This is a genomic window from Streptomyces sp. NPDC107546 (assembly GCF_055639175.1).
The window spans coordinates 339,865-396,983 of sequence record NZ_JBVKBA010000002.1 but is presented as its reverse complement, the minus strand read 5'-3'; the positions used below and the strand labels follow the sequence as shown (position 1 = coordinate 396,983).

49 protein-coding genes and 1 pseudogene (1 of these 50 running past the window's edge) are annotated in these 57,119 nt (G+C 70.4%); 18 read left to right on the top strand and 32 right to left on the bottom strand.

What is annotated here, in order from left to right; genetic code table 11:
• Positions 1-8: 8 nt before the first annotated feature.
• Both ACZ7L1_RS04350 and ACZ7L1_RS04345 read right to left on the bottom strand, forming a co-directional pair.
• Positions 9-545, bottom strand: coding sequence for a TetR/AcrR family transcriptional regulator (locus tag ACZ7L1_RS04350; protein ID WP_471434058.1), 537 nt, complete (start codon positions 543-545; stop codon positions 9-11).
• Positions 545-865 carry a DMT family transporter gene (locus tag ACZ7L1_RS04345; protein WP_263229295.1) on the bottom strand — a complete coding sequence of 107 codons (321 nt, stop codon included), beginning with the start codon at positions 863-865 and terminating at the stop codon, positions 545-547. Before ACZ7L1_RS04345 ends, ACZ7L1_RS04350 begins: the two co-directional genes overlap by 1 nt.
• Before the next feature lie 285 nt (positions 866-1,150).
• Here ACZ7L1_RS04345 and ACZ7L1_RS04340 point away from each other — a divergent pair, with 285 nt between their 5' ends.
• Complete coding sequence (locus ACZ7L1_RS04340; RefSeq protein ID WP_471434056.1) at positions 1,151-2,005, top strand: AbfB domain-containing protein; 855 nt, start codon at positions 1,151-1,153, stop codon at positions 2,003-2,005.
• 73 nt (positions 2,006-2,078) lie between these two features.
• Here ACZ7L1_RS04340 and ACZ7L1_RS04335 read toward each other — a convergent pair whose 3' ends face one another.
• From ACZ7L1_RS04335 to ACZ7L1_RS04300, 8 genes are all read right to left on the bottom strand, one after another.
• Entirely contained in the window at positions 2,079-2,414 is a 336-nt protein-coding gene (locus tag ACZ7L1_RS04335) for a metal-sulfur cluster assembly factor (RefSeq protein ID WP_389001918.1), read from the bottom strand.
• On the bottom strand, positions 2,411-2,878 hold the full coding sequence (gene sufU, locus ACZ7L1_RS04330; protein WP_471434054.1) for a Fe-S cluster assembly sulfur transfer protein SufU: 468 nt from the start codon (positions 2,876-2,878) through the stop codon (positions 2,411-2,413). The genes ACZ7L1_RS04335 and sufU overlap by 4 nt, the downstream gene beginning before the upstream one ends.
• A 17-nt stretch (positions 2,879-2,895) precedes the next feature.
• Entirely contained in the window at positions 2,896-4,152 is a 1,257-nt protein-coding gene (locus tag ACZ7L1_RS04325) for a cysteine desulfurase (RefSeq protein WP_471434053.1), read from the bottom strand.
• On the bottom strand, positions 4,149-4,913 hold the full coding sequence (gene sufC / locus ACZ7L1_RS04320; protein WP_471434052.1) for a Fe-S cluster assembly ATPase SufC: 765 nt from the start codon (positions 4,911-4,913) through the stop codon (positions 4,149-4,151). The genes ACZ7L1_RS04325 and sufC overlap by 4 nt, the downstream gene beginning before the upstream one ends.
• A gap of 7 nt (positions 4,914-4,920) precedes the next feature.
• A complete protein-coding gene (locus ACZ7L1_RS04315; RefSeq protein WP_103844430.1) occupies positions 4,921-5,241 on the bottom strand; it encodes a non-heme iron oxygenase ferredoxin subunit in 321 nt (106 codons plus the stop codon).
• On the bottom strand, positions 5,238-6,422 hold the full coding sequence (gene sufD / locus ACZ7L1_RS04310) for a Fe-S cluster assembly protein SufD (protein WP_471434050.1): 1,185 nt from the start codon (positions 6,420-6,422) through the stop codon (positions 5,238-5,240). The genes ACZ7L1_RS04315 and sufD overlap by 4 nt, the downstream gene beginning before the upstream one ends.
• Before the next feature lie 64 nt (positions 6,423-6,486).
• The gene (gene sufB / locus ACZ7L1_RS04305) at positions 6,487-7,908 is read right to left on the bottom strand and encodes a Fe-S cluster assembly protein SufB (RefSeq protein ID WP_471434049.1); all 1,422 of its coding nucleotides are present in this window, start codon (positions 7,906-7,908) and stop codon (positions 6,487-6,489) included.
• Positions 7,905-8,681, bottom strand: coding sequence for a helix-turn-helix transcriptional regulator (locus ACZ7L1_RS04300; RefSeq protein ID WP_471434047.1), 777 nt, complete (start codon positions 8,679-8,681; stop codon positions 7,905-7,907). Before ACZ7L1_RS04300 ends, sufB begins: the two co-directional genes overlap by 4 nt.
• Positions 8,682-8,842: 161 nt before the next feature.
• Between ACZ7L1_RS04300 and ACZ7L1_RS04295 the strand changes: the two genes are divergently transcribed.
• The 4 genes from ACZ7L1_RS04295 (at position 8,843) to ACZ7L1_RS04280 (ending at position 12,563) form a co-directional block, all read left to right on the top strand.
• Complete coding sequence (locus ACZ7L1_RS04295; protein ID WP_471434045.1) at positions 8,843-9,634, top strand: AAC(3) family N-acetyltransferase; 792 nt, start codon at positions 8,843-8,845, stop codon at positions 9,632-9,634.
• An 84-nt stretch (positions 9,635-9,718) separates the two neighbouring features.
• On the top strand, positions 9,719-10,642 hold the full coding sequence (locus tag ACZ7L1_RS04290; protein ID WP_471434043.1) for an ABC transporter ATP-binding protein: 924 nt from the start codon (positions 9,719-9,721) through the stop codon (positions 10,640-10,642).
• Positions 10,643-10,784: 142 nt separating this feature from the next.
• Entirely contained in the window at positions 10,785-11,501 is a 717-nt protein-coding gene (locus ACZ7L1_RS04285; RefSeq protein ID WP_471434230.1) for an ABC transporter permease, read from the top strand.
• A 54-nt stretch (positions 11,502-11,555) separates the two neighbouring features.
• Complete coding sequence (locus ACZ7L1_RS04280) at positions 11,556-12,563, top strand: COX15/CtaA family protein (protein WP_471434041.1); 1,008 nt, start codon at positions 11,556-11,558, stop codon at positions 12,561-12,563.
• 25 nt (positions 12,564-12,588) lie between these two features.
• Here the strand turns inward: ACZ7L1_RS04280 and ACZ7L1_RS04275 are convergent, their stop codons facing one another.
• The 3 genes from ACZ7L1_RS04275 to ACZ7L1_RS04265 all read right to left on the bottom strand — a co-directional run bounded on the left by ACZ7L1_RS04275 (position 12,589) and on the right by ACZ7L1_RS04265 (position 15,130).
• Positions 12,589-13,695 (bottom strand): amidohydrolase family protein, encoded by a 1,107-nt coding sequence (locus ACZ7L1_RS04275; protein ID WP_471434040.1) that lies wholly within the window; start codon positions 13,693-13,695, stop codon positions 12,589-12,591.
• 66 nt (positions 13,696-13,761) lie between these two features.
• Complete coding sequence (locus tag ACZ7L1_RS04270) at positions 13,762-14,097, bottom strand: hypothetical protein (protein WP_471434038.1); 336 nt, start codon at positions 14,095-14,097, stop codon at positions 13,762-13,764.
• Positions 14,098-14,176: 79 nt separating this feature from the next.
• Entirely contained in the window at positions 14,177-15,130 is a 954-nt protein-coding gene (locus tag ACZ7L1_RS04265) for a heme o synthase (RefSeq protein WP_471434229.1), read from the bottom strand.
• Between the two features lie 369 nt (positions 15,131-15,499).
• Between ACZ7L1_RS04265 and tkt the strand changes: the two genes are divergently transcribed.
• From tkt to pgl, 5 genes are read left to right on the top strand one after another with little or no spacing between them, the layout of a single operon-like run.
• The gene (gene tkt, locus ACZ7L1_RS04260; protein ID WP_471434036.1) at positions 15,500-17,587 is read left to right on the top strand and encodes a transketolase; all 2,088 of its coding nucleotides are present in this window, start codon (positions 15,500-15,502) and stop codon (positions 17,585-17,587) included.
• A 34-nt stretch (positions 17,588-17,621) separates the two neighbouring features.
• Positions 17,622-18,740 carry a transaldolase gene (gene tal / locus ACZ7L1_RS04255; RefSeq protein WP_471434034.1) on the top strand — a complete coding sequence of 373 codons (1,119 nt, stop codon included), beginning with the start codon at positions 17,622-17,624 and terminating at the stop codon, positions 18,738-18,740.
• A 4-nt stretch (positions 18,741-18,744) separates the two neighbouring features.
• Positions 18,745-20,277, top strand: coding sequence for a glucose-6-phosphate dehydrogenase (zwf, locus tag ACZ7L1_RS04250; RefSeq protein ID WP_471434032.1), 1,533 nt, complete (start codon positions 18,745-18,747; stop codon positions 20,275-20,277).
• Positions 20,274-21,365: a glucose-6-phosphate dehydrogenase assembly protein OpcA gene (gene opcA / locus ACZ7L1_RS04245; RefSeq protein WP_471434030.1), complete on the top strand. Its 1,092-nt coding sequence runs from the start codon at positions 20,274-20,276 to the stop codon at positions 21,363-21,365. The genes zwf and opcA overlap by 4 nt, the downstream gene beginning before the upstream one ends.
• Positions 21,362-22,144, top strand: a complete 783-nt coding sequence (pgl, locus tag ACZ7L1_RS04240) for a 6-phosphogluconolactonase (RefSeq protein WP_471434028.1) — start codon at positions 21,362-21,364, stop codon at positions 22,142-22,144. The genes opcA and pgl overlap by 4 nt, the downstream gene beginning before the upstream one ends.
• Before the next feature lie 101 nt (positions 22,145-22,245).
• Here pgl and ACZ7L1_RS04235 read toward each other — a convergent pair whose 3' ends face one another.
• The 5 genes from ACZ7L1_RS04235 to ACZ7L1_RS04215 form a co-directional block, all read right to left on the bottom strand.
• Entirely contained in the window at positions 22,246-23,085 is an 840-nt protein-coding gene (locus tag ACZ7L1_RS04235; RefSeq protein ID WP_471434027.1) for a carbohydrate ABC transporter permease, read from the bottom strand.
• On the bottom strand, positions 23,082-24,440 hold the full coding sequence (locus ACZ7L1_RS04230; RefSeq protein WP_471434026.1) for a carbohydrate ABC transporter permease: 1,359 nt from the start codon (positions 24,438-24,440) through the stop codon (positions 23,082-23,084). The genes ACZ7L1_RS04235 and ACZ7L1_RS04230 overlap by 4 nt, the downstream gene beginning before the upstream one ends.
• Positions 24,441-24,446: 6 nt before the next feature.
• Positions 24,447-25,772 (bottom strand): ABC transporter substrate-binding protein, encoded by a 1,326-nt coding sequence (locus ACZ7L1_RS04225; RefSeq protein ID WP_471434024.1) that lies wholly within the window; start codon positions 25,770-25,772, stop codon positions 24,447-24,449.
• Between the two features lie 37 nt (positions 25,773-25,809).
• On the bottom strand, positions 25,810-27,456 hold the full coding sequence (locus tag ACZ7L1_RS04220) for a glycoside hydrolase family 13 protein (RefSeq protein ID WP_471434022.1): 1,647 nt from the start codon (positions 27,454-27,456) through the stop codon (positions 25,810-25,812).
• A gap of 168 nt (positions 27,457-27,624) precedes the next feature.
• Positions 27,625-28,896, bottom strand: a complete 1,272-nt coding sequence (locus ACZ7L1_RS04215; protein WP_471434021.1) for an ABC transporter substrate-binding protein — start codon at positions 28,894-28,896, stop codon at positions 27,625-27,627.
• A gap of 131 nt (positions 28,897-29,027) precedes the next feature.
• On the opposite strand from ACZ7L1_RS04215, the gene ACZ7L1_RS04210 reads away from it, so the two are divergent.
• From ACZ7L1_RS04210 to ACZ7L1_RS04200, 3 genes are all read left to right on the top strand, one after another.
• Positions 29,028-29,543, top strand: coding sequence for a PadR family transcriptional regulator (locus ACZ7L1_RS04210; protein ID WP_471434019.1), 516 nt, complete (start codon positions 29,028-29,030; stop codon positions 29,541-29,543).
• Positions 29,540-30,298, top strand: a complete 759-nt coding sequence (locus ACZ7L1_RS04205) for an ABC transporter ATP-binding protein (RefSeq protein WP_471434018.1) — start codon at positions 29,540-29,542, stop codon at positions 30,296-30,298. The genes ACZ7L1_RS04210 and ACZ7L1_RS04205 overlap by 4 nt, the downstream gene beginning before the upstream one ends.
• Before the next feature lie 61 nt (positions 30,299-30,359).
• On the top strand, positions 30,360-32,642 hold the full coding sequence (locus ACZ7L1_RS04200; RefSeq protein ID WP_471434016.1) for an ABC transporter permease: 2,283 nt from the start codon (positions 30,360-30,362) through the stop codon (positions 32,640-32,642).
• A 75-nt stretch (positions 32,643-32,717) separates the two neighbouring features.
• Here ACZ7L1_RS04200 and pgi read toward each other — a convergent pair whose 3' ends face one another.
• The 12 genes and pseudogenes from pgi to uvrC all read right to left on the bottom strand — a co-directional run bounded on the left by pgi (position 32,718) and on the right by uvrC (position 48,442).
• Positions 32,718-34,370 carry a glucose-6-phosphate isomerase gene (gene pgi / locus ACZ7L1_RS04195; protein ID WP_471434228.1) on the bottom strand — a complete coding sequence of 551 codons (1,653 nt, stop codon included), beginning with the start codon at positions 34,368-34,370 and terminating at the stop codon, positions 32,718-32,720.
• Positions 34,371-34,520: 150 nt separating this feature from the next.
• Positions 34,521-35,714, bottom strand: a pseudogene (locus ACZ7L1_RS04190) (MFS transporter); the annotation flags it as partial.
• 233 nt (positions 35,715-35,947) lie between these two features.
• Positions 35,948-36,283, bottom strand: a complete 336-nt coding sequence (locus ACZ7L1_RS04185) for an RNA polymerase-binding protein RbpA (RefSeq protein ID WP_078066843.1) — start codon at positions 36,281-36,283, stop codon at positions 35,948-35,950.
• A 220-nt stretch (positions 36,284-36,503) separates the two neighbouring features.
• On the bottom strand, positions 36,504-36,740 hold the full coding sequence (gene secG, locus ACZ7L1_RS04180; RefSeq protein WP_200423294.1) for a preprotein translocase subunit SecG: 237 nt from the start codon (positions 36,738-36,740) through the stop codon (positions 36,504-36,506).
• Positions 36,741-36,838: 98 nt separating this feature from the next.
• A complete protein-coding gene (tpiA, locus tag ACZ7L1_RS04175) occupies positions 36,839-37,594 on the bottom strand; it encodes a triose-phosphate isomerase (protein ID WP_471434226.1) in 756 nt (251 codons plus the stop codon).
• A 39-nt stretch (positions 37,595-37,633) separates the two neighbouring features.
• Positions 37,634-38,845, bottom strand: a complete 1,212-nt coding sequence (locus ACZ7L1_RS04170; RefSeq protein ID WP_471434014.1) for a phosphoglycerate kinase — start codon at positions 38,843-38,845, stop codon at positions 37,634-37,636.
• Between the two features lie 177 nt (positions 38,846-39,022).
• The gene (gene gap / locus ACZ7L1_RS04165) at positions 39,023-40,030 is read right to left on the bottom strand and encodes a type I glyceraldehyde-3-phosphate dehydrogenase (RefSeq protein ID WP_471434012.1); all 1,008 of its coding nucleotides are present in this window, start codon (positions 40,028-40,030) and stop codon (positions 39,023-39,025) included.
• Positions 40,031-40,255: 225 nt separating this feature from the next.
• A complete protein-coding gene (locus ACZ7L1_RS04160; RefSeq protein WP_471434011.1) occupies positions 40,256-43,210 on the bottom strand; it encodes a M14 family metallopeptidase in 2,955 nt (984 codons plus the stop codon).
• Between the two features lie 150 nt (positions 43,211-43,360).
• Positions 43,361-44,350: a DNA-binding protein WhiA gene (whiA, locus tag ACZ7L1_RS04155; RefSeq protein ID WP_103844738.1), complete on the bottom strand. Its 990-nt coding sequence runs from the start codon at positions 44,348-44,350 to the stop codon at positions 43,361-43,363.
• Positions 44,341-45,384, bottom strand: a complete 1,044-nt coding sequence (locus tag ACZ7L1_RS04150; protein ID WP_471434009.1) for a gluconeogenesis factor YvcK family protein — start codon at positions 45,382-45,384, stop codon at positions 44,341-44,343. Before ACZ7L1_RS04150 ends, whiA begins: the two co-directional genes overlap by 10 nt.
• Complete coding sequence (rapZ, locus tag ACZ7L1_RS04145; RefSeq protein WP_471434008.1) at positions 45,381-46,412, bottom strand: RNase adapter RapZ; 1,032 nt, start codon at positions 46,410-46,412, stop codon at positions 45,381-45,383. The genes ACZ7L1_RS04150 and rapZ overlap by 4 nt, the downstream gene beginning before the upstream one ends.
• Positions 46,409-48,442 carry an excinuclease ABC subunit UvrC gene (gene uvrC, locus ACZ7L1_RS04140; RefSeq protein ID WP_471434007.1) on the bottom strand — a complete coding sequence of 678 codons (2,034 nt, stop codon included), beginning with the start codon at positions 48,440-48,442 and terminating at the stop codon, positions 46,409-46,411. Before uvrC ends, rapZ begins: the two co-directional genes overlap by 4 nt.
• A gap of 461 nt (positions 48,443-48,903) precedes the next feature.
• On the opposite strand from uvrC, the gene ACZ7L1_RS04135 reads away from it, so the two are divergent.
• Positions 48,904-49,848, top strand: coding sequence for a hypothetical protein (locus ACZ7L1_RS04135; RefSeq protein ID WP_471434006.1), 945 nt, complete (start codon positions 48,904-48,906; stop codon positions 49,846-49,848).
• 19 nt (positions 49,849-49,867) lie between these two features.
• On the opposite strand, the gene ACZ7L1_RS04130 is transcribed toward ACZ7L1_RS04135, so the two are convergent.
• Positions 49,868-50,299, bottom strand: a complete 432-nt coding sequence (locus tag ACZ7L1_RS04130; RefSeq protein ID WP_471434004.1) for a Rieske (2Fe-2S) protein — start codon at positions 50,297-50,299, stop codon at positions 49,868-49,870.
• 286 nt (positions 50,300-50,585) lie between these two features.
• On the opposite strand from ACZ7L1_RS04130, the gene ACZ7L1_RS04125 reads away from it, so the two are divergent.
• Complete coding sequence (locus tag ACZ7L1_RS04125) at positions 50,586-51,761, top strand: LacI family DNA-binding transcriptional regulator (RefSeq protein ID WP_471434002.1); 1,176 nt, start codon at positions 50,586-50,588, stop codon at positions 51,759-51,761.
• On the top strand, positions 51,758-52,669 hold the full coding sequence (locus ACZ7L1_RS04120; RefSeq protein WP_471434000.1) for a carbohydrate kinase family protein: 912 nt from the start codon (positions 51,758-51,760) through the stop codon (positions 52,667-52,669). The genes ACZ7L1_RS04125 and ACZ7L1_RS04120 overlap by 4 nt, the downstream gene beginning before the upstream one ends.
• A gap of 135 nt (positions 52,670-52,804) precedes the next feature.
• Here ACZ7L1_RS04120 and uvrA read toward each other — a convergent pair whose 3' ends face one another.
• Positions 52,805-55,843 carry an excinuclease ABC subunit UvrA gene (uvrA, locus tag ACZ7L1_RS04115; protein WP_471433999.1) on the bottom strand — a complete coding sequence of 1,013 codons (3,039 nt, stop codon included), beginning with the start codon at positions 55,841-55,843 and terminating at the stop codon, positions 52,805-52,807.
• Between the two features lie 222 nt (positions 55,844-56,065).
• Here uvrA and ACZ7L1_RS04110 point away from each other — a divergent pair, with 222 nt between their 5' ends.
• Positions 56,066-56,752: a maleylpyruvate isomerase family mycothiol-dependent enzyme gene (locus ACZ7L1_RS04110; protein ID WP_471433998.1), complete on the top strand. Its 687-nt coding sequence runs from the start codon at positions 56,066-56,068 to the stop codon at positions 56,750-56,752.
• 45 nt (positions 56,753-56,797) lie between these two features.
• On the top strand, positions 56,798-57,119 hold the 5' end (the start) of the coding sequence (locus ACZ7L1_RS04105; RefSeq protein ID WP_471433996.1) for an MBL fold metallo-hydrolase. The gene runs 335 nt beyond the window's last position; 322 of the gene's 657 nt are visible here — the first part of the coding sequence; the start codon lies at positions 56,798-56,800; its stop codon lies off the right edge, out of view.

Genomic DNA, 57,119 nt, shown 5'->3' with positions numbered 1-57,119 from the left:
GGCACGGATCAGGGGATGACCCGTGCCAGGGCCTCCCGCGCGTACTCCTCGTCGTACGGCGCCCCCGTCAGCAGTACCTGCAGACAGATCCCGTCCAGCAGGGCGAGCAGTGCCCGCGCCGTGGCCGGATCCGTACGCCGCACCAGCGACTCGGCGGTCTGCTCCATCCACTCGGCCGCGACGGGCCGTAGCGCCGGGCGGCGCAGGGCCGCGAGATACAGCTCGTACTCCAGCTCCACGCCCGCGCGGTCGCCGCCCAGCCACTGACCCAGCAGCCGGGCGAGGTCCGCCGCGAGGTCGCCCTCGGCGTTCTCCAGCAGGCCGCTCTCGGTGAGCGTCCCGGCGAACCCCTCGTTCGCCTGCCGCAGCGCGGCGACCATCAGCTCGTCGAGGGTCCTGAAGTGGTACGTCGTGGAGCCGAGCGGCACGTCGGCCTCGGCGGCGACCGAGCGGTGGCTCAGTCCGGCGATCCCCTTCTGTCCCACCACCCGGATCGCCGCGTCGATGATGCGCCGGCGCCGCTCGGGGTCATAGCGGCGGGGCATCAGTGTGCACCTCCCAGGTTCAGGACCACCACCCCGCCGACGATCAGCGCGATCCCGGCGATCTTCGCAAGGCCCAGCCCCTCCCCGAACAGCACCAGCCCGATCATGGCGACGGTCGCGGTGCCGGCGCCGGACCAGATCGCGTACGCGGTCCCGATCGACAAGGTCTTAAGGGTCTGCGCGAGCAGCAGGAAGGAGACGACATAGCCGAGGAGGGTCACCAGCGAGGGCCCGAGCCTGCTGAACCCGTCGCTGTACTTCATGGCGGTCGTGGCCGCGACTTCGGCGGCGATGGCCCCGGAGAGGAACGCGTATCCCATGCGGACGAGTGTACGCATCGATGTGTACGACCGTACACATCGCGGTGCGCACGAAATGGGGACGCGTGGGTGCGCCGCCGAGAAACCGCTCTCTCAAACGGGTGCTGAGAACCCGTCATGTCCACTACTGTTTCACCGGTCGATCACCCGGCCTTCACGGAAGCCGCCGTTCCGCGTGCCCGTGCCCCGGGTCGGCCCCTGTCTTCCCCGCTTTCTCCCGTTGTGCCACGACCCGCTTTCTGACGATTCCGCCTCCGCCGTACAGCGACGCCGAGGGAACCGCGCATGCCAGACACCAACCCCCCACCCGCTCCGGACCGGCCCGCCCCTTCCCCGGTGTGGGAGACCGGTGATGTCCCGGGCGAGGCCCGGACACCGGGATCCCGCAGACTCTGGGCGGCAGGGCTGCTCGCCGTGGCCGTCTTCTCCTCCAGTGCGATAGCGATCTCCTTGCTGGGCAAGGCAGATGACTCCCCGTCACCGAAGCGCGCGCAGGACGCCGCCGTCGCGCTGGGCGACCCGGACGTGCCCGACTTCTCGCTGCCTGCCTCCCCGGTGGCGGCACCCAGCGGGAAGAGCGGCCTGACGCCCGGCAAGGCGTCCCCGGCCACCAAGGCCGACTCGCCCTCCCCCGAGGCCGCCGAGCACACGGCCGGGGCAGAGCCCGCCGCTCACGCCTCGAAGCCGTCCGCCACCAAGCCCCCGAAATCGACGCCGTCCGCCACTTGGAGCTCGGTCCGCTCGGTCAACTACCCCGACCGCTACTGGCACATCAGCGGTGACTACGTGAAGCTCGACCCGATCGGCTCCGCTCCGGCCCGCCGTGACGCCACCTTCAAGGTCGTCGAAGGCCTGGCGGACGCCACCTGCTACTCCTTCGCCACCGCCGACGGCAGCTACCTGCGCCACCGGAACTTCCTGCTGCGCGACGAGCCCGACGACGGCTCCTCCCTGTTCCGGCAGGACGCCACCTTCTGTCCCCGCCCGTCGTCGTACTACGGAGCGATCATGCTTGAGTCGGTCAACTACCCCGGCCGCTTCCTGCGCCACCAGAACTTCCAGCTCAAGCTGGACCCGTACCAGGCCGGCGACCTGTACCGGGCGGACTCGGCGTTCCGTCTGGTGGACGGACTCGCCTGAACCCGCCCGGGCACGCGAAACGGCGAGGCCCCATGGGACCTCGCCGTTTCTCCCGGCTCGTGGCTCGTGGATCTCAGACGTTGAACCCGAGCGCGCGCAGCTGCTCGCGGCCGTCGTCCGTGATCTTGTCGGGGCCCCACGGCGGCATCCAGACCCAGTTGATGCGCAGCTCGCTGACGAGACCGTCCGTGGCGGACTTGGCCTGGTCCTCGATGACGTCCGTCAGCGGGCAGGCCGCCGAGGTCAAGGTCATGTCGACGGTGGCGATGTTCGCCGTTTCGTCGATGTGGATGCCGTAGATCAGGCCGAGGTTGACGACGTCGATGCCCAGCTCGGGGTCGACGACGTCCATCAGGGCCTCGCGGAGCTCCTCCTCCGAGACCGGCTTCATCTCCACGGTGTCGCTCATGCCGTCTTCCTTTCGGCCTCGGCTCCGACCAGTGCCTGGGCCGTCGCGTCCTTCCACGCCATCCAGCTCAGGAGGGCGCACTTCACCCGCGCCGGGTACTTGGACACCCCGGCGAACGCGACCGCGTCCTCCAGGACGTCCTCCATCGCGTCGTCGGGCTCGATCCTGCCCTTGGACTGCATCAGCTCCAGGAAGGTCTCCTGGATCTTCTGCGCCTCGGCCAGCTCCTTGCCGACGAGGAGCTCGTTCAGTACGGAGGCCGAGGCCTGGCTGATGGAGCAGCCCTGGCCCTCGTACGAGACGTCCTTGATCGTCGTGCCGTCGTACTTCACGCGAAGGGTGATCTCGTCGCCGCACGTCGGGTTCACGTGGTGCACCTCGGCGTCGCCATCCCGCAAGCCCCGCCCGTGCGGGTTCTTGTAGTGGTCCAGGATGACTTCCTGGTACATGGAGTCCAGCTTCACGTTTCAGCTCACGCCCTTCAGCCGAAGAAGTTCCGTACGTGCTCCAGGCCCTCGACCAGAGCGTCGATCTCGGCCGGCGTGGAGTACAGATAGAACGACGCTCGCGTGGTCGCAGGAATTCCGTACCTGAGGCACACCGGGCGGGCGCAGTGGTGCCCGACGCGGACCGCGATGCCCTGCTCGTCGAGGACCTGGCCCACGTCGTGCGGGTGGATGTCGCCGAGTGTGAAGGAGATCGCCGCGCCCCGGTCCTCGGCCGTGCCCGGGCCGATGATCTTCAGGTCGGGAACCTCGCTCAGCCGCTTCACCGCGTACTCGGTGAGCGCGTGCTCGTGGGCGAGGATCTTGTCCATGCCGATCGAGTTGAGGTAGTCGATGGCCGCGCCCAGACCGACCGCCTGCGCGATCGGCGGGGTGCCCGCCTCGAACTTGTGCGGGGCCGGAGCGTACGTCGACGAGTGCATCGACACCGTCTCGATCATCTCGCCGCCGCCCAGGAACGGAGGCAGGTCCTCCAGCAGCTCCTGGCGTCCCCACAGCACGCCGATACCGGTCGGGCCGCACATCTTGTGACCGGTGAAGGCCACGAAGTCGGCCTGGAGGGCCTGCACGTCCAGCGGCATGTGCGGCGCGGCCTGGGAGGCGTCGACGCAGACCAGGGCGCCGACCTCCTGGGCGCGGCGCACTATCGCCTCGACCGGGTTCACGGTGCCCAGGATGTTCGACACCAGCACGAAGGAGACGATCTTCGTCTTCTCCGTGATGATCTCGTCGATGTTGGACAGGTCCAGCCGGCCGTCGTCCGTGAGACCGAACCACTTCAGCTTCGCGCCCGTGCGCTGCGCCAGCAGCTGCCACGGCACGATGTTGGAGTGGTGCTCCATCTCCGTGATGACGATCTCGGTCTCGGAGTCCACCCGGTAGGGCTCGTCGGCCCATCCGAGCATGTTCGCCACGAGGTTCAGCGACTCGGAGGCGTTCTTGGTGAAGATCACCTCGTCGCGGCTCGGCGCGTTGATGAACTCGGCGACCTTGTCGCGCGCGCCCTCGTACAGCGCCGTGGCCTCCTCGGCGAGCACATGCACACCGCGGTGGACGTTGGCGTTGTAGCGCTCGTAGTACTCGCTGAGGGCGTCCAGCACCTGGCGCGGCTTCTGCGACGTCGCCGCGTTGTCCAGGTACACGAGCTTCTTGCCGTCGTGGACCAGCCGGTCCAGGACGGGGAAGTCCTTACGGATCGCCTCGGTGTCGAGGAGGCCCGGCAGCTGTGTCACGCGGATGCGCCACCCTTCGTGTATGCCTCGTAGCCCTCGTCCTCCAGCTTGTCGGCGAGCTCGGCGCCGCCGGACTCCACGATCCGGCCGGCGGAGAAGACGTGGACGAAGTCGGGCTTGATGTAGCGCAGGATGCGCGTGTAGTGCGTGATCAGCAGGGTGCCGACCTCGCCGGTCTCGCGGACGCGGTTGACGCCCTCGGAGACGATGCGAAGCGCGTCGACGTCCAGGCCGGAGTCGGTCTCGTCCAGGATCGCGACCTTCGGCTTGAGCAGCTCCAGCTGGAGGATCTCGTGGCGCTTCTTCTCACCGCCGGAGAAGCCCTCGTTCACGTTGCGCTCGGCGAAGGACGGGTCCATGTTGAGGCGCTCCATGGCCTCCTTGACCTCCTTCACCCAGGTGCGCAGCTTCGGGGCCTCGCCGCGGATGGCGGTGGCGGAGGTGCGCAGGAAGTTGGAGACCGAGACGCCGGGGACCTCGACCGGGTACTGCATCGCCAGGAACAGGCCCGCGCGGGCGCGCTCGTCGACGGACATCGCAAGGACGTCCTCGCCGTCGAGCAGCACGGTGCCGCTGGTGATCGTGTACTTCGGGTGACCCGCGAGGGAGTAGGCGAGGGTCGACTTGCCGGAGCCGTTGGGGCCCATGATGGCGTGCGTCTCGCCCTGCTTCACGGTGAGGTCGACGCCCTTGAGGATCTCCTTCGTGGCGTTGTCGGCCTCGACGGTGACGTGCAGGTCTCGGATTTCAAGCGTTGCCATGGGTGCCTCAGGACTCCTGGGTGAGGGAGACGAGCACGTCGTCCCCTTCGATCTTTACGGGGTATACGGGGACGGGGCGCGTCGCGGGAAGGGCGTCCGGCTTGCCGGAGCGGAGGTCGAAGCGCGAGCCGTGCAGCCAGCACTCGATGTGGCAGTCGTCGACCTCGCCCTCGGACAGGGAGACGTTCGCGTGCGAGCAGATGTCGTTGATCGCGAACACCTCGCCCTCGGTGCGCACGACGGAGATGGGCGTGCCGTCGAGTTCCACCCGCTTCGGGGTGTCCTCCTCCAGCTCGCTCAGACCGCAGACACGTACGAAGGCGCTCATGCGACGGACGCCTCCAGCTCCTCTTCGATCTTGGCGATCAGCCGCTCCTCGATGTCCGCGACACCGATCTGCTGGACCAGCTCGGCGAAGAAGCCGCGGACCACCAGGCGACGCGCCTCGTGCTCCGGGATACCGCGGGCCATCAGGTAGAACAGCTGCTCGTCGTCGAAGCGGCCGGTGGCGCTGGCGTGGCCGGCGCCGACGATCTCGCCGGTCTCGATCTCCAGGTTGGGGACCGAGTCGACGCGGGCGCCGTCCGTCAGGACGAGGTTGCGGTTCATCTCGTACGTGTCCGTGCCCTCGGCCTTGGCCTCGATGAGCACGTCACCGATCCACACGGCGTGCGCGGCGTCGCCCTGGAGCGCGCCCTTGTAGACGACGTTCGACTTGCAGTGCGGGGTGTTGTGGTCGACGAAGAGACGGTGCTCCTGGTGCTGGCCCTGGTCGGTGAAGTACAGGCCGAACAGCTCGGCCTCGCCGCCGGTGCCGGCGTAGCTCACCCGCGGGTGCAGACGGACCACGTCGCCGCCGAAGGTCACGACCACGGACTTGAAGCTCGCGTCCCGGCCGACCAGCGCGTTGTGCTGGGCCACGTGCACGGCCTCGTCGTCCCAGTCCTGGACGGAGACGACGGTCAGCTTGGCGCCGTCACCCAGGATGTAGTCGACGTTGGCGGCGAGCACCGCGTCACCGGTGTGGTCGATGACGACGACGGCCTCGGCGAACGCGCCCAGCTCGATGACCTGGTGGCCGAAGGCGGTCCCGCCCTCGCCGTGCACCGCGATACGGATCGGCTCGGTGAGGACGGTGTCCTTGGCGACGGTCACGACCGAGGCCTTCTCGAAGGCGGAGTACGCCTGGGCGGCGACGCGGTCCACCGGGGTGCCCGCCTTGCCGAGCCGCGCGTCGTCGCGGCCGACGCTCTCGACGGTGACGCCCTCGGGGGCCCCGACGGCCACCGTCACGCCTCCGCCGTTCGCGACGGCGGTCCCGTCGTGCAGACCGCGCAGACGCTCCAGCGGCGTGAACCGCCACTCCTCCTCGCGGCCGTGCGGCACCGGGAAGTCCGCCACGTCGAAGGACGGCGGCGCGCTCATGCGCGTGGCGACGGTCGACTCGGCGGCGACCGCGATCGAGCCGGCGGTGGTCGAACCCACCGGAATGTTCTGGGCCTCAGCCATGGCTGTCGTTGTGCTCTCTTCCTGCGTCAGAAATCTGCGTGCTGCTTGCTCCGGCGGGCGGTCGTCAGCCGACCGCGCCCTCCATCTGCAGCTCGATCAGCCGGTTGAGCTCCAGCGCGTACTCCATGGGCAGCTCCTTGGCGATCGGCTCGACGAAGCCGCGCACGATCATCGCCATCGCCTCGTCCTCGGACAGGCCGCGGCTCATCAGGTAGAAGAGCTGGTCCTCGGAGACCTTCGAGACGGTGGCCTCGTGGCCCATGGAGACGTCGTCCTCACGGACGTCCACGTACGGGTACGTGTCAGACCGGGAGATGGTGTCGACGAGGAGCGCGTCGCACAGCACGTTCGACTTCGACCCGGCGGCGCCCTCGCCGATCTCGATCAGACCACGGTAGGACGTGCGGCCGCCACCGCGAGCGACGGACTTCGACACGATGTTGGACGACGTGTTCGGCGCCATGTGGACCATCTTGGCGCCCGCGTCCTGGTGCTGGCCCTCGCCCGCGAAGGCGATGGAGAGGGTCTCGCCCTTGGCGTGCTCGCCCATGAGGTAGACGGCCGGGTACTTCATCGTCACCTTGGAGCCGATGTTGCCGTCGACCCACTCCATGGTCGCGCCCTCGTAGGCCACGGCGCGCTTGGTGACCAGGTTGTAGACGTTGTTCGACCAGTTCTGGATGGTCGTGTAGCGGCAGCGGGCGTTCTTCTTGACGATGATCTCGACGACCGCGCTGTGCAGGGAGTCGCTCTTGTAGATCGGGGCCGTACAACCCTCGACGTAGTGGACGTAGGCGCCCTCGTCGACGATGATCAGGGTCCGCTCGAACTGGCCCATGTTCTCCGTGTTGATGCGGAAGTAGGCCTGCAGCGGGATCTCCACGTGCACGCCCTTCGGCACGTAGATGAAGGAGCCGCCGGACCACACGGCGGTGTTCAGCGCGGCGAACTTGTTGTCACCGGCCGGGATGACCGTGCCGAAGTACTCCTTGAAGAGCTCCGGGTGCTCCTTCAGCGCGGTGTCGGTGTCGAGGAAGATGACGCCCTGCTGCTCCAGGTCCTCACGGATCTGGTGGTAGACGACCTCCGACTCGTACTGGGCCGCGACACCGGCCACGAGGCGCTGCTTCTCCGCCTCCGGGATGCCGAGCTTGTCGTACGTGTTCTTGATGTCCTCGGGGAGGTCTTCCCAGGACTCCGCCTGCTTCTCCGTGGAGCGCACGAAGTACTTGATGTTGTCGAAGTCGATGCCGGACAGGTCCGAGCCCCAGTTCGGCATGGGCTTCTTCTCGAAGAGCTTCAGGCCCTTCAGGCGCAGCTTGGTCATCCACTCCGGCTCGGACTTCTTCGCCGAGATGTCGCGGACGACCTCCTCGTTGAGGCCACGCCTGGCGGAGGCACCGGCCGCGTCGGAGTCGGCCCAGCCGTATTCGTACTTGCCCAGGCCCTCGAGCTCAGGGTGGGCAGTCTCCGTGGGGAGAGTCATGCGGGGTTCCTCCCGGCCGTGCTTGCGGATGCGTTGTGAGCGGTCTCGGAAATCTTCGAAGGCTTGCGGGGCGTCTTGTGCGCCGCCTTGGGGATGAACGTCGTGCAGACGCCGTCGCCGTGCGCGATCGTGGCCAGTCGCTGGACGTGCGTACCGAGCAGTTGGGAGAAGACCTCCGTCTCGGCCTCGCACAGCTGCGGGAACTGCTCTGCGACATGGGCGACCGGGCAGTGGTGCTGGCACAGCTGCTCGCCGACCGGTGCGCTGCGCGCCGTAGCAGCGTACCCGTCCGCACTCAGGGCCTTGGCCAGCGCTTCGGTGCGCTGGTCCGGGGCAACGGCCTCGATCGCCTCGCGGTAGGCGCCGGCCTGGGCGGCGAGCCGGGCGCGGGCGAACGCGGCGACGGCCGCCTCACCGCCCTCGCGCTCGGCGATCCAGCGCAGGGCGTCCGCGGCGAGCTTGTCGTACGACTGGTCGAAGGCGTCGCGGCCACAGTCCGTGAGCGCGAAGACCTTGGCGGGCCGCCCGCGCGTGCGCGTGCCGTACACGCGCTGCTCGCGCGCCTCCACGACGTCGTCGGCGACGAGCGCGTCCAGATGGCGGCGTACGGCCGCCTGGGTGAGTCCCAGCCGTCCGGCCAGCTCGGCGACGGTCGACGGGCCGTGGTCCAGGATGGACCGCGCGACCCGGTTGCGCGTCGAGCGCTCTCCGGTCGCGAGCTCCTCCTGAGGGGCCCCCACCGGGGTCTCCCGAGCCTCGCCGACGTTTTTCACAACGCCATTGTTGCGTAATTCCGCAGAAGCTGACAAGCGCCGTCCGGACGGGCCGCCGGTGCGGTACGTCACTTAGGCGTGCCTAAGCCGACCTGCGGAAACGCGCCGCGATCGATCAAAGCGGTGGCGGTCACCGGCGGTCTGGACAAGACTGCGAGGCCATGCCCATACCCCTCCCGACCGGCCCTCTTGTCACCAGGGACGGTCTTCGCGCACAGCTGAGCGCGCTCGGCGTCAGGCCCGGCGAGATCCTCCTTGTGCACTCCTCGCTCAGCTCGCTCGGCTGGGTCAACGGAGGTGCCGTCGCGGTCGTCCAGGGACTGCTCGACGCCCTTGGCCCGAACGGCACACTGGCGGTGCCGACACAGTCCGGCGATCTGTCCGACCCGGCGCTGTGGAGCAATCCGCCGGTGCCCGAGGAGTGGTGGGAGACCATCCGGGCCACCATGCCCGCCTACGACCCACGGACCACGCCCACGCGCGGGGTCGGCGTGATCCCGGAGACCGTACGCACCTGGCCGGGCGCCCTGCGCAGCGCGCACCCCCAGACGTCCTTCGCCGCGGTCGGCCCGCACGCCGCGGAGATCGTCGAGGGTCACTCGCCCGACTGCCGCCTGGGCGAGCGCAGCCCGCTGGCACGGCTGGAGGCCCTGGGCGCCCGGGTACTGCTCCTGGGGGCCGGATACGACTCCTGCACCTGCTTCCATCTGGCCGAGTACCGCATCCCCTCGCCGGTCGTCCGGGTGGGGCGGCCCGGACCGAACGGGTGGGAAGTGGTGACCGAGGTGTCGATCACTTCGGAGCGCTTCGACGAGCTGGGGCACGACTTCGAGCGGGACCGGCCCGTCGTACGCGGGAAAGTGGCCGCGGCCGACGCGCGGCTGTTCCCGGTCTCGGACGCGGTGGCCTACGCGGAGCGGTGGCTGGCACTGCACAGGCCGCGTGACGAGTAGTTTCCGGACGCGGTCGGGCTCGGTGCAATCGGTTTCCGGCCCCCCTCGTCCGGCGCCCGACGCGCCTACCTAGACTCTGGACCCATGGGAAGTGAGCCGGTCGTCCAGGTACAGGCCCTGGTGAAGCGGTATGGCACGAAGACCGCGGTGAACGGGCTCGACCTGGTGGCCCGGGCGGGCATCACCGCTGTTCTCGGCCCCAACGGGGCGGGAAAGACGACCACGGTCGAGACCTGCGAGGGCTACCGGAAGCCGGACTCCGGCACGGTGCGCGTCCTGGGCCTCGACCCGGTCCGGGAGGCCGCCGCGCTGCGACCCCGGATCGGTGTGATGCTCCAGTCCGGCGGCGTGTACTCGGGTGCACGGGCGGAGGAGATGCTCCGCCACGTGGCCAAACTGCACGCGCACCCCCTCGAAGTGGACGCGCTCATCGAGCGGCTGGGGCTCGGCGGCTGCGGGCGGACGCCGTACCGGCGCCTGTCGGGCGGGCAACAGCAGCGGCTCGCGCTCGCCATGGCCGTCATCGGCCGCCCCGAGCTGGTGTTCCTGGACGAGCCGACCGCCGGCCTCGACCCACAGGCCCGCCGGGCCACCTGGGACCTCGTCCGCGACCTGCGCAGCGACGGCGTCTCCGTGATCCTGACCACCCACTACATGGACGAGGCCGAGCAGCTCGCCGACGACGTCGCGATCATCGACGCGGGCCGGGTCATCGCCCAGGGCCACCCGGAGGAGCTGTGCCGCGGCGGCGCGGAGAACACGCTCCGCTTCACCGGCCGGCCCGGCCTCGACGTCGGCTCCCTGCTGAAGGCGCTCCCGGCCGACTGCTCCGCGGCGGAGCTGACGCCGGGCGCGTACCGGGTCATGGGCAAGGTCGATCCGCAGCTGCTGGCCACGGTCACCTCGTGGTGCGCACAGCACGGGGTGATGCCGGACCGGATCTCGGTCGAACGGCACACCCTGGAGGACGTCTTCCTGGAGCTGACCGGCAAGGAGTTGCGCTCATGATTTTGGCCCGCACAGCGACCGGCCGGGGGCCCGGGGGTCGGCCCCCGGGAAAACACAGCCCGGAGCTGACCGGCAAGGAGTTGCGCTCGTGACCACCGTCGGCACCTACACGCCCAAGCCGGGCGCCGCCCCTCTGCGCCGCATGATCGCCGCGCAGGCCGCGCTCGAGACGCGGATGCTGCTGCGCAACGGCGAGCAGCTGCTCCTGACAGTCGTCATCCCCACGCTGCTGCTGGTCCTCTTCAGCTCGGTCGACATCGTCGACACCGGCGCGGGCAAGGCCGTCGACTTCCTCGCCCCCGGCATCCTGGCGCTCGCCGTGATGTCGACCGCGTTCACGGGACAGGCCATCGCGACCGGCTTCGAGCGCCGCTACGGCGTGCTGAAACGGCTCGCGTCCTCCCCGCTCCCCCGCTGGGGGCTGATGACCGCCAAGACGGCCTCCGTCCTCGTCACCGAGGTCCTCCAGGTGGTCCTGCTGACGGTGATCGCGTTCGCGCTGGGCTGGTCGCCGCACGGCAACCCCCTCGCCATGCTGTTCCTGCTGGTCCTCGGCACGGCCGCCTTCTCCGGGCTCGGCCTGCTGATGGCGGGCACGCTGAAGGCGGAGGCCACCCTGGCCGCCGCCAACCTGGTGTTCCTGCTGCTGCTCGTGGGCGGCGGTGTGATCGTGCCGCTGGACAAGTTCCCCTCCGGCGCCCAGGACGTGCTCGGGCTGCTTCCGATCTCCGCCCTCTCCGACGGCCTCAGGTCCGTGCTGCAGCACGGGGCCGGAACGCCCTGGGGCGACCTGGCCGTCCTGGCGGTGTGGGCCGTGGTGGGGCTGGCAGCGGCCGGGAGGTTCTTCCGCTGGGAGTGACCCGCTCCGCCTGGGCCGACCCCTCGTGAAAGCGTGCACAAGCGGCCCCCTACCATGAAAGGCGTGCCAAACGTGACCCGCGCCGACGCCGTAGCGGCCGTGCGCAACCCGCTCGCCTTCATCGCCGCACGCTGGACCCCGCATCCCAGGACGGTTCAGCGGGCGGCGCTCGCCGCGCTCCTGATGTCGGTGGTGATCGTCGTGACCGGCGGTGCCGTGCGCCTGACCGGCTCCGGGCTGGGCTGCCCGACCTGGCCCGAGTGCACGGACGGCTCGCTGACCACGACCCGCGCCATGGGCTGGCACGGCGCCATCGAGTTCGGCAACCGCATGTTGACGTACGTGCTGTGCGCGGCCGTCGGCTGGGCGATCGTCGCGGCCCGTTCGGAGAAGCCGCGGCGGCGCAGCCTCACCCGGCTCGGCTGGGCGCAGTTCTGGATCGTGATGAGCAACGCGGTCCTCGGCGGCATCGTGGTCCTGGTCGGCCTCAACCCGTACACCGTCGCCGCCCACTTCCTGCTGTCCACCGCGCTCATCACGGTGGCCACGGTGATGTGGCAGCGCACACGGGAGGGCGACGAGGCACCGCGCCCGCTGGTCGGCAAAGCCGTCCAGCAGTTGGTGTGGTTCCTGGTGGTCGCCTCCGTGCTGCTGATCGCGGTCGGCACGGTCGTCACCGGTGCGGGACCGCACGCGGGCGACTCCCGCGAGGTCGATCGGATGCACGTCGACTGGGAGACCGTCGCCAAGGGGCACGCCGTGCTCGCCTGGATCGTGGTGACGCTGACGTTCGCCCTGTGGTTCGTCCTGAGGGCGGTCGACGCGCCGGTCGGCCCGCTGCACCGCACCCGTGAGCTGTTCCTGATCCTCCTCGGCCAGGGCGTCATCGGCTACGTGCAGTACTTCACGCACCTTCCGGAGCTTCTGGTCGGCTTCCACATGTTCGGCTCCTGCCTGGTGTGGATCGGGGTGCTCCGGGTGCTGCTGTCACTGCGGGAGCGCACCGGCGTGACCGCCGGCCTTCCGGGTCCCTCGACGGAGTCGGCCCTCACCAACGCCTGACGGACCCGCGCCCCGGCCGTACGGCTCACTCCAGCCCGTAGACCCGCCGCGCGTTCCCCGCCGCGATCATCCCCGCCACCCGCTGCGCGTCCGCGAGCGACCAGGCGCCCTCGGCGACCCAGCCGCCCAGCAGCCGGGACAGCGCCTCGCGGAAGAGGCGGGCGCCGACCACATGGAGTTCGGGCAGGCCGTGGGCGCCGCTGGAGAAGAGGACCTTGCCGAAGGGCGCCAGCTCCAGGACCTCGGCCAGGACGGCGGCGGCCCGGGCGCCGGTGCGCACCAGGGCCGCGCCCAGGTCCGCGTAGACGTGCGGGAAGACACCGGCCAGGTGCGCCGCGTGCCGGTGGTACGGATAGCCGTGCAGCAGGACGAGGTCCGTTCCGAGACCGGCACTGGCGCGCACGAAGTCGGTGAGCAGGACGGGGTCGGTGCGGTCGATGCGCAGGCCCGGTTCGCCGAGGCCGGCGTGGAGCTGGAGCGGCCGGCCCGAGGCCACCGCGCTCCACAGCAGATGGCGCAGCAGCACCGGGTCCGAGAGGGTGCCTCCGACTCTGCGGCCCGCCAGCCAGCGGCCGGCCGCGCCGCGCACCTCCCCCGGGCCCGGCGGCTCCGGCGCGAGCGCCAGACCGTGCCGTACGCCGGCCACCGAGGTGAACGCCACCGCGTGTGCCGCCGCCCCGTGGATCGACTCGGCGAGATTGGCGAGGAACCCCTCGACGGTGCCGGAGGTGTCGGCCACCTGTTCGGCGAGCAGCTCCAGGCGGACGATCTCGTGTGCCTCGGCTTCCCCGGCGGACGCCATCTCGGCGGGCCCGGTCAGATCGCCGGGCAGCCCGGTGTCGACGAGGTAGGTGGTGATGCCGCTGCCGCGCAGCAGCCTGCGCCCCGACTCCAGGACGCCGAGTTCCCGCCGACGGGCGAGATAGCGGGCCGGCGGGCAGTGCGGCTCCAGACCGAGCAGCGGCGGACACCAGCGGCGTACGGCGAAGCCCGTCTGGGTGTCGAAAAGCGTCGTACCGGCGGCGGGCGGCCCCTCGGTACGGGCGAGGTGGGCCTCGAAGGTGCCGAGACCCAGCTCGGTACGGACCACGCCGTGGCAGTACTGGTCCACCAGGGACGGCGTTTCGATCATCCGGACTCCCGTGACTGGACCGTGCCTCCTGAAGGTCCTAACGGGTGAACCCGGCGTGAGGTGTTGCTACTGGGCGGTGCGCGTGCCGCCCACCTGGATCCCCGCCATGCGCGTCCACTCGTACGGGCCGGTCTTCACCTTGCCCGCGAACTCGCCGTCGAACGCCTCGTGGACGGTGATGCCGGACTTCTCCACCGCCTTCTCGGCCACGGCGTAGGTGGGCGCCACGACGTCGCCCCAGGTGCCGTCCTCTCCGACGAGCACGATGCGGGCCCCGCGCCGCCCGATGTACGCGACCTGGCCCTCGGCGCCGCCGTGGGCCTTGGAGAAGGAGTCGATCTGCCGGGCGATCCGGGCCACCCTGCGCTCGTCCTTGGGGTCAACCTGCTGCGTGTCTGCCATGGTCAGGATGCTACCGACGAGTAGATCGACTGGCGAGAGCAGTGCCCTGTGACGTACGTCGGCTGCCCCGAGGTGTTCGTCAGCGGAGGAACGGATCCACCGCCACCGCGACGAACAGCAGCGAGACATACGTGATCGACCAGTGGAAGAGCCGCATCTCCTTCAGCTTCACCCCGGTGGCCTCCGCCTTCGCCCGGTTCTGCAGCGCGTGCGCCTCCCACAGCCACCAGCCGCCCGCCGCCAGCGCGACCGCCGTGTAGAACCAGCCGGTGTAGCCGAGCGGGGTCAGCAGCAGGGAGACCGCGACCATCACCCAGCTGTAGATCACGATCTGCCGGGCGACCACCTTGTTGGAGGCGATGACCGGCAGCATCGGCACGCCCACGCGCGCGTAGTCCTCCCTGACCTTCATGGACAGCGGCCAGTAGTGCGGCGGCGTCCAGAAGAACATGACGAGGAAGAGGATGACCGGCGCCCACGACATGGAGTCGGTGACGGAGGACCAGCCGATGAGCACCGGCATGCAGCCGGCGATGCCGCCCCACACGATGTTCTGCGAGGTACGGCGCTTGAGGATCATCGTGTAGACGACGACGTAGAAAAGGAGGGCTCCGAGCGACAGCCACGCCGACAGCCAGTTGACGGTGAAGCCGAACAGGAGCGTCGAGACGACCGCCAGCGTGATGCCGAAGGCGAGGCACTCGCGCGGGCTGACCATGCCGGTGACCAGCGGGCGCTGGGAGGTGCGGTCCATGAGCGCGTCGATGTCGCGGTCGATGTACATGTTCAGCGCGTTGGCGCCGCCTGCGGACAGGTAGCCGCCGACGCAGGTGAGCAGGACCAGCTTCAGGTCCGGCACGCCCTGCTGGGCGAGGAACATCACCGGGACCGTGGTGATCAGCAGCAGCTCGATGATCCGCGGCTTGGTCAGTGCCACGAACGCCTTTACACGGGCCCCGAACGGCCGGTGGCTCGGGCTCTTGCTCGCACCAAGCACCCCCGCTGGACGGGATTCGACGGCCGTCACGCACACCCCTGACAGAGACATCCCAGCGAGCCGTGGCTGTGAACGCCCAGTAAAGGCTCGCGCGTACTCACGCAACTTTAGACGTTGCCCGAAGCGCGCCCTTCGCGGGGGGTGGGTCGTGTTGGGCGGTGGCCGTGCCGCTGGTGAGTGAGGGGGAAGCACGAGCCGGACCCAGCTCGATTGAGCGATCGGATGAGCGCGCCCGTATTCAGTTGCCGACTGCGGATATGGCGGGTCGGGAGGCGGACTTCCTGGACTCCCGGCAGTCTGGAATGACCCGAAAAGACGCACGTACTTACAGGGGTAGGCTCAGCAGCGGCCGGTGGGCGCCCAGTGCACCGGCATTCGACATGTGGAGAGGAGCCCTGACCCAGGGTGAGCACCAAGCCGACCACCACAGACCTCGAGTGGACCGAGTTGGACCAGCGTGCGGTCGACACCGCGCGTGTCCTGGCCGCCGATGCCGTACAGAAGGTCGGAAACGGCCATCCGGGTACGGCGATGAGCCTGGCTCCGGCCGCTTACACCCTCTTCCAGAAGGTGATGCGCCACGACCCGGCCGACGCCGACTGGGTGGGCCGTGACCGCTTCGTGCTGTCCGCCGGCCACTCGTCCCTGACCCTCTACACCCAGCTCTACCTGGCCGGTTTCGGCCTGGAGCTGGACGATCTGAAGTCCTTCCGCACCTGGGGCTCGCAGACCCCCGGCCACCCCGAGTACGGGCACACGGTGGGCGTGGAGACGACGACCGGTCCGCTGGGCCAGGGTGTCGCCAACGCCGTGGGCATGGCGATGGCCGCCCGCTACGAGCGCGGTCTGTTCGACCCGGACGCCCCGCAGGGCGAGTCCCCCTTCGACCACTTCATCTACTGCATCGCCGGCGACGGCTGCCTGCAGGAGGGCATCTCCGCGGAGGCGTCCTCGCTGGCGGGGCACCAGAAGCTCGGCAACCTGATCCTTCTGTGGGACGACAACCACATCTCCATCGAGGGCGACACGGCGACCGCGGTCTCCGAGGACACGGCTCGGCGGTACGAGGCCTACGGCTGGCATGTGCAGCGCGTCGCCCCGAAGCCGGACGGCGACCTGGACCCGCACGCGATCTACAACGCGATCCAGGCGGCGAAGAAGGTCACGGACCGGCCGTCCTTCATCGCGATGCGTTCGATCATCGCCTGGCCCGCGCCGAACGCGCAGAACACCGAGGCCGCGCACGGCTCCGCGCTGGGTGAGGACGAGGTCGCGGCCACCAAGCGGGTCCTCGGCTTCGACCCGGAGAAGTCCTTCGAGGTCTCGGACGAGGTCCTGGCGCACACCCGCGAGGCGCTGCGACGGGGCCGTGAGGCCAAGACCGAGTGGGAGAAGTCCTTCCAGCAGTGGCGGGACAACAACCCCGAGCGCGCCGCCGAGTACGACCGGATCAGCAAGGGCGAGCTGCCCACCGGCTGGGAGGAGAAGCTCCCGGTCTTCGAGGCGGGCAAGGGCGTCGCCACGCGTGCCGCCTCCGGCAAGGTGCTTCAGGCGCTGGGTGCCGTCATTCCCGAGCTGTGGGGCGGCTCCGCCGACCTCGCCGGGTCGAACAACACGACGATCGACAAGAACAGCTCGTTCCTCCCGGTCGGCAACCCGCTGCCGGAGGCGAGCCCCTACGGCCGCACGATCCACTTCGGCATCCGCGAGCACTCCATGGCCGCGGAGATGAACGGCATCGCGCTGCACGGCAACACCCGTATCTACGGCGGCACGTTCCTCGTGTTCTCCGACTACATGCGCAACGCCGTGCGCCTGTCCGCGCTGATGCACCTGCCGGTGACGTACGTGTGGACGCACGACTCCATCGGCCTCGGTGAGGACGGCCCCACCCACCAGCCGATCGAGCACCTGGCCTCGCTGCGGGCGATCCCGGGCCTGAACATCGTCCGCCCGGCCGACGCCAACGAGACCGCGATCGCCTGGCGCGAGATCCTCAGGCGCTGGACGAAGGAGTTCGGCAAGGGCGCCCCGCACGGTCTGGCACTGACCCGTCAGGGCGTGCCGACGTACGAGCCGAACGAGGACACCGCGCGCGGCGGTTACGTGCTGTTCGAGGCCGAAGGCGGCGAGCCGCAGGTCATCCTGATCGCGACCGGGTCCGAGGTGCACGTCGCCGTCGAGGCGCGCGAGCAGCTCCAGGCCGACGGCGTTCCGACGCGGGTGGTGTCGATGCCGTCCGTGGAGTGGTTCGAGGAGCAGGACCAGGGGTACCGGGACAGCGTCCTGCCGCCGTCGGTGAAGGCGCGGGTCTCGGTGGAGGCAGGGATCGGGCTCACCTGGCACAAGTACGTGGGAGACGCCGGGCGCATCGTTTCCCTGGAGCACTTCGGTGCTTCGGCCGACGGCAAGGTGCTCTTCCGCGAGTTCGGCTTCACTGCCGAGAACGTCGCATCCGCCGCCCGGGAATCGATCGCCGCAGCCCAGCGCTGACGCTGATATACGACACGTAGGAGATGCATTTCCCATGACAGACGCACTCAAGCGCCTCTCCGAGGAAGGCGTCGCGATCTGGCTGGACGACCTGTCGCGCAAGCGGATCACGTCCGGCAACCTCGCCGAACTGATCGACCAGCAGCACGTCGTGGGCGTCACCACCAACCCGACGATCTTCCAGAAGGCGATCTCCGAGGGCGACGGCTACAACCAGCAGCTCGCCGACCTCGCCGCTCGCAAGGTCACCGTCGAAGAGGCGATCCGCATGATCACCACGGCGGACGTCCGGGACGCCGCCGACATCCTGCGCCCGGTGTTCGACGCCACCGAGGGCCAGGACGGCCGGGTGTCGATCGAGGTCGACCCGCGGCTCGCGCACAACACCCGGGCCACCGTCGCCGAGGCCAAGCAGCTGGCCTGGCTGGTCGACCGTCCGAACACCCTCATCAAGATCCCGGCGACCCGTGCGGGCCTGCCGGCGATCACCGAGACGATCGGCAACGGCATCAGCGTCAACGTCACGCTGATCTTCTCGCTGGAGCGCTACCGCGAGGTCATGGACGCCTACCTCAGCGGTCTGGAAAAGGCCCGCGAGAAGGGCCTGGACCTCTCCAAGATCCACTCGGTGGCGTCGTTCTTCGTCTCCCGCGTCGACACCGAGGTCGACAAGCGGATCGACAAGTTGGGCACCGACGAGGCCAAGGCGCTGCGCGGCAAGGCCGCCGTCGCCAACGCGCGCCTGGCCTACCAGGCGTACGAGGAGGTCTTCTCCTCGGACCGGTGGAGCGCGCTGGAGAAGGCGGGCGCGAACAAGCAGCGTCCGCTGTGGGCCTCCACCGGAGTGAAGGACAAGGCGTACAAGCCCACCCTGTACGTGGACGAGCTGGTGGCGCCGAACACGGTGAACACCATGCCGGAGGCCACCCTGGTGGCCACCGAGGACCACGGCGAGATCACCGGCAACACCGTCGCCGGCACCTACGAGCAGGCGCGCGCCGACCTCGACGCGCTGGCGAAGCTCGGGATCTCGTACGACGAGGTGGTCCAGCTCCTGGAGGACGAGGGCGTCGAGAAGTTCGAGGCGTCCTGGAACGACCTCCTCAAGTCGACCGAGGCGGAACTGCAGCGCCTCGCGCCCTCGGAGGGCTGAGATCTTGACATCCGTACACGGAGCGAATCCGCTTCGTGACGCCGCGGACCGACGGCTCCCGCGCATCGCGGGGCCGTCGGGCCTGGTCATCTTCGGCGTTACGGGCGATTTGTCACGTAAAAAGCTGATGCCAGCCGTTTACGACCTGGCAAATCGGGGTCTGCTGCCCCCGGGCTTCTCGCTGGTCGGCTTCGCCCGCCGCGACTGGGAGCACGAGGACTTCGCCGGGGTGGTCCACGACGCCGTCAAGGAGCACGCCCGCACACCGTTCCGCGAGGAGGTCTGGCAGCAGCTCCTGCAGGGGATGCGCTTCGTCCAGGGCACCTTCGACGACGACGACGCCTTCGAGCGGCTGCGCTCGACCATCGAGGAGCTCGACAAGGCGCAGGGCACGGGCGGCAACTTCGCCTTCTACCTCTCCGTGCCGCCGAAGTCCTTCCCGGTCGTCATCCAGCAGCTGAAGAAGCACGGCCTGGCCGAGCAGTCGGGCGGTTCCTGGCGGCGCGCGGTCATCGAGAAGCCGTTCGGCCACGACCTGAGGTCGGCCGAGGACCTCAACAAGGTCGTGCACGAGGTCTTCGCCCCGGACCAGGTCTTCCGCATCGACCACTACCTGGGCAAGGAGACCGTCCAGAACATCCTGGCGCTGCGGTTCGCCAACACGATGTTCGAGCCGATCTGGAACCGGTCCTTCGTGGACCACGTCCAGATCACGATGGCCGAGGACATCGGCATCGGCGGCCGCGCCGGCTACTACGACGGCATCGGCGCCGCCCGCGACGTCATCCAGAACCACCTGCTCCAGCTGCTGGCGCTGACGGCCATGGAGGAGCCCGCCTCCTTCGACGCCGACGCGCTCGCCGCGGAGAAGACCAAGGTGCTCGGCGCCGTCCGGCTGCCGAAGGACCTGGGCGCCTCGACCGTGTTCGGGCAGTACTCGGCCGGCTGGCAGGGCGGCGAGAAGGTCATCGGGTACCTCGAGGAAGAGGGCATCGACAAGAAGTCGAAGACCGACACCTACGCCGCGGTGAAGCTGGAGATCGACAACCGCCGCTGGGCGGGCGTGCCGTTCTACCTGCGCACCGGCAAGCGGCTGGGCCGCCGGGTGACGGAGATCGCGGTCGTCTTCCAGCGCGCCCCGCACTCCCCCTTCGACACGACGGCCACCGAGGAGCTCGGCCAGAACGCGGTCGTCATCCGCGTCCAGCCGGACGAGGGCGTCACCGTGCGCTTCGGCTCCAAGGTGCCGGGCACCTCGATGGAGATCCGGGACGTGTCCATGGACTTCGCCTACGGCGAGTCCTTCACGGAGTCCAGCCCGGAGGCGTACGAGCGCCTGATCCTGGACGTGCTGCTGGGGGATGCCAACCTCTTCCCGCGGACGGAGGAGGTCGAGCTGTCCTGGAAGATCCTCGACCCGATCGAGGAGTACTGGGACGAGCACGGCAGGCCTGCGCAGTACCCGGCCGGCACGTGGGGGCCCGTCGAGGCGGACGAGATGCTTCACCGAGACGGACGGAGCTGGCGCCGGCCATGAAGATAGACCTCACGGACACCACGGCCAGCAAGATCAACAAGGCGCTGGTGGAGGGCCGCCGGGCGATCGGCACGCCCGCCGTCGGCATGGTGCTCACGCTGGTCATCGTCACCGACGAGGAGAACGCCTACGACGCGCTGAGGGCCGCGAGCGAGGCCTCCCGAGAGCACCCCTCGCGCACCCTCGTGGTCATCAAGCGCGTCTCGCGTTCGCCGCGCGACCGCACCTCCTCGCGTCTGGACGCGGAGGTGCGGGTGGGCGCGGACGCGGGCACCGGTGAGACGGTGGTGCTGCGGCTGTACGGCGAGGTGGTGGACCACGCCCAGTCGGTCGTCCTCCCCCTGCTGCTGCCGGACGCCCCGGTCGTCGCCTGGTGGCCGGTCAACGCGCCGCTGGACCCCGCCAACGACCCGCTCGGCGCGCTCGCGCAGCGCCGGGTCACGGACTCCTACACGGCCGAGGCACCGGTGCGGGAGCTCAGCGCCCGCGCCGACGCCTACACCCCCGGCGACACGGACCTGTCGTGGACCCGCATCACGCCCTGGCGCTCGATGCTGGCCGCGGCCCTCGACCAGGTCACCTGCGAGGTGCGGAAGGTCGAGGTGGAGGGCGAGGAGTTCAACCCGAGCTGCGAACTCCTGGCGATGTGGCTGGCGGACCGCTTGGACGTCCCGGTGAAGCGCTCGCTCTCCTCGGGCCCCGGCCTGACCGCGGTCCGCATGGAGACGAACTGCGGCCCGATCGCCCTGGACCGCGCGGACGGCTCGCTCGCGACCCTGTCCATCCAGGGCCAGCCGGACCGTGCCGTGGCGCTGAAGCGCCGGGAGACGGCCGAGCTGATCGCGGAGGAGCTGCGGCGACTGGACCCGGACGACACGTACGCGTCGGCGCTGCGGTACGGGGTGGACCGGCTGAACGCAGGCGCCGCCGAGGCTTCGGCTCGCGAGCCGAAGGCCGGCGAGCCCGGGGCCGGCGAGCCCGCGGCTCAGGAGCCGGCGGCGGTCGAGGCCCCCGTGGAGACGGCCGCGAAGGCACCCGCGAAGAAGGCCACCAAGAAGGCCCCGGCGAAGAAGGCGGCCGCCAAGTGACTGCTCCCCAGCTCGTCGTGCACCGCGACAAGGAGTTGATGGCCCAGGCCGCGGCGGCCCGGCTGATCACGAAGATCGTGGACGCGCAGGCCTCGCGCGGCTCCGCGTCGGTCGTGCTCACCGGTGGCCGCAACGGCAACGGCCTGCTCGCCGCGCTCGCCGCCGCACCGGCCCGGGACGCCATCGACTGGGGCCGCCTGGACCTGTGGTGGGGCGATGAGCGGTACCTGCCCGAGGGCGACCCGGAGCGCAACGTGACCCAGGCCCGGGAGGCTCTGCTGGACTCCGTGCCGCTGGACCCGAAGCGCGTGCACGCCATGCCCGCGTCGGACAGCCCGTACGGCGCGGACGCGGAGTCTGCGGCCGAGGCGTACGCTGCGGAACTGGCCCGGGCCGCGGGTCCCGAGAACCACGGCTCGGTGCCCACCTTCGATGTGCTGATGCTGGGTGTCGGCCCGGACACGCATGTGGCGTCGCTGTTCCCGGAACTGCCCGCGGTGCGGGAGACGGAACGAACGGTCGTCGCCGTCCACGGCGCGCCGAAACCGCCGCCGACGCGCATCTCCCTCACGCTGCCGGCGATCCGGGCGGCGCGCGAGGTGTGGCTGCTGGCGGCGGGCGAGGACAAGGCGCAGGCGGCGGCGATCGCCCTGTCGGGCGCGGGTGAGATCCAGGCGCCGGCGGCGGGCGCGTACGGCCGCTCACGCACGCTGTGGCTGCTGGACTCGGCGGCGGCATCGAAGCTACCGCGCTCTTTGTACCCACCGGCGTCGCCGTGAGGAACGGGGGCGGCAGCGGATGACCCGGCTGCCGCCCCCGTCACCACGGGGGCGGCCGACTCCCGGGCCGGCCCCCGTGCGAGTCGCGTGGCGTGGCTCGGTCACTTGACCGAGCCCGCCATCACCCCCTGCACGAAGTGCCGCTGGAACGCGAAGAACACGACCACCGGCACGATCAGCGACAGGAACGCTCCCGGCGCCAGTACGTCGATGTTGCTGCCGAACTGCCGTATCTGGGACTGGAGTGCGACGGTCAGCGGTTGTGAGGAGCTGTCCGCGAACAGCAGCGCCACCAGCATGTCGTTCCACACCCACAGGAACTGGAAGATGGCGAGGCTCGCGATCGCGGGCCGCCCCACCGGCAGGACCAGCCGGGTGAAGATCCGCCACTCACTCCCTCCGTCCATCCGCGCCGCCTCCAGCATCTCCTTCGGCATCTCCGCGAAGTAGTTCCGCAGCAGGAACACCGCGAACGGCAGCCCGTACGCGACGTGGAAGAGGACGACGCCCGGGATCGTGCCGAACAGGCCCAGCGCGCCGAAGAGCTTCGCCACCGGCAGCAGACCGATCTGCACCGGCACCACCAGCAGCGCCACCACCAGCAGGAACAGCGGCTCCCGGCCGGGGAAGTCCAGCCACGCGAACGCGTACCCGGCGAGCGCCGCCAGCACGACCACCAGCACCGTCGCCGGCACCGAGATCAGCACGGTGTTCCAGAAGGCCTGCGTGATCCCGGCGTTCTTCAGCAGCGCCGAGTAGTTGTCGAAGGACAGCTGCCCGGGGCTGACCAGCGCTGTCCACCAGCCGCCCTTCGCCGTGTCCTCCGACGACCGCAGCGACGACACGAACAGCCCCGCCAGCGGGGTCAGCCAGATCAGGCCGACCACCACCAGGAAGGCCTGCACCAGCCCGTTGCCCAGCCCCCGCCGCACCGCGTTCATCGCTGACTCCTTCGAAAACGCCGGACGTTGAAGACCATCGCGGGGATCACCAGCAGCAGGAGCAGCACACCCAGCGCACTGCCGAGGCCCTGGTTGTTGCCGCCGCCGAACGAGACCAGCCACATCTGGGTGGCGAGCACGGTCGCGTCCTCCTGCACCGGCCCGGGCGCGATGATGTAGACGAGGTCGAAGACCTTCATCACATTGATGACGAGGGTCACGAAGACCACGGTCAGCACCGGTGCGAGCAGCGGCACCGTGATCCGCCGGAAGATCTGCCACTCGTTCGCCCCGTCCATCCGCGCCGCCTCCAGCGCGTCCCGCGGGAGCGTCGACAGCCCGGCGCCGATCAGCACCATCGCGAAGCCGGTCCAGATCCACAGGTACGCCCCGATGATCGCGGGCGTGACCAGTGCCGGCCCGAGCCAGGACACGCCCTGGTACGGCGCCGCGAAGTTCGAGGACGGCAGCTTCACCGTGTACGAGCCGGACTTCAGCCCCGGGAAGCGGAAGGAGCCGTCGGCCGCCGTCGTCGTACTGGCCGCCGTCCGCCCGTCGCGCACGGCCTCGACCTTCATCCCGGGCAGCCCGCTCTCCCGCGGGTCGACCTTCCCCTGCTTCCCGCCGCCACCGGGCGTGAAGTCCAGGTAGACGACCCCGCGCAGTTCGTCCGCCGCGGCCTTCTTCCCGGCCGCCGCGTACGCGGGCGAGGCATCCTTCGGCAGGTCCTTGGGCAGCACGCCGACCATCGCAAGCGTCACCGAGCCGCCGGGTGAGACGCCCGCACTCGTCGCGTACGACCCGTCACGGCCCTGCGTCAGGCCCTGCCCCTCGCGCGCCCGGGCCGTCGGATACGACGACGCGCTCTTGAACGCGTCGTGGATCGAGACCGCGGCCGCGTTCAGCACCCCCTTGTTGGGATCCTCGTCGTAGGCGAGCCGGAAGATGATGCCGGCGGCGAGGAAGGACACCGCCATCGGCATGAACAGCAGCAGCTTGAACGCCGTCGCCCAGCGGACCTTCTCCACCAGCACGGCCAGGATCAGACCGAGGCCCGTCAGCAGCGCCGGGGCCACGACCACCCAGATCGTCGTGTTCCGGATGGCCTTCAGCGTCGCCGGGTCGCGGAACATCTCGGCGTAGTTGTCCCCGCCCACGAACCGGGTGCCGGAGGCGTCGAAGAAACTACGGCCGACCGAGAACAGCACCGGGTACACGACGAGCGCACCGAGCAGCAGCAGCGCGGGGAACACGAACAGCAGGGCGATGATCCGCCCCCGCCGCCGGGTGCGGCGCCTCACGGCGGCACCGGCGGCGGTCGGCGGGCTCGCCTCATTCACAAGTGCAGCGCTCATGACCGGTCAGCCCTGGTAGGCCTTGGCCGCCGCGTCCTCCAGCTGGGCCGCGGTCGCCTTCGGGTTCGACGGGTCGCGCAGGAAGTCCTGCAGCAGCTTCCACTCGCCCGCGCCCTTGGTGCCGCCGAAGGCCGCCGGCGCCTGGTCGGACATGTCGAAGCGGACCGAATCGCCCGCCGTGATCAGGGACTTGGCCGTCGCCCGCGTCACGTCGTCGGAGTAGGAGGAGAGGTCGAGCTTCTTGTTCGGGGACAGGAAGCCGCCCGCCTTCGCCCACACGGCCGCGGCCTCGGGGGTCGCCAGGTACTCCAGCAGCTTCATGCCGGCCTTGGCGTTCTTGCCGTCCTTGAGGACGACGGCCGCGTCCCCGCCGCTGACGACCGGTGCCGTACCGCTGTCGACCGACGGGAACGGGAAGAAGTTCGCGTCCTTGCCGATGGTCTTTCCGAACTGGTCGTGCGCGACCCCGGCCACGAAGTCGCCCTCGTAGACCATGCCCGCCTGCGGCTTGGGCCCGAACACCTTCTCCACAGAGCCCGGGAAGTCGGTGTTCAGGGCTTCCTTCTGCCCGCCCGCGATCAGCTGCTTGTCCTTGAACAGCTTGCCCAGCGTGGTGAGCGCCTCGACCACGCTCGGGTCGGTCCACTTGAGCTTGTGCGCGGCGAGCGCGTCGTACTTCTCGGGACCGGCCTGGGACAGGTAGATGTTCTCGAACCAGTCGGTGAGGGTCCAGCCGTCCTCCCCCGCGACCGCGAAGGCGGCGAGGCCCGAGTCGGAGACGGTGTGCCCGGCCTTCAGCATCTCGTCGTACGTCTTCGGCGGCTTGACCCCGGCCTGGTTGAGCGCGTCGGGGCTGTACCAGACGGTCGACTTGTGGGCGGCCTTGAAGTACAGGCCGTACAGGGTGCCGTCGACGCTGCCGTACTTCCTCCACACCGGCGCGTAGTTGCTGTCGACCGACTTCTCGGTGGTCGCGGACAGCTGCTGGAGCCAGCCCTTCTTGGCGAACTGCTGGAGCACGCCGACCTGCGGGACCATCACGACGTCCGGCGCGTTGCCGCCCTCGATCTTGCTGCCGACGACGGTGGAGACGTTGTCGCCGGTGGAGATGAACTGCGTCTTGGCGCCGGTCTTCTCGCTGAACGCGTCCAGGACCTTCTGGAAGTTCTTCTGCTCGCTGCCGGTCCACACGCCGGCCACGGTGACCGTCTGGCCGCTGAGCGCCTTGTCACCGCCGCCCGCGGTGACGGGGCCGCCGCCGCAGGCGGTCGCGCCGAGTGCGAGGGCGAGGGCGGTGCAGCCGGTGAGCAGGGTGGTACGTCGTCGCATCATCGTTGATGTCCCTTCGGGGATGGGGGAATGAACGGGGTCAGAGGTCGGTGCCGTCGCTGATCCACCAGGCGGCCGTCGAGCCGGGGAGCACCCCGGGCGGGCAGGGGCCGCTGGCCAGCAGGGGGGTGCCGGAGACCGGCGCGGGCGTGGGGGCGGTACCGAAGTTGACGGCGCAGACCAGGTCGTCGCCGCGTACGAAGGCGAGGACGCCGGGCGGGGTCTCCAGCCAGCGCAACGTGCCCTCGCCCAACTGCGGGAGGGAGGAGCGCAGTTGGAGGCCGTCGCGGTACAGGTGCCAGAAGGAGCGGGTGTCGGCGAGGGCCCGGTCGGTGGCGTACTCCGCGAAGTACTCCGGCTGCGGCAGCCAGGGCCTCGCCCCCTCGGCGCCGGAGGTGAAGCCGAACGGGGAGGCCTGCCCGGACCAGGGCAGCGGTACCCGGCAGCCGTCGCGGATCCGGGCGCGGCTTCCGGTACGGCGGAAGATCGGGTCGGTGAGCACGTCGTCGGGCAGGTCGACGACCTCGGGCAGGCCCAGCTCCTCGCCCTGGTAGATGTACGCGGCTCCGGGCAGTGCCAGCATCAGCAGCGCGGCGGCGCGGGCACGGGCGGCACCGAGACCGCTGCCCTGCGGGGTGGGTTCTCCGTAGCGGGTGACGGTGCGCACCTGGTCGTGGTTGTTGAGGACCCAGGTGACCGTGGAGCCCGTGCCCGCGATGTCCTGCATGGCCTCGGAGACCACCTTGCGGAAGGCGTCGGGGTCCCAGGGGGCGCTGAGCAGGTCGAAGAAGAAGGCCTGGTGCAGCTCGTCCGGGCGGACGTACTTCGCGTGCTCACGGGCGGTCGGCACCGAGACCTCGCCCACCAGGAGGCGCTCACGGCCGTCGCGTGCCGTGTACTCCTCGCACACCGATCGCCAGTGACGCCACACGTCGTGCACCTCGGGCTGGTTCCAGGCGAGCGGGTTGACCGAGTCGCGGGTGCGGGCGTCGGCCTCCGGGTCCGGGGAGTCGGGCAGCTCCGGGTGCTTGAACAGGCCGGCGGCGACGTCGATGCGGAAGCCGTCGACGCCCCGGTCCAGCCAGAAGCGCAGCACCCGGTCGAACTCGGCGGGGACGTCCGGGTTGCGCCAGTTCCAGTCGGGCTGCTCGGGCGTGAACATGTGCAGGTACCACTGGCCGGGGCGGCCGTCCGCCTCCGTGATCCGGGTCCACGCCGGGCCACCGAACATGGCGTGCCAGTTGTTGGGCGGCTCGGAGCCGTCGGGCCCGCGGCCGTCGGCGAAGTGGAAGCGGGCGCGGGCCGGGCTGCCGGGCGGCGAGGCGAGAGCCTCCCGGAACCACGGGTGCTCGCTGGAGCAGTGGTTGGGGACGATGTCCAGGAGCACCTTGACGCCGAGCCGCCGGGCGGCCGCCGTGAGCAGGTCGAACTCGGCGAGGTCACCGAAGAGCGGGTCGACGTCGCAGTAGTCGGAGACGTCGTAGCCGTGGTCGTGCTGCGGGGAGGGGTAGAAGGGGCTCAGCCAGATCCCGTCGACGCCGAGCTTCTTCAGGTACGGCAGGCCGGCCCTGACGCCGGCCAGATCGCCGATGCCGTCGCCGGTGCTGTCCAGGAAGCTGCGGACGTACACCTGGTAGATCACTGCGTCGCGCCACCAGCGACGGATGTCGATGTGCTTGGGACTCACCCCGTTGACCTGTCTGTGCGTGCTAACGGTTATGCATGCATGTTAAGTAGCGGTTTCACGGGGGTGTCAACGAACAGTACGGAAACAACTGGGAAGTTGGGGGATCAAATCCGGACTTATCAGTGCACCGAGAGGTCAGATGAGACGTCCGCGTTACCTAACAGGTAACTAGCGATGCGAGATGGCGGCCAGCTCGCGCGCCAGGCGTCGCACTGCCGACCCGGGCGTCTCCTGCCCCGTCAGCGCGTCGTGCACCACCGCCTGCACCGCCAGGCTGACCTGGTCGTAGCGCGGGCTCTTGGGGCGCGGTGCGGCCGCGAGCACAGCGGCGCGCAGGGTCGGCAGATACGGGAACTGCCGCACGAGTTCGGGGTCGTCGTAAAGCGCGGCGCGCACGGGCGGCAGCGCCCCACGGGTGAGCACCTGGCGTTGGACGCCCTCGCCGGTGAGGTACGCGATCAGGCGCGCGGCCGACTCGGGGTGGCGTGCATGGGTGTTGACGGCCAGGTTGGAGCCGCCGAGAACACTCGTCCCCGGCCCGTCGGGCCCCGGCAGCGGGACGGCGCCGATCCTCCCGGCGACCTTCGAGCCCGGGGCGGAAGCGGCGACGTACGCGTACGGCCAGTTGCGCAGGAAGAGCAGCCGGCCGTCCTGGAAGGCCTGCTTGGACTCCTCCTCCTTGTACGTCAGCGCCACCTTGGGAATCCACCCCTCTCGGACCCCACGGACGAGGAAGCCGATCCCCTGGCGGGCCGCGTCGGAATTGACGGTGACCCGGGCACCCTCGTCACCGAGGATGGTGCCGCCCGCCGAGTACACGGCCTCGGCCGCGTTGACGGTGAGGCCCTCGTAGGGCAGGAACTGGCCCGCATAGCCGCCGAGCCCGTACTTGGGCGCGATGGTCTTCGCATCGTGCTCCAGTTCGGCCCAGGTGCGCGGCGGCGGCACGCCCTCCTTGGCGAGGATGTCCTTGCGGTACAGGAGGAGCCCGGCATTCGTGACATACGGGACGGCGTACAGCTGTCCGTCGTAGGTGGCCGTGTCGACGACCGGCGGCAGGAAGGTCCTCAGCGGGAACCGGTCGCGCGGCAGCGGGCGGATCCAGCCCGCCGCCGCGAACTCGGAGGTCCAGGCGACGTCGATGTTCAGGACGTCGAACCGGCTCCGGTCGCCGCCGCGCAGGTCGGTGGTCATCTGCGCATGCGTCTCGTCGGCGGAGTCCGGCAGCTCGACGAGGGTGACCTTCTCGCCGGGGTGGGTGCGGTTCCAGCCCTGAAGGAGCGGGCCGAGGTAACCGGTGAGGTCTCCCGCGGTGGCCAGGGTGAGCGGGCCGCGGCCCCCGGTACTCCCCTCGTCGGCGCGGGCGCCGGAGGCCACGTAACCCGTCATGACCACGGCGAGGACGAGGAGGCACCTACCGGCGGCGCGTATCCACCGCATAGGTTCCTCCCTGTACACATGCACATGGCTCCGGGCACCATCGCCCAGGAGTCAGAGGCCATGTATACCTGTTAGGTATGGGCGATACTAGGGCCTGGAGCACATTGTGAGCAGACAGGAGGACAGCACGAGTGCGCCTGCCCCTCCTGGCACTCCTCGCGCGCGGCCCCGCCCACGGCTACGAGCTCAAGCAGGACCTTGAGCAACTGCTGGGCTCCGCGTACCCTCAGCCGAACGTCGGCCAGATCTACGTCACCCTCGGCCGCCTCGAGAAGTCGGGACTGATCGAGGGCGAGGACGTCGAGCAGTCCAGCCGGCCCAACAAAAAGGTCTACCACCTCACAGACGCCGGGCGGGAGGCGCTGCACGCCTGGTTCGAGGCGACCGAGGACGAGCCGCGGGTACGGGACGAGTTCTTCATGAAGCTGGCGCTCGCCCCGCGGACCGGTCTCGCCGACCAGATCGCCCTGATCAACAAGCAGCGGCGCCAGTACCTCAACACCATGCGCGACCTGTCGAAACTGGCCGCCGCCGAAGACCGCGACAACCGTATCGCCCATCTGCTGATCGAGGGTGCGATGCTGCACCTGCAGGCCGACCTCGACTGGCTGGAGCGGTGCCAGGAGGAACTGGAGGAGCTGGAATGAGCGAGCGCCCCACTCCTCTGCTGCGCGCCGAGGGCCTGGTCAAGACCCACTACGGCGAAGGAGCCCCGGCGCACGCCGTACGCGGGGTCGATCTCAGCCTCTCGCACGGTGAGTTCGTGGCGGTCACCGGCCCGTCCGGCGCCGGGAAGTCGACGCTGTTGCACCTGCTCGGCGGGTTGCAGCGACCCGACGGCGGCAGCATCTGGCTGGACGGCGAGCGCACCGACTCCTACAGCGAGGCGCGCTGGGCCGTGGAGCGCAGGAAGCGCATCGGGATCGTCTTCCAGTTCTTCAACCTGGTCTCCGACCTGTCGGTCGCGGACAACGTGGAGCTGCCCGCCCTGCTCGCCGGTGTGCCGCCGAAGCAGGCGCGGGCCGAGCGGGAGGCGCTGCTGGCCGAGCTGGGCCTGACCGGCAAGGAGCGCAGCATGCCGGGCGAGCTGTCCGGCGGCGAGCAGCAGCGGGTCGCGCTCGCCCGGGCCCTGGTCAACCATCCGCCGCTGCTGCTCGCCGACGAGCCCGCGGGCAGCCTCGACAGCAAGGGCACCCGCGAGGTGATGCGGCTGCTGTCCCGCTTCCACCAGCGCGGGCAGAGCATCGTACTTGTCACCCATGACGCCCGGCTGGCGAGCGCCGCCGACCGCGTCATCAGCTTCTTCGACGGGCGGATCGTCGACGACGCCGAGCTGGACGCCACGCCGCCGCGCCGGGCCGGGACCTCCGGTGTGGCCGGCGTGCTGGAGTTGAAGGACTGAGTGCGGTGTACGACCACCTGACGCGCTCGGGCGCCCTCCCAGGGACCAGGGGCTGAAGCCTGTGCGAGCCACCCTGCGCTGGGCGCACTCCGATCTGCGCACACACCGCGGCGAGGCACTGTTCATGGTGCTCGCCACCGCCGGCATCGTCGCCTCCCTGCTGCTCGCCACAGCCCTGTTCGGATACGCCACCAACCCCTGGCAGCGCATCTTCACGCAGGCGCGCGGTGCGCACGTGTGGATCCACACCGCCCGCTCCACCGACGCGGCCGTCCTCGCCCACCTGGACGGCGTCGAATCCGTCGCCGGACCCTACCCGACCGAGTCCGCGACTCTCGCCTCCCGTGGCACCCGCGCCTCCGTCGAACTGCGTGCCACCCCCGGGCAGCCCTCCGTCGGCCGGCCGCTGCTCGCCTCGGGCCACTGGCTGGATCCCGCCGACCCGGGCGGCGTGGTGCTGGAGAGCCGGCTCGCCCGGGCGCTGCTGGCGGAGCCCGGGGACAGGCTGACGGTGGCCGGTACGGCCAGGACGCTGACCGTGGTCGGGATCGCGGACAGCGCCGAACCCCGCTACCGCCCCGGTGAACAGTCCGGGCTCGTCTGGGCCCTGCCGTCCGCCGTGCGCGATGCCGGCGGAGAGGTGACCGGGCTGCGCCTGTCCAACCCCGACGACACGGACTACGCCGTCCAGCGCGCCGTCACCGCGCTGGGAGCCGGCGCGGTCACCGAGGTCTCGACCTGGCAACAGGCCCGGGCCGAGGCGCAGGGCGACAACCGGCTGCTGGGGCAGGTCCTCGGCCTGTTCGGTCTGGGTGCGCTGGTGGCGGCCGGGTTCGCCGTGCACGGGGCGATCGGCACCCGGGTGCGTGGGCATCTGCGGGACATCTCGGTACTGAAGGCGATCGGCTTCACACCCGGCCAGGTCGTCCGCGTCTTCCTGCTCCAGCACGTGGCCTACGCCCTGCTCGGCGCGGTGGCCGCGGCCGCGCTCGCCCAGGGGCTGGGCCGCCGGATCCCCGGGCGCTTCGGCGACGCGGTCGGCGTGTGGCAGGGGCTGCCGGGACACACCGTGGCGCTGTTCGCGGTCCCGGCCGGAGCGGTGCTGTTCATCGCCGCCACCACCGGGCTCGCGGCCTGGCGGGCGGGGCGGGTGCCTCCGGTGCCGGTGCCACGGCCCGCGGCCCCGGCCGGCGGACGTCTGACGGCCCTGGCACGCGGCGCTCTGGGTCTGCGGCTGTCGCCCGCGCTGGTCCTGGGCTGGCACCGGGCGTTCGCACGCCGGCCCCGGTCGCTGGCCACGGTCGCCCGGCTCGCCCTGCCGCTGCTGCTGATCGTGGTGGCGATGAGCGCGTGGACCACCATCGACCGCTTCCACTCCAGGCCCGACGAGGTCGGCCTCGCCGCCGCCCTCACCGTGCGCCCCGACAGCGGTCTCGACGAGGCGGCCACGCGCGCCCTGCTGGAACGCGACCGGCAGGTCGCCGACGCCTACCCGGGCGTCGAGGTGGCCGCCCTGGTGCCGGGCCAGACGGCCACCATCGCCCTGCGCGGTCTGGGCACCCGCCAGAACCCCTACCCCTACGCTCTCGCCGAGGGCCGTCCCGCGCGGGGCCCCGACGAGGCCGTGGCCGGGCAGGGGCTGCTGGACCTGCTGGATGTGCGGGTCGGCGACTGGGTCCGGATGACGGTGGGCGACCAGCCGCAGATCCTGCACATCGTGGGCCGCAGCATCGAACCGGAGAACGCCGGCCGGGTCATCTCCACCTCGCTGGACACCCTCCGCGAGAACGACCCGGGCCTGCGTCCCGCCCTCTACGAGCTCCGGCTGCGCCCGGGCGCCGATCCGCACCAGGTCGCCGGCGACCTGGCCAGAGCCACCCACGGACACCTGGACGTGCACCCGGTGGCGAACCCGGCGGACGGTCTGTCACCGCTGCGCGGAGTCGTCGCCGGACTGATCGCCGTGCTGGCGCTCATCGGGATCGTCGAACTGCTGACCGCGATCGGCGGCACCGTCCGCGAGGGCGAACGGGACCTCCTGGCGCTCAAGGCCATCGGCCTGTCCCCACGGCAGATCACCGCGATCACGGTCACGGCCACCGCCTGCACCGCCCTGGCCGCGGTGGCCGTCGGTACGGCGCTGGGTCTGCCCCTCGCCCACTGGCTGATCGACGCCCAGGGCCGCTCCAGCGGTATCGGCGCCGGGCTGGCCCGGGGGCCCTCCCCCGTCCTCCTGCTGCTGTTCGGCGCCGCGGCCGTGGCGGGAGCCGCCGCACTCGCCGCCCTGCCCGCGGCCCGCGCGGCCCGCCGCCGGCTCGCGGACACGCTGAGCGCGGTGGCCTGAGCACGCACGACGGCCTGAGCGGGGAGCCGGGGGCGGGAGGCGCACGGTCGTGCCGCCCGCCCCCCCGCCGTGGCACTAACGACCGCGCCATTCCCGGTACTTGGCGACCAGGGCCTTGCTGGACTCGTCCAGGCCCGGTACTTCGGCGCCCTCGGTCAGCGCGGGCTCGACGCGCTTGGCGAGGACCTTGCCCAGCTCCACACCCCACTGGTCGAAGGAGTCGATGTTCCAGATCGCGCCCTGGACGAACACCTTGTGCTCGTAGAGAGCGATGAGCTGGCCGAGGACCGACGGGGTCAGCTCCTTGGCGAGGATGGTGGTGGTCGGGTGGTTGCCCTTGAACGTCTTGTGGGGCACCAGCTCCTCAGGCACTCCCTCCGCGCGCACCTCGTCCGGGGTCTTGCCGAAGGCCAGCGCCTGGGTCTGGGCGAAGAAGTTCGCCATCAGCAGGTCGTGCTGGGCCTTCAGCTCGTCGGCGAGCTCGGCGACCGGCTCGGCGAAGCCGATGAAGTCGGCCGGGATCAGCTTGGTGCCCTGGTGGATGAGCTGGTAGTAGGCGTGCTGCCCGTTGGTGCCCGGGGTGCCCCAGACGATGGGACCGGTCTGCCATTCGACCTCGCGCCCGTCCCGGCCGACGTACTTGCCGTTGGACTCCATGTCCAGCTGCTGGAGGTACGCGGTGAACTTGGACAGGTAGTGCGAGTAGGGCAGCACGGCGTGCGACTGGGCGTCGTGGAAGTTGCCGTACCAGATGCCCAGCAGGCCGAGGAGCAGCGGCACGTTGGACTCGGCGGGCGCGGTCCTGAAGTGCTCGTCGACGGTGCGGAAGCCGTCGAGCATCTCCCGGAAGCGGTCCGGACCGATGGCGATCATCAGGGACAGACCGATCGCCGAGTCGTAGGAGTACCGGCCGCCGACCCAGTCCCAGAACTCGAACATGTTGGCCGTGTCGATGCCGAACTCCTCGACCTTCTCGGCATTCGTCGACAGCGCCACGAAGTGCTTCGCGACCGCCTCCTGGCCGGCCTTCAGCTCGCCCAGCAGCCACTTGCGGGCCGAGGTCGCGTTGGTGATCGTCTCGATCGTGGTGAACGTCTTGGAGGCGATGATGAACAGCGTCTCCGCCGCGTCCAGGTCGCGGGTGGCCTCGTGCAGGTCGGCGCCGTCCACGTTGGACACGAAGCGGACGGTCAGGTCGCGGTCGGTGTAGGCGCGCAGCGCCTCGTACGCCATCGCGGGGCCCAGGTCCGAGCCGCCGATGCCGATGTTGACGACGTTCTTGATGCGCTTGCCCGTGTGACCGGTCCACTCGCCCGACCGGACCCGGTCCGCGAAGTCGGTCATCTGGTCGAGCACAGCGTGCACCTTGGGCACCACGTTCTCGCCGTCGACCTCGATCACCGCGTCCCGGGGCGCGCGCAGGGCGGTGTGCAGGACCGCGCGGTTCTCGGTGGTGTTGATCTTCTCGCCGCGGAACATGGCGTCCCTGAGGCCGAAGACGTCCCGCGCGGCGGCCAGCTCGCGCAGCAGCCGCAGCGTCTCCTCGGTGACCAGGTGCTTGGAGTAGTCGACGTGCAGATCGCCGACCTGGAGGGCGTACCCGCTGCCGCGGCCCGGGTCCGCCGCGAACAACTCGCGCAGCCGCACCTCGCCGAGCTCCTCGCGGTGCTTGGCCAGAGCGGTCCACTCGGGCGTCTGGTTGAGCCTGGTACGGCTGTCTGCGTTCATCTGAGAGTTCAGCCTTCTTCCTTGCCTGTGCTGCTGCATAGCTCGCCCCGCTGCCGGTCCCAACCTAATTGATGCCGATGCGGCCTGACCTCTTGTCACGCCGTCCTCCGGGGCAACAACAGGTACGTCCGCCTTGCGCGCGTGTGTCAGCGAGGTGACGGCCAGCGCGAAGAGCGCAGCTGCGAGCAGCGCGGGCCCGTTCAGCCCGTATGTCCGTGCCACGGCTCCGCCGAGCAGGGCGCCGAGCGGGGCGCCCGCCGTGGAGGCGGTGCGGAAGGCGGCGGCGATACGGCCCACCATGGTCTCGGGGCTGCGGTGCTGCATCAGGGTGACCTGGTTGACGTTCCACACCATGCCCATGGCGCCGAACAGCAGCATTCCCGCGAGCAGCGCTCCTGTGTGGCGGACGGTCCCGATGAGCAGCAGGCACGCCGTCTGGACGCCGCCGGCGACGAGCAGGGCGCGCAGGCGTCCGGTGCGGCGTGCGATCCGCTGGGCGGTGAATCCGCCGATGAGGCTGCCGGCCGAGTACGCCGTCATCGCGGCCGCGTATCCGGCGTCACCCGCGTCCAGCCAGCGCGTCACGTGCAACACCAGCGTGGCGATCAGGGCGCCCATGCCGATGTTGCACAGCAGCGTGGCCAGGCAGGCCGCGCGCAGAACCCGGTCCTCCCACAGGGCGCGCAGCCCTTCGCCGATCTCAGCGCGCAGGGTGCTGCCGGACGGGCGCGGCTGCCGATCGGCCGACTCCGTCCGCAGGGAGGCGACGAGGGCGGCGGCCAGCAGGAAGGTGCCCGCGTCGGCCGTGAAGGGCATGAACGCTCCGGCCGCCAGGAGCAGCGGCACGAGCGGCCCCGCCAGCAGACCGCCCGCGAGCTGCTGTCCGATCATGAGCCGGGCGTTGGCGCTGCCCAGAGCCGCGCGGTCGACCAGGGTGGGCAGCAGGGCCGTGGAGGCGTTGTCGAAGAGGGTCTGGAGGGTGGTGAGCGTGAAGGCGAGGAGCAGCAGCAGTGGGATCGAGGCGTGCCCGAGCCCCACGATGAGCGAGAAGGCCGCGACGAGCAGTGCGCGCACGGTGTCGACGGCCCACATCGCCCGACGCTGGTCCACCCGGTCGGCCACAGCCCCGCCGAGCAGCCCGAACAGCAGCCACGGGACATAGCCGCAGGCGGTGACCGAGGCGACGACGAGCGGTTCGTCCGTGAGCCGCACGGCGAGCAGGGGCAGCGCGGCCGTCCGCAGCGCTGCCCCGAACCGGGAGACCACGGCAGCGGTCCACAGCCGGCCGAACCCTCCGCGCCATGCGGGCCGCCGTAGGGTGCCCGCCACCTCGACCGTTGCCATCGTCCCCCCTCACGATTCGCCGATGCACAAACCGTAGAGGGCACCACTGACAATCGGGCTGAGCTGCGGAAACAGGCCGCTCGGGACTCTGCGGAGCGCACCCCGTGCGGGGCCTGCCCCGGCCGTACGAGGCGCCGGCCACGGCCCGTGCGGGGCCGCTCCGGCGGTACGCGCAACCGCGGTACCGAACGCGCACCGGCCAGGTGCCCGCAGGCACCCGGCCGGTTCAACTCCTAGATTTCACCCCGCAGTTTGGCGAGCGCCTCGGCGAGGATCGCCTCGCCGTCCGCGTCGCTGCGCCGCTCCCGTACATACGCGAGGTGCGTCTTGTACGGCTCGGTGCGCGGCGGGTCCGGCGGGTTGTCCCGGTCCTGTCCGGCCGGAAAGCCGCAGCGGGGGCAGTCCCAGGTGTCGGGAACCTGCGCGTCGCTGGCGAAGCTGGGCTGTGTCTCGTGCCCGTTGGAGCACCAGAAGGAGACGCGCAGACGCGGAGCGGACTCGCCGCGCTCGGCCTCGCCCATCGGCCCCGCCCCGACCCGGCTTCCTCGGATCGCGTTGCCACTTGCCACGGTCGTAACTCCCTGCGTGATGGTGCCGCGAAGCGAGTCGGCGTTTCGCTTCGCTGCGAGCGCCTCAGTCTACGTAAGGCCCAACGCGCGTCCAGTGATGGGAGTTACCCCCGCCCCCAGACGCAAGCCCCATGATAGGCCGCGTCCGAAGACCCGTACCGAACATGGGGCGTTACGTGCTTTATGTGCGTTTTATCCGGCCTGCCGATACCGACCGACGCTAGTGGTTGGTCTTCATCAGGATGCCGAGCACCACGATGCAGGCGAGCCAGAGCAGACCGATCACGACGGTGATCCGGTCGAGGTTGCGCTCGGCGACCGACGAGCCGCCGACGGAGGACTGCATGCCGCCACCGAACATGTCGGAGAGGCCGCCGCCCTTCCCCTTGTGCATCAGCACCAGCAGCATCAGCAGCAGGCTGAAGACGATCAGGGCGATCGAGAACCCCAAAACCACGGCTGGACCAACTTCCTCGGACTCGGATGGACGACGGGGGCGGGGTGGCAGGCCACCTCGCCCCCGCAAGGGTACGACGGATCGCCCCTAAGACACACTCACTGGTCGCGGAAGCGGACGATCTTGACGAACTCGTCGGCGTCGAGCGAGGCGCCGCCGACCAGCGCGCCGTCGATGTCCGGCTTCGCCATGATCTCGGCGACGTTGCCGGACTTCACCGAGCCGCCGTACTGGATGCGCACCTTGTCAGCCACCTCCTGGGAGTACAGCTCGGCGATCTTGCCGCGGATCGCCGCGCAGACCTCCTGCGCGTCGTCGGAGCCGCAGACCTTGCCGGTCCCGATGGCCCAGACAGGCTCGTAGGCGATCACGATGGTCTCGGCCTGCTCGGCCGGGAGGTCCTTCAGACCGCCCTCGACCTGGGCGAGCGTGTGGGTGACGTGCTCACCCGCCTCGCGGACCTCCAGCTCCTCACCGACGCACAGGATCGGGGTCAGGCCGTGCTTGTAGGCGGCCTTGACCTTGGCGTTCACAAGATCGTCGCTCTCGCCGTGGTACTGGCGGCGCTCGGAGTGCCCGATCACCACATAGGTGCACTTCAGCTTGGCCAGCATCGAGCCCGAGATCTCGCCGGTGTAGGCACCGGAGTCGTGCGCCGAGAGGTCCTGGGCGCCGTACTTGATCTTGAGCTTGTCCCCGTCGACCAGGGTCTGCACGGAGCGCAGGTCGGTGAAGGGCGGCAGGACGGCGACCTCGACGGCCTCGTAGTCCTTGTCCGCGAAGGCGAAGGCGAGCTTCTGGACGTGGGCGATGGCCTCGAGGTGGTTGAGGTTCATCTTCCAGTTGCCTGCCATCAGCGGCGTGCGCCCGGAAGAAATCGATGCTGCCAAGGTTCAGTCCTCCAGTGCGGCGAGGCCGGGGAGCGTCTTGCCCTCGAGGTACTCGAGGGAGGCGCCGCCGCCGGTCGAGATGTGACCGAATGCCGATTCGTCGAATCCCAGGATGCGGACGGCCGCGGCGGAGTCGCCGCCGCCGACCACGGTGAAGCCCTGGGAGTCGACGAGGGCCTGGGCGACCGCCTTGGTGCCCTCGGCGAAGTCGGGGTGCTCGAAGACGCCCATCGGGCCGTTCCAGAAGACGGTGGCCGCGTCGGCGAGCTTCGAGGCGTACAGCTTGCGGGTCTGAGGACCGATGTCCAGGCCCTCCTGGTCGGCCGGGATCGCGTCCGCGGCGACGGTGGTGGGGTTGGCCGGGGCCTTGGTCTTCAGGTCCGGGAAGTCGGGCGAGACGAGGGCGTCGACGGGCAGAACCAGCTCGACACCGGTCTTCTCGGCGCGCTCGATGTATTCCTGAACGGCCGGGATCTGGTCCTCCTGCAACAGCGACTTCCCGACCTCGTAGCCCTTGGCCTTGAGGAAGGTGTACGCCATGCCGCCGCCGACGAGGAGACGGTCGGCCTTGCCGAGCAGCTGGTCGATGACGGCCAGCTTGTCGGAGACCTTGGCGCCGCCGAGAGCGACGACGTAGGGCCGCTGGACGTCCTCGGTGAGCTTCTTCAGTACGCCGACCTCGGTGGCGATGAGGTAGCCGGCGTAGTGCGGCAGCCGGGCCGGGAGGTCGTAGACGGAGGCGTGCTTGCGGTGGACCGCCCCGAAGCCGTCGCTCACGTACACATCGGCGAGGGCGGCGAGCTGGTCCGCGAACTCGCCGCGCTCGGTGTCGTCCTTGGACGTCTCGCCGGGGTTGAAGCGCAGGTTCTCGATGACCGCTACCTGACCCGGCTGGAGGCCGTCGACCGCGTCGTGGGCGGCGGGGCCGACGGTGTCCTGGGCGAACGCCACGGGCGCGCCGAGGAGTTCACCGAGGCGCTCGGCGGCGGGCAGCAGGGAGAAGGCCGGGTCCGGGGCGCCCTTGGGGCGGCCCAGGTGGGAGGCGACGACCACCTTGGCACCCGCCTCGGCGAGGGCCTTGACGGTGGGCAGGACGGCACGGATGCGGCCGTCGTCGGTGATGAGGCCGTCGGCGAGCGGCACGTTGAGGTCGGCGCGGACGAAGACCCGCTTGTTGTCCACGCCTTCGGAGAGAAGTTCGTCGATCGTCTTCATGGGTCGGACTCCTGGGGAAAGCTCTTGATCGTACGAGGGCTGATCGATCCGGACGGCCGGTCCGGGCCGATCGGGTCGTGGGCGCGCCGGGGCCCGCCGCACGTGCGTCAGGGCTCGGGCAGCGCAACCGTGTGCTGCCCGAGCCCTGCTACCGCATGGGATGCCTGCTTGGAGCGATCAGAGCTGGTTGCCGACGAAGACCGTCAGGTCGACGAGGCGGTTGGAGTAGCCCCACTCATTGTCGTACCAACCGATGATCTTCACGTTCTTGCCCTCCTGGACCATGGTCAGGGAGGAGTCGAAGGTGCAGGACGCCGGGGCGTTGACGATGTCGGAGGAGACGATCGGGTCCTCGGTGTACTCGAGGAGGCCCTTGAGCTCGCCCTCGGCAGCCTTCTGGAAGGCGGCGTTGACCTCTTCCTTGGTGACCTCGCGGGAGAGCTCGACGACCAGGTCGGTGACCGAGCCGGTCGGGACCGGGACGCGCATGGCGATGCCGTCCAGCTTGCCCTTGAGCTGCGGCAGGACCAGGGCGGTGGCCTTGGCGGCACCGGTGGTGGTCGGGATGATGTTCTCGGCGGCGGCACGGGCGCGGCGCAGGTCCTTGTGCGGGAAGTCCAGGATGCGCTGGTCGTTCGTGTACGCGTGCACCGTGGTCATCAGACCCTTGACGATGCCGAAGTTCTCGTCGAGGACCTTCGCCATCGGCGCCACACAGTTGGTGGTGCAGGAGGCGTTGGAGATGACGTGGTGGTTCGCCGGGTCGTAGACGTCCTGGTTGACGCCCATGACGATGGTGACGTCCTCGTTCTTGGCCGGAGCCGAGATGATGACCTTCTTGGCGCCACCGGCGATGTGCTTCTCGGCGTCTTCCTTCTTGGTGAAGATGCCGGTCGACTCGATGACGATGTCGACGCCCAGCTCACCCCACGGGATGTCGGCGGGGTTGCGCTCGGACAGGACCTTGATGGTCTTGCCGCCGACGGTGATGGTGTCCCCGGTGTGGGACACCTCCTCCTTGAGGCGGCCGAGGATGGTGTCGTACTTCAGCAGGTGAGCGGTGGTCGCGGTGTCACCCAGGTCGTTGACAGCCACGATCTCGATGTCTGCACCCTGCTCCAGCAGCGCGCGGAAGTAGTTACGACCGATGCGGCCAAAGCCGTTGATGCCTACGCGGATCGTCACGAACCGATCTCCTCGTTGGTACGCCGGGTTCGACGCCGGCGAGCTGTATGGGATGTCCCCGACCGCCTACGACCCTACCTCCCTGAAGCAGCCGTGGTGACATCGAGATGCCTCATACACGGCAGGGCGGTCCGTACCCGCCAGTAGGGGTACGGACCGCCCGGGCACGAAGGCCCCGCCACTCGTTCCGGCGACATGGGACCAACTGCCGTTGACTACCGGACGTCAGACGCCGAGCGCGTTGAGTGCCTTGCCGATCAGGGCGCCCCGGCCGGTCGCGGAGGTCAGGTGCTCCAGGCCGAAGCCGAGCAGCACCGTGCGGTCCGTGGTGACCGCTCCGTAGGTGCTGAACAGGGTTCCGGTACGCACCCAGTCCTTGAGAACGGCCGGGCTGCCGGCGGGCGGTCCCGCCACGTGCCAGGCTCCGAGGGACGTCTCGAAGCCCTCCGTCTCGACGGCCGTACCGCCGACGACGAGCGAGGCCTCGTCGGCGAGGACGCCGTGGCCGCCGGTGCCCGGGTCGGTGATGTAGCTCAGCGAGACCTCGACCGTCTTGCCCGCGTACGCGCTCAGGTCGAAGCTCACCTGTCGCCAGCCGTCGGACGCGCCGGTCAGGCTGTGCCACGCACCTGTGGTGCCTTTCGCACCGCAGCCGCCCGACTCCACGGTCAGATAGTGCTTGAGCCAGGGGTGCTCGCCCACCAGGAACCCGGCATCGCAGTCCGTCGGCACGGCGTCGCTCGTGGCGCCGCCGGCTTCCGCCAGCGTGGTCCAGTCGTCGGCCCCGACGGTGTGGACCTCGACCACGGCGTGGTCGTAGCCCGGCTCGGTGTCCCACAGCAGGCGGGTGCGCAGGGCGGGTGTGTCGGCCGCGCTCACCTTGGTGAGGTCGACGGTGCGGGTGAGCCGCTTGTAGGCATTGTCGGTGTGGGCGGCCGCGGCCATGTACGAGCCCGCGTAGGGCTGGTACGGGTTGGCCGCCCCGGTGAACAGGCCCGCCCCCGCACTGGCGAACTGGGGGTACTTGTCCGCTGGCAGCTCCTCGGACGTGACGGCGTACGCCCCGGCCTTGTCCAGCGGGTTGCCGGACGCGTCGCCGAGGCCTGCGGTGATGCCGCCGAGCTTGCCGGAGCCGGCGAATCCGGTGACCCCCGGCGTCGGCGTACGCGAGTAGGCGCCGAGGTAGTACTGGCTGAAGTCGTCCGAGAGGTTGCCGTCGCCGAGGTCGACGGCGCCGCCCGCCTGCTCCCCCGCCTCGATCAACTTGCCGCCCTCGTTGAGGTAGGCGCGCAGCTGGAGCTGGGTGGCGTTGCCCGGGACACTCGCGCCCGTGTAGTGGACGACCGCCTTGAAGTGGTCGAGCACCCCGAGCGCGTCGGGCGGCCCCTGGGCGGCGACGTCCCAGACGAGCGCCTTGCGGCCCGCTGTCTTCAAAGCGTCGACGTAGGTCTGGGCCTGGGCGGCCTTGGCGCCCTCCTCGGCGACGACGAGGACGTCCGCCTCGGGCCGCTCGGCCACGGTGTAGGTGAAGTGCTTGCCGGCCGTCTTCCGCCCGTCGCGGGTCTCGCCGGTGAACCAGACCTCGACATTGTCACCCGGGTCGCCGCCTCGGACCTCGGCCCGGTACTCGTCGAAGTAGAGGTTGTCGTCGCCGCCGTAGGTCTCCCCACCCTTCCAGGGCCTGAGCGCCCGGGTCTGGACGCGGCCGCCGTTGACGCGGTACTTCAGCTCCTTGCCGCGTACGGACTTGCGTGCGACGACGGAGACTTCCTGGTCGGCGCCGCGCGCGTAGGAGGTGGAGAACGCCGCCGGGGTGAAGTCGGGTGCGTCGATGCCGACCGACGAGGACGGCCGGTCCGGGTGGGAGGCGGTCTCGGCGACGGAGAGCGCGAACGGGACGTTCTTCTGGAACTCCTGCTGGATCAGCTTCTCGTCATCGGGGAAGTTGAAGACGGACTCGCAGTCGGCGGCGTTCCAGGCGTCGTTCGGGTCGATGCCGGACGCGGTCTGGCAGGTGGACATCTCGGGGGTGAACATCGCCATGCCGTTGACGTTGGACGCGTGGCCGTCCGCCTCGCCGTTGGTGGTGTACAGCTCCGAGGACACCTGCGAGCGGTAGCCGGGGATCGCGGGCTTGTCCGGGGTGCCGGCGAGCGCCTTGTAGAGGACGTCGTCGGGGGTCGGGGTCGCCACCTGCCAGCCGACGCCGTAGAGAAGCAGTTCGGCGGCGGAGTGGTAGTTGATGCCGTATCTGAATCCGATGCGCTTCTCGAAGCTGTCGAGTGCCCGGGTCTCGGGCTCGGACTGAGGGCTCGCACCGCGGTAGGTCTCGCTGGTGGGCAGGGGGGACGAACCCTCGTCGTCGTAGCCCCACTTGTAGGCGAAGTTGCGGTTGAGGTCGACTCCGTCGCCGACGCCGATCACGCCGTCACCGTTGACGTCCCGCAGGTTCTTGCGCCACAGACGGGTGTCCGGGTCCTTGAACGTGTAGTCGTAGCCGTCCGGGTTGGCCGACAGGACGAACCACAGTTCGGTGGAGTCGACGATCTTCTTGATGCGCCTGTCCGTGGCGTAGTGGTCCAGGTAGTAGTGCATCAGCCGGCGGGTCATCTCCGGAGTGATCCACTCGCGTGCGTGCTGGTTGGACATGTACAGCACGGAGGGCTTGGAGCCGTCCCTGGACTTCCTCGCGTTCCTGGTCAGTTTGAGCGCGAGAATGTCCTGGCCGTTGATCGTCCTGCCGAGGGAGACGACCTTCGTCAGACCGGGGTGGGCCCGGCCCGTTCTGACGATCTCTTCCTTCAGACCGCCGCTTCCGCTGTACGGGCGGAACACGCCCTGGGCCGCCTTCTCGACACGCGTCTCGGCCTTCGCCGACAGTGTGTGCTCGGTGAGACGGACGCCCTGCTTCCTGAGCTTCCCGGCCTGCCGGTCGGTGAGGTAGACCTCGACGGGACTTCTGCCGCTGCCGGTGACCTGCTCGCCGAGTTCATGACCGTCCTGGCCTGCCTCGAGCAGCAGGGGTATCTGCTTCTGGGTCACCTCGGCGCGGAAGACCCTGACCTCCTCCGGGTCGGGTAGTGAGGACGTCCCGCTCTGTGCCTGGGCGATGGGTGCGAGGCCCGCTCCACCGAGCAGGAGTGTGCCGACAGCGAGGATCGATCTCGCTCTGTGTCTCATGGATCCCCCTAGCGATGGTTCGCCACAGCGGCGAATCAGGTGCCAGGCTCATGACAATCCATGATCGAGTCAAGGGCGCCTCAAGGACGGACAAAGGCCGGTGCCGACGGCTCACATGGGCGCCGGCACCGGCCTGTTGGGCTTACGGCGTCACCCCACCATGTTGTCCGCCATCTCCTCCGTGAGATTGGACTCCGTGCCCGGGATGCCGAGGTCCGCGGCGCGCTTGTCGGCCATCGCCAGCAGTCGGCGGATACGGCCCGCGACCGCGTCCTTGGTCAGCGGCGGGTCGGCGAGGGCACCCAGTTCCTCCAGCGATGCCTGCTTGTGCTCCATGCGCAGCCGGCCCGCGGCCGCGAGGTGCTCGGGGACCTCGTCGCCGAGGATCTCAAGGGCACGCGCCACCCGTGCGCCGGCGGCGACCGCGGCGCGGGCCGAGCGGCGCAGGTTGGCGTCGTCGAAGTTGGCGAGGCGGTTGGCCGTGGCGCGGACCTCGCGACGCATCCGCCGCTCCTCCCAGGCCAGCACGGACTCGTGCGCGCCGAGGCGGGTGAGCAGGGCGCCGATCGCGTCGCCGTCCCGTACGACCACCCGGTCCACGCCGCGCACCTCGCGGGCCTTCGCGGCGATCGACAGCCGCCGGGCGGCACCCACCAGGGCGAGCGCGGCCTCGGGGCCGGGGCAGGTGACCTCCAGGGACGACGAGCGGCCGGGCTCCGTCAGCGAGCCGTGCGCCAGGAAGGCGCCGCGCCAGGCCGCCTCCGCGTCACACGTGGCCCCGGAGACCACCTGGGGGGGCAGGCCGCGGATCGGGCGGCCCCGGCCGTCGACGAGGCCGGTCTGGCGGGCCAGCTGGTCACCGCCCGCGACCACCCGCACCACGTAGCGGGAGCCGCGGCGCAGACCGCCGGGCGCCATCACGATCAGCTCGGAGCTGTGGCCGAAGATCTCCAGGATGTCCCGCTTGAGCCGTCGAGCCGCCATCGCGGTGTCCAGCTCCGCCTCGATCACGATGCGGCCGCTGACCAGGTGGAGTCCGCCCGCGAACCGCAGGATCGCCGAGACCTCCGCTTTCCTGCAGCAGGTCCGGGTGACGGGAAGCCGGGAGATCTCGTCCTTCACCGCTGCCGTCATCGCCATGGGCCGATCCTTCCATGCATCCGAAAAATACGGTCGTACGCGGCGGCCAACAGCTCCGGGTCGTGCCGCGGGGTTCCGTCGGTCCGGGCCACCGGGGCCAGCTCGACCGCGGCACCGAACCGCTGGGCGGCCTCGGTCAGCAAGGCGCGGTCGAGCACGGCGGCCTGGTCGGCCAACACCACATCCAGGGCGAGTTTAGGGGCGTGTCGTCCCAAAACCTCCAAATGACGCTGCGGGGAGAAGCCCTCGGTCTCTCCGGGCTGCGGCGCGAGGTTCAGGGAGAGGACCCGGCGCGCCTTCGTCTCGATGAGAGCGTCCAGGAGTTCGGGCACGAGCAGATGCGGGATCACCGAGGAGAACCAGGACCCGGGCCCGAGCACCACCCAGTCGGCGTCCAGGACCGCTTCGACGGCCTCCGGGACGGCAGGCGGGTCGTTCGGCACCAGGTGCACGGACTGCACCTCGCCGGGGGTGAGCGCGACGGTCGCCTGTCCCCGTACGGTGTCGATCTCGTCCGGGCGCTCCGGGTCGTGGCCCTTGACCAGCGCCTGGAGCTCCAGCGGGACGGCCGACATGGGCAGCACCCGGCCATGGGCGCCCAGCAGCCTGCCGACCAGGTCCAGGGCTTGGACGTGGTCGCCGAGCTGCTCCCACAGGGCGACGATCAGCAGGTTGCCGACCGCGTGGTCGTGCAGGTCGCCCTTGGACTGGAAGCGGTGCTGGATGACGCGGGCCCAGGTCTGGCCCCAGTCGTCGTCGCCGCATAGCGCGGCCAGCGCCTTGCGCAGGTCCCCGGGCGGGAGCACGCCCAGCTCGTCACGCAGACGCCCGCTGGAGCCGCCGTCGTCGGCGACGGTGACGACGGCGGTGAGATCGCCGGTGATCCGCCGCAGCGCGGCGAGTGAGGCGGACAGGCCCCTACCGCCGCCGAGGGCGACCACCTTGGGCTGGGTGCCCCGGCGGCGCGTCCGGCCGCCACGGCCCTCGGGCACCACCCGGCGCAGCCTGCTCAGCCGCGGAGTACGTCCGGTCACTCGCGCCCCATGTCCCGGTGCACGACCACGGTCTCCACTCCCTCGGCGGCCAGTCGGGCGGCCAGCTTCTCCGACATGGCGACGGAGCGGTGCTTGCCGCCGGTGCAGCCGATGGCGATGGTCACGTAACGCTTGCCCTCGCGGCGGTACCCGGCCGCGATCAGCCGCAGCAGCTCGGCGTAGCGGTCGAGGAACTCCTTGGCGCCCGGCTGGTTGAAGACGTACGCGGCCACCTCGTCGTTGAGGCCGGTGTAGGGGCGCAGCTCCGGGACCCAGTGCGGATTGGGCAGGAAGCGCATGTCGGCGACGAGGTCGGCGTCGACCGGGAGGCCGTACTTGAAGCCGAAGGACATGACCGTGGCCCTCAGCTCGGGCTCCTCCTCGCCGGCGAACTGGGCGTCCATCTTGGCGCGCAGCTCGTGCACGTTCAGGCTGGAGGTGTCTATCACCAGGTCGGCGTCACCGCGCAGCTCGCGCAGCAGCTCCCGCTCGGCGGCGATGCCGTCGACGATGCGGCCGTCCCCCTGGAGGGGGTGCGGGCGGCGCACGGACTCGAACCGGCGCACCAGGGCCTCGTCGGAGGACTCCAGGAAGACGATCCTCCGGGTGACGTTCTTCGCCTCCAGGTCGGCCAGGGACTCGCGGAGGTTGTCGAAGAAACGGCGGCCTCGGACGTCGACGACGACCGCGATCCGGGCGACGTTGCCCTGAGAGCGCGCGCCCAGCTCCACCATGGTGGGGATCAGGGCGGGCGGCAGGTTGTCGACGACGAACCAGCCGAGGTCCTCCAGACATTTGGCGGCCGTCGAACGGCCGGCGCCGGACATGCCGGAGATGATCACCAGCTCGGGGATGGCCGCCTCGGGGATCCCGGCCGTTTCACTGCCCGTACTCACCTGTGCTCCGTTGTCCTGGGCGGCCTGCTGCCGCCCCTGGTCCTCGCCCGACTCCCTGCGGTCCGGGCGATCCGTGCGATCCGGCTGGTTCGGCGCCGGTCGTTCCTCTGTGTGGTGGTCGTGCTCGGTCATGTCTCCTGCCCCCGTCGCTCGTGCGGGGCTCCCGTGGGCACGGGTTCCCCGGAGGGACCCGCCGTCGTAACGGGTTCCTCCTCTTCCATGATCTCCCCAGTCGCCGTGTTGACGGCGGGTGCGGCCGGGGCCGCCTGGGCGAGGGCCACGGCGATGGTCTCGGCCGTCTTGCGGCCGATGCCGGGAACCTCCTGAATCTGGTCGACTGTCGCGGAACGCAGCCTCTTCACCGAGCCGAAGTGCTTGATCAGCGCCTGCTTGCGGGTCTCGCCGAGACCCGGCACGTCGTCCAGGGGGCTCGACCTGAGGCGCTTGGTCCGCTTGCTGCGCTGGTAGGTGATCGCGAAGCGGTGGGCCTCGTCCCGGACCCGCTGGAGCAGGTAGAGACCCTCGCTGGTGCGGGGCAGGACCACCGGGTCCTCCTCGTTCGGCAGCCACACCTCCTCCAGTCGCTTGGCGAGGCCGCACACGGCGATGTCGTCGATGCCGAGCTCGTCCAGGGCCCGCCGGGCCGCGGCGACCTGCGGCTGCCCGCCGTCGACGACGACGAGCTGCGGCGGGTAGGCGAATCGCTTGGGCCGCCCGTCGTCCTCGGTGAGCGCCTCGCCGTCCGTCCACTCCCCCGTCTTCTCCTTCTCGGCCAGGTAGCGCCGGAAGCGGCGGGTGATCACCTCGTGCATGGACCGGACGTCGTCCTGGCCCGCGAAGCCCTTGATCTGGAAGCGGCGGTACTCGCTCTTGCGCTGCAGTCCGTCCTCGAAGACGACCATGGAAGCCACGACGTCCTCACCCTGTAGGTGAGAGATGTCGTAGCACTCGATCCTGAGGGGGGCGCTGTCCAGATCGAGGGCGCCGGCGATCTCCTCCAGGGCGCGCGAGCGGGTGGTCAGGTCGGAGGCACGCTTGGTCTTGTGCAGTGCGAGCGCCTGCTGGGCGTTGCGCTGCACGGTCTCCATCAGCGCCTTCTTGTCGCCGCGCTGCGGGATGCGCAGCGACACGTTCGACCCGCGCCGGCCGGTGAGCCAGTCCTGGACGGGCTCTATCGGGTCGGGCAGCGCGGGCACGAGGACCTCCTTGGGCACCGAGTCGCCCGTCTCGTCGCCGTAGAGCTGCTGGAGGGCGTGCTCGACGAGGGCGCCGGTGGTGATCTCCTCCACCTTGTCGGTGACCCAGCCGCGCTGGCCGCGCACGCGGCCACCGCGCACGTGGAAGATCTGCACGGCTGCTTCGAGTTCGTCCTCGGCGACCGCGATGAGGTCGGCGTCGGTCGCGTCCGTGAGCACGACCGCGTTCTTCTCCATGGCCTTCTTCAGGGCCCCTATGTCGTCGCGCAGTCGGGCGGCCCGCTCGTACTCCATCTCCTCGGCCGCCTCCATCATCTGCTTCTCCAGACGGCGGAGGTACGTCCCCGTGCGGCCCGCCATGAAGTCGCAGAATTCCTCGGCCAGTTCGCCGTGGTCCTCGGGGGAGATCCGGCCCACACAGGGCGCGGAGCACTTGCCGATGTAGCCGAGCAGGCAGGGGCGGCCGGTGCGGGCCGCATTCTTGAAAACGCCGGCCGAGCAGGTGCGCACGGGGAAGACGCGCAGCAGCAGGTCCACGGTGTCGCGGATCGCCCAGGCGTGCGAGTAGGGCCCGAAGTACCGCACACCCTTGCGCTTCTGGCCGCGCATCACCTGCACCCGCGGGAACTCCTCGTTCATCGTCACCGCGAGGTACGGGTAGCTCTTGTCGTCGCGGTACTTGACGTTGAACCGGGGGTCGAACTCCTTGATCCAGGTGTACTCCAGCTGCAGGGCCTCGACCTCCGTGGACACCACGGTCCACTCCACGGACGCGGCCGTGGTGACCATGGTGCGGGTGCGCGGGTGGAGGTTCGCCAGGTCCTGGAAGTAGTTCGCCAGGCGCTGACGCAGGCTTTTCGCCTTTCCGACGTAGATCACCCGGCGGTGCTCGTCACGGAACCTGTAGACCCCGGGAGAGTCCGGGATCTCTCCTGGCTTGGGGCGGTAGCTGGAGGGGTCGGCCATGTCTCACACCCTACTGGCGGGGGCCGACAGCGCGGCGCCCTGTGGACAGCGGCCGGGGGCCAGAGGCCGGCTCGAGCGGGACGTCTCGGCTGACGGCCACCCCACCGGAGACGATCCGCCCCGCGGCCCGCCGGGGCTGCCCACGGCCGTCGGCGGGCGGCGCCCGTCCGACCGGAACGCCGGTCGCACGTCGGGCACCCTCCGCCGCCGCGCAGCCACCCACGGTCCCACGAGCCGGGGTTCGTGCCCGTCCCACCGAACGCGTTCCGGACACCGCCCGGCGAGGAGCCGGCATCAGATGTTGTCGGGGCTTGGTCAACACGCTTCAATGCGGGGAAACTTCGGGCCGCGAACGGAGAGGTTCGCTTGTGAACGAGCCTCGCACGCCCCGGGCGACCCGGCACAACCCTGCGCACGGTCTGACCAGCCGTCGCGCACGTTCACAGAAAGGCCCCCCCTGTATGCGGCACGGCACACAGCATGCGGACGTCGTCCCGGCGGAATTGGAGGCGGCTCTGCGCGGCGGCCCCTTCCACGTCGCACTGCGCGCCGCGATCGCTGCCCGAGGACTGCCGCTGCAGCGCGTGCAGCACCATCTGTCGCGGCGCGGGGTCAGGGTCGGGGTGACGAGCCTGAGCTACTGGCAGCAGGGTGCGCGCCGCCCCCAGCGGCCCGAGTCCCTGCGCGCGGTGCGTGCCCTGGAGGAGATCCTGCGGCTGCCGGACGAGTCCCTGATCCGGCTGCTCACCACCTCCGAGCAGCCCGGTCCCGACCGTCCCGCGGGCCGTTCGTACCGAGCCCTGGTGGAGGCCTCCGGCGTCCTGGAACAGCTCCTCGCCGAGCTGGAGGCGCCACTCGACGACGGACTGCTCACCATCGGCCACCACGACCGCGTGCGCATAGGATCACGCCGGGAGCTGCTGGCGCGGGAGTCGCACCACATCGTGCGCGCCCACCGGGACGGCGTGGACCGCTACGTCGCCGTTCACCACGGCGATCCGGGGTGCGCCCCCGAGCGGATCGCGGTGCACGCCCTCGAGAACTGCCGCACGGGACGTGTACGCCGACACCACGACACGGGCCTGCTGGTCGCCGAGCTGCTCTTCGACACGCGACTCCACTCCGGCGATACGTTTCTCTTCCGCTACGCCTTCGAGGACGGCACCGCGGGCACCTCCTGGGAGCACGTCCGAGGCTTCCGCGTGCCGGGCGGGCAGTACGCGCTCCAGGTGCGCTTCGACGAGACGGCGCTGCCGGTGCGCTGCCACCGGTTCACCCAGCAGTCCGCGGCCGCCCCGCGCAGCGGCCGCCAGGAGCTGCGGCTGAGCGGGCTGCACCACTCGGTGCACCTGGTGGAGCCGCGCGTGCGGTCAGGGATCGTGGGGATCTGCTGGGAATGGGACTGACCGGGGCCGGGTGAGCGTTTCAGGCCGCCGGGCCCGCCACGATCCTGCCGTTCCGCACCTGGACGGGCAGCTCGTGCAGCGGCTCGGTGGCCGGGGCCTGCACCACCTTGCCGGTGAGGGCGTCGAACTCGCTCCCGTGGCAGGGGCAGACGAGCGTCGTCCCGGAGAGTTTGTTGATGGGGCACCCGGCGTGCGTGCAGATCGTGCTGTACGCCTTCAGGGAGCCGTCCGCCGCGCGGCTCACCACCACGTTCTCGTCCCGGTACAGCTTCGCGCCGCCCTCGGGGACCTCGCTGTCGGCGCCCAGCGCGACAGCCGCGGTCGGGGTCGCGTCCGGTGCCGTTCCGCCCTCGTCGGCCACCGAACAGGCCGCGAGGCCGAGTCCGGCGACCGGGGTGAGCGCCGCCCCCCGCAGGACGGTGCGACGGGCCGCGGAGGGACGGGTGGGCATGGCATCTCCACTGGTCAGGGTTGGCCCCGCCGGGGCGGCGGTGGGCAGACCGACGATAGCGGCACCGACCATTCCGCTTTTGGCCGGGGCGCAGGGCCGGCGCACGGAGACCCGCAGCGCCCAGGGCGGCAGCCAGGCCACGGGGCGAGGCGTGAGCCCCCAGCCGGACGAGCCCCGGGTGTCTCGAGCGACGTAAACGCTTGCGCAAGCGTTTACGTGGGCCGTCGGATGAGATACGTTCGCCGCCGGCGGCCCGAGAAGGGAAGACGGCCGAGGAGGGGACCCGATGGCAACCATGGCCGATGTCGCACGGAGTGCGGGCGTGTCCGTCGCGACGGTCTCGCACGTCCTGAACGGCACCCGTCCGGTACTGCCCCGCACCCGTCAGGCCGTGCTGGACGCCATCGACGAGCTGGGCTACACACCGAACACCCTCGCCCGTTCCCTGGTGACCTCGCGCACCCGGTCGATCGGGCTCGCCGTGTCGGCGATCAGCAACCCGTACTTCACGGAGATCGTCCAGGGTGTGGAGGCCGCCGCCCTGGAACACGGCTACAGCCTGCTCATCGCCGATCCGCACGACGACCCGGAGCACGAGCGCAAGGTGGTCGAGCTGCTGCACGGGCGCCGCGTCGACGGCCTGATCGTCGCGCCCTCGGCGGACCCTCGCGGGCTCCTCGCCCTTCTGGGACGGCACGGCGTGCCGACCGTGTTCCTGGACCGGCTGGTCGACGGCGTCCCCGACACGACGGTCACGCACCGGCAGGACACGGCCACCCGGGACCGCGCCCACGGGGAGGCGGCTGCCGGGCGAGCCGTCGAGACCGGGGACGCTACCGAGGCCGGAAAGGCGACCGAGCCGGGCGAGCCCTCCGCCGCGGCCTTCCGCTTCGACCAGGTCTGTGCCGAGAACGCCGAACCCATGGCCGACCTCGTCACCCACCTCGTCCGGCTCGGTCACCGGCGCATCGGCCTTGTCGCGGGCCTGCCCGGCCTCAGCACCACCTCCGAGCGGATCAGCGGTTACCGGCACGCCCTCGCGGCCGCCGGGCTGCCGTACGACGAGCGGCTGGTGGTCCACGGCGACTCCGCGGCCGAGGGCGCCGAGCGCGCCACCGGCGCCCTGCTGAGGCTCGCGGCGCCGCCCACCGCCCTGGTCACCGCCAACAACGCGATGACCATCGGAGCGCTGCGCACCCTGCGCACGCTGGGCCTGTCCGTACCGGACGACCTGGCGCTCGCCTGCTTCGACGACTTCCCCTGGGCGGATCTGTTCTCCCCCCGGCTGACCGCGGTCTCCCAGCCGAGCCGGGAGATCGGCGCCCGGGCCGTACAGCTCCTCCTGGACCGGCTCGAGGCGCCGGACCGTCCCTCCCGGACCCTGCGGCTCCCCTGCGCGTTCGTCCACCGCACGTCGTGCGGCTGTCCCGACACCCCGTCCCAGAAGGGAACCCTCTCGTGATCGTCGTCGCCGGTGAGGCCCTGATCGACCTGGTCCCGCAGGGCCGGGGCGCGCTCGCACCGTTGCAGCCGGCGCTGGGCGGCGGCCCGTACAACACCGCCGTCGCGCTCGGCCGGCTGGGCTCCCCCACCGCCTTCTGCTCCCGTACCTCATACGACGCCTTCGGGGAGGCCCTGTTGGACGGGCTGCGCCAGGCGGGCGTGGACGTGTCGGCCGTACAACGCGGAACCGAGCCGACCACGCTGGCGGCCGCCACGATCGACGAGCACGGCTCGGCCAGCTACTCCTTCTACGTCGAGGGCACCGCCGACCGGCTCTTCACGGCACCGGCGCGCCTTCCCGAGGGCACGCGGGCCGTGTCGTTCGGTACCTGCTCGCTGGTCCTGGAACCGGGGGCGAGCGCGTACGAGGAGCTGATGCGCAGCGCCGCGGCGCAGGGTGTTTTCACGGCCCTCGACCCGAACATCCGTGCAGGCCTGATCCCGGACCCCGACGCCTATCGGGCCCGTTTCAAGAGCTGGCTGCCGTCGGTTTCGCTGCTCAAGCTCTCCGCGGAGGACGCCGCGTGGCTGGGCGGCAGCCCGCGGGAGTGGCTCGCCTCCGGCCCCGCCGCCGTGGTGGTCACCCATGGCGGCGACGGGATCACGGCGTACACCGGGGACGGGGCGGAGCACTCCGTGCCGGGGGTGCGGGTCGACGTCATGGACACGATCGGGGCCGGCGACACCGTCAACGCGGCCCTGTTGCACGGCCTGGCCGCCCGTGAAGCCCTCTCCCCCGCCGCCATGGCGAGCCTGGGCGCCGACGGTTGGACGGAACTGCTGGGCTTCGCGGCCCGCGCCGCGGCGATCACCTGCTCCCGGGCCGGCGCGGAACCGCCCTACGCGTCCGAACTCGCGGGCGCTTAGCTGTTGGCAACGAGTCGGCCGCCCTGCCCCTGCGGTTCGTGAAGCCGCAGGGGCAGGGCGGCCGCCTGTGCGACGTGCGGTGCCCCGCGGGGAGTTCCAAGGAGCTCCCGCGGGGCACCGCACGTTCGGGATGTGTCAGGCCTTGCGTGCCCGCGTGGTCCTCTTCCCGGGTGCCGCCTTCTTCGTGGTAGTGGCGGCCTTCTTGGTGGCCGTGTTGTTGGTGGTCGTCACGGCCCTGGCCGTCGCCGTCTTCTTCGCGGTCGAGCCGGCCGCGACCGCCTTCTTGGCCGCGGTCCTGCGCGGTGCCTTCACCGAGGCGGCGTCGCTGATGCGCTCCGCGCCGAGGATCTCGCGCAGGAACTTGCCGGTGTGGCTGGCCGGGATGCCGGCGACCTCCTCCGGCGTGCCCTCGGCGACCACCAGGCCGCCGCCCGCGCCGCCCTCGGGACCCATGTCGACGACCCAGTCGGCGGTCTTGATGACGTCGAGGTTGTGCTCGATGACGATGACCGTGTTGCCCTTGTCGACCAGGCCGCCGAGCACCTTGAGCAGCTTGCTGATGTCCTCGAAGTGCAGGCCGGTGGTCGGCTCGTCCAGAACGTAGACGGTGCGTCCGGTCGACCGCTTCTGCAGCTCGCTGGCCAGCTTGACGCGCTGGGCCTCACCGCCGGACAGGGTCGTCGCGGACTGCCCGAGCCGGACATAGCCGAGACCGACGTCGTTCAGCGTCCTCAGGTGGCGGGAGATCGCCGGCACCGCCTCGAAGAAGTGCATGGCCTCCTCGATCGGCATGTTCAGGACCTCGGCGATGGACTTGCCCTTGTAGTGGACCTCCAGGGTCTCCCGGTTGTACCGGGCACCGTGGCAGACCTCGCACGGGACGTAGACGTCCGGGAGGAAGTTCATCTCGATCTTGATCGTGCCGTCGCCCGCACAGTTCTCGCAGCGGCCGCCCTTGACGTTGAAGGAGAAGCGGCCGGGCAGGTAGCCCCGGACCTTCGCCTCCGTGGTCTCGGCGAACAGCTTGCGGATGTGGTCGAAGACACCGGTGTACGTCGCCGGGTTGGACCGCGGGGTCCGGCCGATCGGCGACTGGTCGACGTGGACGACCTTGTCGACCAGGTCGTCGCCGTCCACGCGGGTGTGCCGTCCGGGGACGGTCCGGGCGCCGTTCAGCTCGCGGGCCAGGTGCGTGTACAGGATGTCGTTGACCAGGGTCGACTTGCCGGACCCGGAGACACCGGTGACGGCCGTGAACACGCCCAGCGGGAAGGACACGTCGATGTCCTTCAGGTTGTTCTCCCGGGCGCCGTGCACGGTGAGCTGCCGGGACGGGTCACGGGGGCGGCGCACGTCCGGGAGCGGGATCGACTTGCGGCCCGCGAGGTAGGCACCGGTCTGCGACTCGGTGTTGGCCAGAAGCTCCTTCAGGGAGCCGCTGTGCACGACCTTGCCGCCGTGCTCGCCGGCGCCGGGGCCGATGTCCACGATCCAGTCGGCGACCTTGATGGTGTCCTCGTCGTGCTCCACGACGATGAGCGTGTTGCCCATGTCGCGCAGCCGGACCAGGGTCTCGATCAGCCGGTGGTTGTCGCGCTGGTGCAGGCCGATGGACGGCTCGTCGAGCACGTACAGCACGCCGACGAGGCCGGAGCCGATCTGGGTGGCCAGACGGATGCGCTGGGCCTCGCCGCCGGAGAGGGTGCCGGCCGCGCGGTTCAGCGAGAGGTAGTCCAGGCCGACGTCGACCAGGAACCGCAGCCGCTCGTTGACCTCCTTCAGGACCCGCTCGGCGATCTTCTTGTCCCGGGCGTCGAGCTTCAGCACGCGCAGGAAGTCCGCGCAGTCGCTGATCGACATCGCGGAGACCTCGGCGATCGACTTGCCCATGATCGTGACCGCGAGGACGACCGGCTTCAGGCGGGTGCCCTGACAGCTGGGGCAGGGCACCTCGCGCATGTAGCCCTCGAAGCGCTCACGGCTCGCGTCGCTCTCGGCCTCGCTGTGCCGGCGCCGCACGAAGGGCACCGCGCCCTCGAAGGGCGTGGTGTACACGCGCTCGCGCCCGTACCGGTTGCGGTATCGCACCTCGATCTGCGTCTTGTGGCCGTAGAGCAGGGCCTTCTTGGCGCGCTGCGGCAGGCCCGCGAAGGGGATGTCCGTCCGGAACCCCAGCGCGTCCGCGAGGGCGCCGATGAGGCGGCCGAAGTAGTCCTTTGTGTGCCCGTGCGACCAGGGGTGGATGGCGCCCTCGTCGAGGGTCTTCTCCTCGTCGGGGACGATCAGCTCGGGATCGACCTCCATGCGCGTGCCGATGCCGGTGCACTCGGGGCAGGCCCCGAAGGGCGAGTTGAAGGAGAAGGAGCGGGGCTCCAGCTCCTCGAAGGACAGGTCGTCGTACGGGCAGTACAGGTGCTCCGAGTACATGCGCTCACGCTCGGGGTCGTCCTCGGGGAGGTCGACGAAGTCGAGCACGACCATGCCGCCGGACAGGCCGAGCGCGGTCTCCACGGAGTCGGTGAGGCGGCGCTTGGCGGAGTCCTTCACCGTGAGGCGGTCGACGACCACCTCGATGGTGTGCTTCTCCTGCTTCTTCAGCGTGGGCGGGCTGGACAGCTGGATCGTCTCGCCGTCCACGCGGGCCCGGCTGTAGCCCTTGGTCTGGAGGTCGGCGAAGAGGTCGACGAACTCGCCCTTGCGCTCGCGCACCAGCGGCGAGAGCACCTGGAAGCGGCTCCCCTCCGGCAGCTCCAGGACCTTGTCGACGATGGCCTGCGGGGACTGGCGCGAGATCGGGCGGCCGCACTCGGGGCAGTGCGGCTTGCCGATGCGCGCGAAGAGCAGACGCAGGTAGTCGTAGACCTCGGTGATCGTGCCGACCGTGGAGCGGGGGTTGCGCGAGGTCGACTTCTGGTCGATCGAGACGGCCGGCGACAGGCCCTCGATGAAATCGACGTCCGGCTTGTCCATCTGCCCGAGGAACTGCCGGGCGTACGAGGACAGCGACTCCACGTAACGGCGCTGCCCCTCGGCGAAGATCGTGTCGAAGGCCAGCGAGGACTTGCCCGACCCCGACAGGCCCGTGAAGACGATGAGCGCGTCGCGTGGCAGGTCGAGCGAGACATTCTTCAGATTGTGCTCGCGCGCTCCACGGACGATGAGACGGTCGGCCACGCCGGTCCGCACCTTTCTTGAGAGAAGCGACAGGGGCGAGGCCCCCGCATTCCCAGACTAGGGGGAGCCACTGACAACGCCGGTCGGATTCCAGGGTTCACAACAATCCCCGGCCATCCAGCATGCCCGACGCCGCACTCGACCATATAGCACGTGCATTCGATTTGCGGGGCGGGTCCGCCTCCTTCACCCGAAGGAGTGGCGGGGCTTAGGGTCGGCGTCATGATGGATCACGCGCGCGACCTGGCATCTGTACGCGATGCGACGGAGCGACTGCTCACCGCAGTCGCCAAACTGGACAACGCCGCTGTGGCCGAACCGTCACGGCTGCCCGGCTGGAGCCGCGGCCATGTCCTCGCCCACCTCGCCCGCAACGCGGACGCCCTCGTGAACGCGCTGCAGGGGCGTCCCATGTACGTCTCGGCCGAAGCCCGGGACGCCGACATCGAACGGGACGCTCCACGGCCCCTGGATGTCCAGCTCGCCGACCTGCTCGAGAGCGGGGCCCGCTTCCAGGAGGCGGGAGCCGCGCCCGCGGACTGGTCGCGCACGGTGGAGCTGCGCAACGGGGTCACCGACAAAGCGGCCCGGGTGCCGTTCAGGCGCTGGGTCGAGGTGGAACTGCACCATGTCGACCTCGGGATCGGGTACGAGCTGGAGGACCTGTCGGCGGAGTTCGTCGAGCGGGAGATCGACTTCCTCGGGGAGCGGTTCACCGGACACCCCGATGTGCCGCCGACGCGCGTCACCGACGGCACGCGCGCGTGGAGCACGGGCCGCGAGGCGGCCGAGCCCGAGGTCACCGTCCGGGGCCCCGCACCCGACCTGCTCGGTTGGCTCTCGGGCCGCCGCGATGGAGCCTCCCTCACGGCCGAGGGAGGACCGCTGCCGACGCTCCCGCCGCTGTAGGTCCCGGACGGCCACCGCGGCCCCTCGCCGCTATAGGCTGCGGACATGACGTACAGCGGAGAGGTGACGGTCGGCGGCCCGGCGGATGTGCACGAGCTGAAGGACCTGATGATCACCAAGATCGCGGTCGGCCCGATGGACAACAACGCCTATCTGCTGCGCTGCCGCGCCACCGACGAGCAGCTGCTGATCGACGCGGCCAACGACGCCAGGACACTCCTCGGCATGATCGGTGACGACGGCATCGCGTCCGTCGTCACCACCCACCGGCACGGCGACCACTGGCAAGCGCTCGCCGAGGTCGTGGCGGCCACGGGTGCACGCACGTACGCGGGCCGGGACGACGCCGAGGGCATTCCGGTGCCGA

Bases quoted from the DNA above. Each gene is read 5' to 3' on its own strand.
- ACZ7L1_RS04350 (WP_471434058.1), bottom strand. From the start codon at position 545: ATGCCCCGCCGCTATGACCCCGAGCGGCGCCGGCGCATCATCGACGCG.
- ACZ7L1_RS04345 (WP_263229295.1), bottom strand. From the start codon at position 865: ATGGGATACGCGTTCCTCTCCGGGGCCATCGCCGCCGAAGTCGCGGCC.
- ACZ7L1_RS04340 (WP_471434056.1), top strand. From the start codon at position 1,151: ATGCCAGACACCAACCCCCCACCCGCTCCGGACCGGCCCGCCCCTTCC.
- ACZ7L1_RS04335 (WP_389001918.1), bottom strand. From the start codon at position 2,414: ATGAGCGACACCGTGGAGATGAAGCCGGTCTCGGAGGAGGAGCTCCGC.
- sufC (WP_471434052.1), bottom strand. From the start codon at position 4,913: ATGGCAACGCTTGAAATCCGAGACCTGCACGTCACCGTCGAGGCCGAC.
- ACZ7L1_RS04315 (WP_103844430.1), bottom strand. From the start codon at position 5,241: ATGAGCGCCTTCGTACGTGTCTGCGGTCTGAGCGAGCTGGAGGAGGAC.
- sufD (WP_471434050.1), bottom strand. From the start codon at position 6,422: ATGGCTGAGGCCCAGAACATTCCGGTGGGTTCGACCACCGCCGGCTCG.
- sufB (WP_471434049.1), bottom strand. From the start codon at position 7,908: ATGACTCTCCCCACGGAGACTGCCCACCCTGAGCTCGAGGGCCTGGGC.
- ACZ7L1_RS04295 (WP_471434045.1), top strand. From the start codon at position 8,843: ATGCCCATACCCCTCCCGACCGGCCCTCTTGTCACCAGGGACGGTCTT.
- ACZ7L1_RS04290 (WP_471434043.1), top strand. From the start codon at position 9,719: ATGGGAAGTGAGCCGGTCGTCCAGGTACAGGCCCTGGTGAAGCGGTAT.
- ACZ7L1_RS04285 (WP_471434230.1), top strand. From the start codon at position 10,785: ATGATCGCCGCGCAGGCCGCGCTCGAGACGCGGATGCTGCTGCGCAAC.
- ACZ7L1_RS04280 (WP_471434041.1), top strand. From the start codon at position 11,556: ATGAAAGGCGTGCCAAACGTGACCCGCGCCGACGCCGTAGCGGCCGTG.
- ACZ7L1_RS04275 (WP_471434040.1), bottom strand. From the start codon at position 13,695: ATGATCGAAACGCCGTCCCTGGTGGACCAGTACTGCCACGGCGTGGTC.
- ACZ7L1_RS04270 (WP_471434038.1), bottom strand. From the start codon at position 14,097: ATGGCAGACACGCAGCAGGTTGACCCCAAGGACGAGCGCAGGGTGGCC.
- tal (WP_471434034.1), top strand. From the start codon at position 17,622: ATGACAGACGCACTCAAGCGCCTCTCCGAGGAAGGCGTCGCGATCTGG.
- opcA (WP_471434030.1), top strand. From the start codon at position 20,274: ATGAAGATAGACCTCACGGACACCACGGCCAGCAAGATCAACAAGGCG.
- ACZ7L1_RS04235 (WP_471434027.1), bottom strand. From the start codon at position 23,085: ATGAACGCGGTGCGGCGGGGGCTGGGCAACGGGCTGGTGCAGGCCTTC.
- ACZ7L1_RS04230 (WP_471434026.1), bottom strand. From the start codon at position 24,440: ATGAGCGCTGCACTTGTGAATGAGGCGAGCCCGCCGACCGCCGCCGGT.
- ACZ7L1_RS04225 (WP_471434024.1), bottom strand. From the start codon at position 25,772: ATGATGCGACGACGTACCACCCTGCTCACCGGCTGCACCGCCCTCGCC.
- ACZ7L1_RS04215 (WP_471434021.1), bottom strand. From the start codon at position 28,896: ATGCGGTGGATACGCGCCGCCGGTAGGTGCCTCCTCGTCCTCGCCGTG.
- ACZ7L1_RS04205 (WP_471434018.1), top strand. From the start codon at position 29,540: ATGAGCGAGCGCCCCACTCCTCTGCTGCGCGCCGAGGGCCTGGTCAAG.
- pgi (WP_471434228.1), bottom strand. From the start codon at position 34,370: ATGAACGCAGACAGCCGTACCAGGCTCAACCAGACGCCCGAGTGGACC.
- tpiA (WP_471434226.1), bottom strand. From the start codon at position 37,594: ATGGCAGGCAACTGGAAGATGAACCTCAACCACCTCGAGGCCATCGCC.
- ACZ7L1_RS04170 (WP_471434014.1), bottom strand. From the start codon at position 38,845: ATGAAGACGATCGACGAACTTCTCTCCGAAGGCGTGGACAACAAGCGG.
- ACZ7L1_RS04160 (WP_471434011.1), bottom strand. From the start codon at position 43,210: ATGAGACACAGAGCGAGATCGATCCTCGCTGTCGGCACACTCCTGCTC.
- whiA (WP_103844738.1), bottom strand. From the start codon at position 44,350: ATGGCGATGACGGCAGCGGTGAAGGACGAGATCTCCCGGCTTCCCGTC.
- rapZ (WP_471434008.1), bottom strand. From the start codon at position 46,412: ATGACCGAGCACGACCACCACACAGAGGAACGACCGGCGCCGAACCAG.
- uvrC (WP_471434007.1), bottom strand. From the start codon at position 48,442: ATGGCCGACCCCTCCAGCTACCGCCCCAAGCCAGGAGAGATCCCGGAC.
- ACZ7L1_RS04135 (WP_471434006.1), top strand. From the start codon at position 48,904: ATGCGGCACGGCACACAGCATGCGGACGTCGTCCCGGCGGAATTGGAG.
- ACZ7L1_RS04130 (WP_471434004.1), bottom strand. From the start codon at position 50,299: ATGCCCACCCGTCCCTCCGCGGCCCGTCGCACCGTCCTGCGGGGGGCG.
- ACZ7L1_RS04125 (WP_471434002.1), top strand. From the start codon at position 50,586: ATGGCAACCATGGCCGATGTCGCACGGAGTGCGGGCGTGTCCGTCGCG.
- ACZ7L1_RS04110 (WP_471433998.1), top strand. From the start codon at position 56,066: ATGATGGATCACGCGCGCGACCTGGCATCTGTACGCGATGCGACGGAG.